This window comes from Pseudoalteromonas sp. MMG012 (assembly GCF_018100875.1).
In the GTDB taxonomy this organism is placed as follows: domain Bacteria; phylum Pseudomonadota; class Gammaproteobacteria; order Enterobacterales; family Alteromonadaceae; genus Pseudoalteromonas; species Pseudoalteromonas aurantia.
In genome coordinates, this window is the sequence record NZ_JAGJEF010000018.1 from 1 (window position 1) to 57,671 (window position 57,671).

The 57,671-nt window shown below is 40.3% G+C and carries 50 protein-coding genes (1 of these 50 running past the window's edge); 32 read left to right on the plus strand and 18 right to left on the minus strand.

Going from position 1 to position 57,671, the window contains the following annotated elements; genetic code table 11:
* Window positions 1-564 (minus strand): hypothetical protein (locus J8L97_RS08515; RefSeq protein WP_211048781.1); only part of this gene is annotated, 564 nt, incomplete at its 3' end.
* Between the two features lie 206 nt (window positions 565-770).
* Window positions 771-2,108, minus strand: coding sequence for a hypothetical protein (locus J8L97_RS08520; protein WP_211048783.1), 1,338 nt, complete (start codon window positions 2,106-2,108; stop codon window positions 771-773).
* A 286-nt stretch (window positions 2,109-2,394) separates the two neighbouring features.
* Between J8L97_RS08520 and J8L97_RS08525 the strand changes: the two genes are divergently transcribed.
* From J8L97_RS08525 to J8L97_RS08535, 3 genes are all read left to right on the plus strand, one after another.
* Window positions 2,395-3,051, plus strand: a complete 657-nt coding sequence (locus J8L97_RS08525; RefSeq protein WP_211048784.1) for a GNAT family N-acetyltransferase — start codon at window positions 2,395-2,397, stop codon at window positions 3,049-3,051.
* A 108-nt stretch (window positions 3,052-3,159) separates the two neighbouring features.
* Entirely contained in the window at window positions 3,160-4,026 is an 867-nt protein-coding gene (locus J8L97_RS08530; protein WP_192510165.1) for a DUF417 family protein, read from the plus strand.
* Window positions 4,027-4,028: 2 nt separating this feature from the next.
* Window positions 4,029-4,508 (plus strand): VOC family protein, encoded by a 480-nt coding sequence (locus J8L97_RS08535; RefSeq protein WP_210995206.1) that lies wholly within the window; start codon window positions 4,029-4,031, stop codon window positions 4,506-4,508.
* A 62-nt stretch (window positions 4,509-4,570) separates the two neighbouring features.
* Here the strand turns inward: J8L97_RS08535 and J8L97_RS08540 are convergent, their stop codons facing one another.
* Window positions 4,571-5,002 carry an Lrp/AsnC family transcriptional regulator gene (locus tag J8L97_RS08540; protein WP_192509761.1) on the minus strand — a complete coding sequence of 144 codons (432 nt, stop codon included), beginning with the start codon at window positions 5,000-5,002 and terminating at the stop codon, window positions 4,571-4,573.
* Window positions 5,003-5,271: 269 nt separating this feature from the next.
* On the opposite strand from J8L97_RS08540, the gene ctlX reads away from it, so the two are divergent.
* The 4 genes from ctlX (at window position 5,272) to J8L97_RS08560 (ending at window position 10,098) form a co-directional block, all read left to right on the plus strand.
* Entirely contained in the window at window positions 5,272-6,189 is a 918-nt protein-coding gene (gene ctlX, locus J8L97_RS08545; protein WP_211048785.1) for a citrulline utilization hydrolase CtlX, read from the plus strand.
* 187 nt (window positions 6,190-6,376) lie between these two features.
* On the plus strand, window positions 6,377-7,789 hold the full coding sequence (locus tag J8L97_RS08550; protein ID WP_211048786.1) for a sodium:alanine symporter family protein: 1,413 nt from the start codon (window positions 6,377-6,379) through the stop codon (window positions 7,787-7,789).
* A 189-nt stretch (window positions 7,790-7,978) separates the two neighbouring features.
* Window positions 7,979-9,301, plus strand: coding sequence for an amidohydrolase family protein (locus J8L97_RS08555; RefSeq protein ID WP_211048787.1), 1,323 nt, complete (start codon window positions 7,979-7,981; stop codon window positions 9,299-9,301).
* A 125-nt stretch (window positions 9,302-9,426) separates the two neighbouring features.
* Window positions 9,427-10,098: a type 1 glutamine amidotransferase domain-containing protein gene (locus J8L97_RS08560; protein ID WP_210995210.1), complete on the plus strand. Its 672-nt coding sequence runs from the start codon at window positions 9,427-9,429 to the stop codon at window positions 10,096-10,098.
* 71 nt (window positions 10,099-10,169) lie between these two features.
* Here the strand turns inward: J8L97_RS08560 and J8L97_RS08565 are convergent, their stop codons facing one another.
* The gene (locus tag J8L97_RS08565; protein ID WP_211048788.1) at window positions 10,170-10,583 is read right to left on the minus strand and encodes a VOC family protein; all 414 of its coding nucleotides are present in this window, start codon (window positions 10,581-10,583) and stop codon (window positions 10,170-10,172) included.
* Between the two features lie 212 nt (window positions 10,584-10,795).
* Between J8L97_RS08565 and J8L97_RS08570 the strand changes: the two genes are divergently transcribed.
* The 3 genes from J8L97_RS08570 to ltaE all read left to right on the plus strand — a co-directional run bounded on the left by J8L97_RS08570 (window position 10,796) and on the right by ltaE (window position 13,210).
* Window positions 10,796-11,668 (plus strand): hypothetical protein, encoded by an 873-nt coding sequence (locus J8L97_RS08570; protein WP_211048789.1) that lies wholly within the window; start codon window positions 10,796-10,798, stop codon window positions 11,666-11,668.
* A 201-nt stretch (window positions 11,669-11,869) separates the two neighbouring features.
* Window positions 11,870-12,127 carry a hypothetical protein gene (locus tag J8L97_RS08575; RefSeq protein WP_211048790.1) on the plus strand — a complete coding sequence of 86 codons (258 nt, stop codon included), beginning with the start codon at window positions 11,870-11,872 and terminating at the stop codon, window positions 12,125-12,127.
* A gap of 114 nt (window positions 12,128-12,241) precedes the next feature.
* Window positions 12,242-13,210: a low-specificity L-threonine aldolase gene (gene ltaE / locus J8L97_RS08580; protein WP_247688592.1), complete on the plus strand. Its 969-nt coding sequence runs from the start codon at window positions 12,242-12,244 to the stop codon at window positions 13,208-13,210.
* A gap of 163 nt (window positions 13,211-13,373) precedes the next feature.
* On the opposite strand, the gene J8L97_RS08585 is transcribed toward ltaE, so the two are convergent.
* Window positions 13,374-13,964 (minus strand): carboxymuconolactone decarboxylase family protein, encoded by a 591-nt coding sequence (locus tag J8L97_RS08585; protein ID WP_192509770.1) that lies wholly within the window; start codon window positions 13,962-13,964, stop codon window positions 13,374-13,376.
* A 114-nt stretch (window positions 13,965-14,078) separates the two neighbouring features.
* On the opposite strand from J8L97_RS08585, the gene J8L97_RS08590 reads away from it, so the two are divergent.
* Complete coding sequence (locus J8L97_RS08590; protein ID WP_192509771.1) at window positions 14,079-14,657, plus strand: MarR family transcriptional regulator; 579 nt, start codon at window positions 14,079-14,081, stop codon at window positions 14,655-14,657.
* 10 nt (window positions 14,658-14,667) lie between these two features.
* Here J8L97_RS08590 and J8L97_RS08595 read toward each other — a convergent pair whose 3' ends face one another.
* Window positions 14,668-15,138 (minus strand): nuclear transport factor 2 family protein, encoded by a 471-nt coding sequence (locus J8L97_RS08595; RefSeq protein WP_211048793.1) that lies wholly within the window; start codon window positions 15,136-15,138, stop codon window positions 14,668-14,670.
* Window positions 15,139-15,375: 237 nt separating this feature from the next.
* On the opposite strand from J8L97_RS08595, the gene J8L97_RS08600 reads away from it, so the two are divergent.
* From J8L97_RS08600 to J8L97_RS08610, 3 genes are all read left to right on the plus strand, one after another.
* Window positions 15,376-17,547, plus strand: coding sequence for a S9 family peptidase (locus J8L97_RS08600; RefSeq protein WP_211048795.1), 2,172 nt, complete (start codon window positions 15,376-15,378; stop codon window positions 17,545-17,547).
* A gap of 340 nt (window positions 17,548-17,887) precedes the next feature.
* Entirely contained in the window at window positions 17,888-18,403 is a 516-nt protein-coding gene (locus J8L97_RS08605) for a hypothetical protein (protein WP_210995217.1), read from the plus strand.
* Window positions 18,404-18,511: 108 nt separating this feature from the next.
* Window positions 18,512-19,702 carry an alkaline phosphatase family protein gene (locus J8L97_RS08610; RefSeq protein ID WP_211048797.1) on the plus strand — a complete coding sequence of 397 codons (1,191 nt, stop codon included), beginning with the start codon at window positions 18,512-18,514 and terminating at the stop codon, window positions 19,700-19,702.
* Between the two features lies 1 nt (window position 19,703).
* Here the strand turns inward: J8L97_RS08610 and J8L97_RS08615 are convergent, their stop codons facing one another.
* A complete protein-coding gene (locus J8L97_RS08615) occupies window positions 19,704-19,886 on the minus strand; it encodes a hypothetical protein (RefSeq protein WP_192509776.1) in 183 nt (60 codons plus the stop codon).
* 228 nt (window positions 19,887-20,114) lie between these two features.
* Here J8L97_RS08615 and J8L97_RS08620 point away from each other — a divergent pair, with 228 nt between their 5' ends.
* The gene (locus tag J8L97_RS08620; RefSeq protein WP_211048799.1) at window positions 20,115-21,716 is read left to right on the plus strand and encodes a sensor domain-containing diguanylate cyclase; all 1,602 of its coding nucleotides are present in this window, start codon (window positions 20,115-20,117) and stop codon (window positions 21,714-21,716) included.
* 23 nt (window positions 21,717-21,739) lie between these two features.
* On the opposite strand, the gene J8L97_RS08625 is transcribed toward J8L97_RS08620, so the two are convergent.
* The gene (locus J8L97_RS08625) at window positions 21,740-22,153 is read right to left on the minus strand and encodes a hypothetical protein (RefSeq protein ID WP_211048801.1); all 414 of its coding nucleotides are present in this window, start codon (window positions 22,151-22,153) and stop codon (window positions 21,740-21,742) included.
* A gap of 230 nt (window positions 22,154-22,383) precedes the next feature.
* On the opposite strand from J8L97_RS08625, the gene J8L97_RS08630 reads away from it, so the two are divergent.
* Both J8L97_RS08630 and J8L97_RS08635 read left to right on the plus strand, forming a co-directional pair.
* Window positions 22,384-23,793: a YfcC family protein gene (locus tag J8L97_RS08630; RefSeq protein WP_211048803.1), complete on the plus strand. Its 1,410-nt coding sequence runs from the start codon at window positions 22,384-22,386 to the stop codon at window positions 23,791-23,793.
* 174 nt (window positions 23,794-23,967) lie between these two features.
* Entirely contained in the window at window positions 23,968-26,517 is a 2,550-nt protein-coding gene (locus J8L97_RS08635) for a bifunctional diguanylate cyclase/phosphodiesterase (RefSeq protein ID WP_247688589.1), read from the plus strand.
* A 48-nt stretch (window positions 26,518-26,565) separates the two neighbouring features.
* Here the strand turns inward: J8L97_RS08635 and hemH are convergent, their stop codons facing one another.
* A complete protein-coding gene (gene hemH, locus J8L97_RS08640; protein WP_211048805.1) occupies window positions 26,566-27,585 on the minus strand; it encodes a ferrochelatase in 1,020 nt (339 codons plus the stop codon).
* Between the two features lie 333 nt (window positions 27,586-27,918).
* Between hemH and J8L97_RS08645 the strand changes: the two genes are divergently transcribed.
* Complete coding sequence (locus J8L97_RS08645) at window positions 27,919-29,469, plus strand: PAS domain-containing methyl-accepting chemotaxis protein (RefSeq protein ID WP_211048807.1); 1,551 nt, start codon at window positions 27,919-27,921, stop codon at window positions 29,467-29,469.
* Here the strand turns inward: J8L97_RS08645 and J8L97_RS08650 are convergent.
* Window positions 29,466-30,788 carry an HD domain-containing phosphohydrolase gene (locus tag J8L97_RS08650; RefSeq protein WP_211048809.1) on the minus strand — a complete coding sequence of 441 codons (1,323 nt, stop codon included), beginning with the start codon at window positions 30,786-30,788 and terminating at the stop codon, window positions 29,466-29,468. The two genes, J8L97_RS08645 and J8L97_RS08650, sit on opposite strands and share 4 nt — an antisense overlap.
* Window positions 30,789-30,880: 92 nt before the next feature.
* Here J8L97_RS08650 and J8L97_RS08655 point away from each other — a divergent pair, with 92 nt between their 5' ends.
* The 7 genes from J8L97_RS08655 (at window position 30,881) to J8L97_RS08685 (ending at window position 42,404) form a co-directional block, all read left to right on the plus strand.
* Complete coding sequence (locus J8L97_RS08655; protein ID WP_211048812.1) at window positions 30,881-32,017, plus strand: HDOD domain-containing protein; 1,137 nt, start codon at window positions 30,881-30,883, stop codon at window positions 32,015-32,017.
* Window positions 32,014-32,565 carry a heme NO-binding domain-containing protein gene (locus tag J8L97_RS08660; RefSeq protein WP_211048814.1) on the plus strand — a complete coding sequence of 184 codons (552 nt, stop codon included), beginning with the start codon at window positions 32,014-32,016 and terminating at the stop codon, window positions 32,563-32,565. The genes J8L97_RS08655 and J8L97_RS08660 overlap by 4 nt, the downstream gene beginning before the upstream one ends.
* Window positions 32,562-33,533 (plus strand): sensor histidine kinase, encoded by a 972-nt coding sequence (locus tag J8L97_RS08665; RefSeq protein ID WP_211048816.1) that lies wholly within the window; start codon window positions 32,562-32,564, stop codon window positions 33,531-33,533. Before J8L97_RS08660 ends, J8L97_RS08665 begins: the two co-directional genes overlap by 4 nt.
* Window positions 33,534-34,226: 693 nt before the next feature.
* Window positions 34,227-37,370, plus strand: coding sequence for a glycosyl hydrolase family 18 protein (locus J8L97_RS08670; RefSeq protein WP_211048818.1), 3,144 nt, complete (start codon window positions 34,227-34,229; stop codon window positions 37,368-37,370).
* A 46-nt stretch (window positions 37,371-37,416) separates the two neighbouring features.
* Window positions 37,417-38,853 carry a lytic polysaccharide monooxygenase gene (locus J8L97_RS08675; protein ID WP_211048820.1) on the plus strand — a complete coding sequence of 479 codons (1,437 nt, stop codon included), beginning with the start codon at window positions 37,417-37,419 and terminating at the stop codon, window positions 38,851-38,853.
* A gap of 153 nt (window positions 38,854-39,006) precedes the next feature.
* Entirely contained in the window at window positions 39,007-41,469 is a 2,463-nt protein-coding gene (locus J8L97_RS08680; protein ID WP_211048821.1) for a glycosyl hydrolase family 18 protein, read from the plus strand.
* A gap of 251 nt (window positions 41,470-41,720) precedes the next feature.
* Entirely contained in the window at window positions 41,721-42,404 is a 684-nt protein-coding gene (locus tag J8L97_RS08685; protein WP_312037139.1) for a transporter substrate-binding domain-containing protein, read from the plus strand.
* Window positions 42,405-42,448: 44 nt separating this feature from the next.
* On the opposite strand, the gene J8L97_RS08690 is transcribed toward J8L97_RS08685, so the two are convergent.
* Window positions 42,449-43,966 (minus strand): DUF2235 domain-containing protein, encoded by a 1,518-nt coding sequence (locus J8L97_RS08690; protein WP_211048823.1) that lies wholly within the window; start codon window positions 43,964-43,966, stop codon window positions 42,449-42,451.
* A 158-nt stretch (window positions 43,967-44,124) separates the two neighbouring features.
* On the opposite strand from J8L97_RS08690, the gene J8L97_RS08695 reads away from it, so the two are divergent.
* The 3 genes from J8L97_RS08695 to J8L97_RS08705 are packed head-to-tail and all read left to right on the plus strand — an operon-like array spanning window position 44,125 to window position 47,774.
* The gene (locus tag J8L97_RS08695) at window positions 44,125-46,074 is read left to right on the plus strand and encodes an ATP-dependent DNA helicase RecQ (protein WP_247688594.1); all 1,950 of its coding nucleotides are present in this window, start codon (window positions 44,125-44,127) and stop codon (window positions 46,072-46,074) included.
* Between the two features lie 22 nt (window positions 46,075-46,096).
* On the plus strand, window positions 46,097-46,567 hold the full coding sequence (locus J8L97_RS08700) for a hypothetical protein (protein WP_211048825.1): 471 nt from the start codon (window positions 46,097-46,099) through the stop codon (window positions 46,565-46,567).
* A 7-nt stretch (window positions 46,568-46,574) separates the two neighbouring features.
* Window positions 46,575-47,774: an anhydro-N-acetylmuramic acid kinase gene (locus J8L97_RS08705; protein ID WP_211048827.1), complete on the plus strand. Its 1,200-nt coding sequence runs from the start codon at window positions 46,575-46,577 to the stop codon at window positions 47,772-47,774.
* On the opposite strand, the gene J8L97_RS08710 is transcribed toward J8L97_RS08705, so the two are convergent.
* The 7 genes from J8L97_RS08710 to J8L97_RS08740 all read right to left on the minus strand — a co-directional run bounded on the left by J8L97_RS08710 (window position 47,771) and on the right by J8L97_RS08740 (window position 56,616).
* Window positions 47,771-48,256: a hypothetical protein gene (locus tag J8L97_RS08710; RefSeq protein ID WP_211048829.1), complete on the minus strand. Its 486-nt coding sequence runs from the start codon at window positions 48,254-48,256 to the stop codon at window positions 47,771-47,773. The genes J8L97_RS08705 and J8L97_RS08710 overlap by 4 nt on opposite strands.
* Window positions 48,257-48,455: 199 nt before the next feature.
* Window positions 48,456-50,210, minus strand: coding sequence for a DUF4153 domain-containing protein (locus J8L97_RS08715; RefSeq protein ID WP_211048832.1), 1,755 nt, complete (start codon window positions 50,208-50,210; stop codon window positions 48,456-48,458).
* 96 nt (window positions 50,211-50,306) lie between these two features.
* A complete protein-coding gene (locus J8L97_RS08720; RefSeq protein WP_211048833.1) occupies window positions 50,307-50,774 on the minus strand; it encodes a hypothetical protein in 468 nt (155 codons plus the stop codon).
* A gap of 730 nt (window positions 50,775-51,504) precedes the next feature.
* On the minus strand, window positions 51,505-53,202 hold the full coding sequence (locus tag J8L97_RS08725) for a methyl-accepting chemotaxis protein (protein WP_247688591.1): 1,698 nt from the start codon (window positions 53,200-53,202) through the stop codon (window positions 51,505-51,507).
* Between the two features lie 156 nt (window positions 53,203-53,358).
* Window positions 53,359-54,669 (minus strand): sigma-54 dependent transcriptional regulator, encoded by a 1,311-nt coding sequence (locus J8L97_RS08730; protein WP_211048834.1) that lies wholly within the window; start codon window positions 54,667-54,669, stop codon window positions 53,359-53,361.
* Between the two features lie 4 nt (window positions 54,670-54,673).
* Window positions 54,674-55,060 (minus strand): hypothetical protein, encoded by a 387-nt coding sequence (locus tag J8L97_RS08735; RefSeq protein ID WP_211048835.1) that lies wholly within the window; start codon window positions 55,058-55,060, stop codon window positions 54,674-54,676.
* Between the two features lie 122 nt (window positions 55,061-55,182).
* A complete protein-coding gene (locus J8L97_RS08740; RefSeq protein WP_211048836.1) occupies window positions 55,183-56,616 on the minus strand; it encodes a HAMP domain-containing sensor histidine kinase in 1,434 nt (477 codons plus the stop codon).
* A 267-nt stretch (window positions 56,617-56,883) separates the two neighbouring features.
* Here J8L97_RS08740 and J8L97_RS08745 point away from each other — a divergent pair, with 267 nt between their 5' ends.
* The 4 genes in view from J8L97_RS08745 to J8L97_RS08760 are tightly spaced (at most 53 nt apart) and all read left to right on the plus strand, a layout consistent with a single transcriptional unit that may run on beyond the window.
* Window positions 56,884-57,099 carry an EF-hand domain-containing protein gene (locus tag J8L97_RS08745; protein WP_247682407.1) on the plus strand — a complete coding sequence of 72 codons (216 nt, stop codon included), beginning with the start codon at window positions 56,884-56,886 and terminating at the stop codon, window positions 57,097-57,099.
* Between the two features lie 53 nt (window positions 57,100-57,152).
* Complete coding sequence (locus J8L97_RS08750) at window positions 57,153-57,374, plus strand: EF-hand domain-containing protein (RefSeq protein WP_211048837.1); 222 nt, start codon at window positions 57,153-57,155, stop codon at window positions 57,372-57,374.
* An 8-nt stretch (window positions 57,375-57,382) separates the two neighbouring features.
* Window positions 57,383-57,589, plus strand: coding sequence for an EF-hand domain-containing protein (locus J8L97_RS08755; protein ID WP_211048838.1), 207 nt, complete (start codon window positions 57,383-57,385; stop codon window positions 57,587-57,589).
* A gap of 44 nt (window positions 57,590-57,633) precedes the next feature.
* A protein-coding gene (locus J8L97_RS08760; RefSeq protein WP_192509806.1) for an EF-hand domain-containing protein crosses the window boundary here: on the plus strand, window positions 57,634-57,671 show its beginning. The gene runs 169 nt beyond the window's last position; the window shows 38 of its 207 coding nt (coding positions 1-38); the start codon lies at window positions 57,634-57,636; the stop codon falls past the right edge of the window.

Sequence of the window (57,671 nt, forward strand, 5' to 3'; positions counted from 1 at the left end):
GTTATCTTCGAGCTTTATACTATTGTGATATATATCAGAGACAACAGTGAGACCTTGGGAATCATTTATATGTAATTGTTTACTACTTAAATGGAATTCGCCGTTGGTGTTTGGATTATGACTTAAAATAGGTGCATCAAAGCCATTTGTGCTCCCTTCCCTCCACGTAATTGTAATGGTTTGTTTTGGAGATTGGGTGGATAAGTTATTAGTAAGAGTATACGTCTCACCTTTGGTAACGTATTGAGGGACTTCCTCAACGATGTAACCTGGGTTACTAACATAGACTAATTGAGCTGTGTTAGAAGAGGAGTCTGCTTGATGGTATATCACACTAAAAAGGGTATCGTTAACCATTAAGTAGTTTGCGCATCGGAGTTGAAACCCCTCTACATATACATTATGGCATTCTATCGCTTTTGCTGATTGAGTAAAAAAAAGCACGCACAGAGCAGCCAGTAAAGTCGGTATAGTGGTATTAACTTTATTTTTTGTCTTCGCATGGGTAAATGCGTAAGGTCGAGCAAATAGAGCAGCTAACCACTCCCATCGTTTTATAGTCATAATAGTCCTTTCTATCACTTCAATGCGTACTGGGTGATTAAATCAGTACTCCATGGTGTTAAATCAAAACTTGTTAGTGCAGGGTACGTAATCTAGTACACTGTTTTTATTATTATTTGTATGAAAGAAGACATAATGGCTCATGTTGAATAAGTCAGTGTGCCTAAAATACTTTTTCACAGTAGGGGGGTAACCACGCAAATGAGTCATTGGCTTGCTGTAATGTTTAAAAAGGCCGACTCTGCGAGTAAGTCTTTTACTTCATTACTTGATAGGGGATTCGTTCTGAGCTTTTGCAGTTCGGCATAGCTGCCGTTAAACTGATAGGCTGCTAACGTAAAACTCAATGATGGGTTGATGGGTTGAGCTTTGTCTTCATTGAGGTAATTGCCGAATAACAACTCGGCAATGGTGCCTTTTGTATCACCTCTTATTGCCCAGCTAACATGACCGTTAAATTGATCCTGCCATTTCATAGTAAAAGTAACTTCGTTTATCCTTTGATCAACACTACCAAAGTCATAATTATCGACCATTGAATCCCCTGAGTCAGCAAACGCTGCGGCAAGCTGAGCTGAGATTTGGATATGCTCTGCAGCATTGGAGGTACCCGTGTCGTCAATCGTATTGGTGGCAAACAATTCAATAGTGATTGAAACTTCATCTTCGTTCATGGTTTGAGTGAGGTAAGAGGTGATGTAACTTTGTTCAACAATGTTAGGGAAAATATAGAGTGGGGTATCAGAAAATCGTGCATATCTAGATTGCTCTCGCGTAACAAGATTGGCAGGGTTGGTTGATATTAAAACGTATTCGTTGGCTTGTGTGTGTTGTGTCGTATTGACTACAACGCCTGTTGAGGTGAAGTCAGCATCGCTTAGTACAATGTGATTACCGTCAGTGAGTGAAAACACCCCGCCACGTACATCACCTGTATTAGCATTTTTAATAAATAGGAGTTTCTCTTGTAGTGAGTTTGCACAAAGTGTTAATTCCGCTGGACTATTTGCTAAAATGATATTGTCAGAAAATCCAGTTAATGTGTAGTCTGAATTGGTTACGGCTAATTCACTAACATCAAAATTCACAGCGTCACAGTCACAGCTTTGATACCCTTTAAAGGTCACTGTGCCCAATGCTAAGTCACTCGCGATATCGTCCACATTATTGATGGTGATGATTTCAGTTTGCTTTTCATTATTGCTATCAGTTTGCGTTGCAATGATAGAAATATAATGGGTATCAGCAGGTCTACTATATTGAAACAGACCGTCTGGTTTTATCACTGGTGTTTCAATGGCTTGACCTTGCTCGTTATGAAAAACTAAGCTACTTGCAATAGGCGCAACGCCACAGTCATTTTCAATTACTGTATTAAAACTGATGCCGTATTTAGAAACAGGGGTTGGTGGTGGGGTCGCGTTTACAGGTATTGTTGTATTAGTAGACGAGTTAGTAACATTGATATTACTCTTTGACGAGCCGCCACAAGCAGTTAATAAACAGGCAGTACTTACCGCACACACGAGTGTGAGTCGTTTCATCTCATATCCTTTGAAAAATTAAATTCCATAATAACGGTACGGATTGTACCGCAAATGTTTTGCTTAATTCAATAGTATAAATTTTTGTTTTATATGAATTAATAGAAACTGATTAAGGCAGTATATGAGGAATAAAAATGAAAAAGTTCATAAATGTGTTTATTTATTTCACTAAACACTCGTGACTTATCAAGAGGTCACGCGCAAACTTCATTCGCCTGTTTTAGTCCATAGTTATTCCACATTTACATTTTATGATAGGGAAAAATCATCAGAGTAACAGGCTATGACACAGCATACATTCGACATATTAACAGGCGATGAGATTACGAATGCAATTGATGAAATTGCGCGGCTCAGGATCGACATTTTTGCTGAATATCCATACTTATATGGCGGATGTGTAAGTTATGAAGTTGAGTACCTTCGTAAATTTGCGAATACCAAGCAAAGTTTTATGGTGGTAATGAAAGACCAAGGAAAAATTGTTGGAGGATTAACAGGATTACCTTTGGCCCATGAACAACCGGCTGTGCGACGTCCGTTTGTTAATAGCATGTACCCATTGGCCTCGACATTCTATTTTAGCGAGGTTTTAATGTATCCACGTTATCGTGGCAATGGTTATGCAACGACAATGTTTAAATTGGCAGAGCAGTTTGTTAGCCAATTGTGTTCTTACAATTATATTGCGCTAGCGACTGTTATACGTGAAGCAAATCATTTGAAAAGACCTCATTCATATCAGCCATTAGACGGCATGTGGCAGCACTTTGGTTATAAACCACTGGCAAATCATATTTGTATTATGGATTGGCGAGAGCATGGTGATGAACAAGAAACTGCCAAGCCATTGATGTTTTGGATTAAATCTATGACTAGTATGGGGAGTAGTAAAGGTTTATTTCCTGCTGCTACACTGCTAATGAGTGTGGTAGGTTAATCGTCAAATGACATTTTAAGTATTAATTTGAGACTAAATTAATAACTATTGAATAGTAATTATCACAATCTCGGTCTTTTGGTTATTAATTAGATGCCGAGGTCGATGATGACGAACAATCAAACCAGTAATATAGTGCGTATTACATTATTAATTAGCTTTACCCTATTGGGGTTTTCATTCTTTTTGGGTAGCAATGCGAATGCCATTACACATACATTTAACTTTTATTTGTTGACTGAGTGGGTTGATACGCCATTATTAAGCATTTTGACCGGAATTGTGTTTCTAGTCAGTGCACTGTTAGTTATTTTTGCTGCGAGAGAGCCCGCTTTACGCAGTGTATTGCTTACCATTGTTGCCATTCTTGCGTTAGTCCCTTTATTTACACTATTTAGCGAAACACGCTGGATAGCGAGCCTTGGTGGCTTTCCCATTATTGGTTCTGGCCAGGGAATAATAAAATATGCGGCGTTGCTCCCGCTTGCTGTGTACCTATGCAAATATGATGCAATGAGCCTTCGTCAACATGCATTGTTGAATTTTTTACCTGTCGCGTTAGTTTTGTACTGGATAGGAGCGATGAAGTTTTTTGAATTTGAAGCAAATGGCATTGTTTCATTGGTTGAAACATCACCCTTTATGTCTTGGTTATATGCCATATTTACTGTGCAAGGTGCGTCAAATGCAATAGGGGCTTATGATGTGTTGTTTGCCACTGTTTTGGGTTTTGCGATCTGGATGAAAGCCCCTCGAGTTGCATTTATAGCGGTGGTTGGCGCTGGTGCGGTGTTTGTTATGACGCAAACCTTCTTATTAACGGCAGAAGGTGCGTTCAGTTCTGCAACACTTTTAAGCGGTTTAGGGCAATTTGTGATTAAGGATTTATGGTTTATTGGTAACCTTGCTGTTATCACACAATACAGTATCAGCTTGGATAAATCGATATTTGTGCCACAGCAAGTTGAGGCGTAACAATGAAGACAAACTTAATATTGATAGTATTGATCGGTTTAAATTTTTTTACCGGAGCAGTATTTGCAAAGAGTGATCCGATAGCGATTGGCGGCGTTAATCATGTAGGGTTAACGGTATCTGACCTTGAGCTGTCTAAAGCGTTTTTTGTCGACCAGTTAGGTTTTAAGGTCAATGGACATGACACAACTTACCCCGCTTATTTTTTATCTAATGAGCATGTTATGGTTACACTTTGGCAGGTAGTAGCACCTTTATCAATGCAACCGTTTAACCGCAAAAATAATGTAGGGCTACATCATCTAGCATTTAATGTAGGCTCAGTTGCCCAATTAAATGCGTTACATGAACGTTTTAAAACATTAAAAAATATGAAAATAGAATTTGCGCCAGAGCTTTTAGGTAAAGGGCCAACCCAACATATGATGATCCGTGAACCCAGTGGAAATAGGCTTGAGTTTATTGTTCGTAGTGGCAAATAACGCTTTATTAGCGCTGCGACATATGCACGGTTATCTTTATTATTGAATATGCATAATGGTTACTACATACTGGTAAGCATTATGCTTGTTTCACTATTTAATACTCCTTCCAACTCCCGTACTTGCCGCAGTATTCTATCGAATTCTGTTAGGTTGGGTGTATTCATTTCAGCAATCAGATCCCAAGCCCCGTTCGTTGTATGTATTTTAACAAGTGCGGGGATCCCTTTAAGTTGCTGAACAACCTGGCTCGTAGACTTGCCTACGACTTCTATCATCATAATGGCTTTAATTGAATCTGTTTCAAGTTGTTCATGCATGCGAATCGTAAAGCCTAAAATCGCACCACTGCCAATTAGTCTATCTAAGCGGTTTTGTATAGTGCCCCTCGACACTTTTAGCTGGCTTGCCAGCTCAGATATGCTTGCTCTGCCATTATTTCTTAAGGCAATGATCAATTGTTTATCAAGAGAGTCGTAAATATATGGCGTCATGATTCGTCGCTATATTTTATGTGAGTAGGTGATCAAATTAGCACTTTTTGTATTTATATCTAGCAATTTGTATAAAAATATTATTATTTGTGCATTTTATTGCCATTTCTTATAGCAATTGATCACGCTAAGATAATCACTCTAGCGTGACGAAGAGTCACTGCATTGTCTGAAAGTGTGATAATGCAGCTTAAGTTTCAAAGAGTTAATAATGGTGTTCTGCATCAGTATACGAAATTTAACGATTTGGTCGGAACAGGAGTTTTAATATGAATAAAGTACATGCACCGAATGCAGTAGTGATGATGAGACCTCATCATTTTACGTCAAATCCTCAAACCATGATGGATAATACTTTCCAAATATGTACAAAGGGTCGTGATGTGGCTAAACAAGCCTATCTTGAGGTTACACGTGTTGCTGAACAGTTAATGGCTGCGGGCGTGATGGTACATTTGTTTGAAGACGAATCGGATAAAACACCAGACTCAGTGTTCCCTAATAATTGGTTTTCGACCCATAGTAATGGTTCAGTGGTTGTGTATCCTATGTATGCAGAAAACCGCCGCTTAGAGATCCGTCAAGATGTTTTAGATTACCTCTCAGAACACTATGAAGTAAAGCAAACGATTGACTATAGTAACAGAGTCAACCGAGAGGTGTTTTTAGAAGGCACGGGTTCGATGGTACTAGATCATAATAATAGTGCTGCTTATGTGGTTGAATCAAAAAGAAGTAACCGAGAACTCGTTGAACAGGTATGTACGGAGTTAGCGGTTGAGCCTGTCATTTTTAATGCATATGACGTAAATAAAGTACCCGTTTATCATACTAATGTGGTGATGTGTGTTGCGGATCAGTTCGTGATGGTTGGACTAGACATGGTACCAAAGCACCAGCAACCAAGGCTACTCGCGCATTTTCGTAATAATAACTTAACAGTGATTAAATTAAGTAATACGCAAGTCAATCAGTTCTGTGGAAACGCCATAGAGCTACAAGGGCGAAACAATAAGGTATTAGCATTATCACAAACGGCATTTTCAGCATTGAGCTTAGAACAAATCGAAGTACTTGAAGAGTTTGTGGAATTATTACCAATTGATATCTCAACGGTAGAATCTGCAGGTGGCTCTGTTAGGTGTATGGTTGCTGGTGTGCATTTACCAAGTAAGAAATTTAATTAGGGTGGATGTAAAATTTTGTTAGCCGCTCTCTCATTGTTAAGTGTTGCATGTATATTTCAATTTGACCTGAGTATGAGCGCATGTGATATAACAATAATAAGGTGAAGATAGAACTTTAATTCAGAAATGCAGAACCTTGGGATAACTATTATAACACGTATGAAATAGCGTTAACAAAGAGGGCATTATGTTTGAACAATTTGTAGGTACAGTGAATGGTGTTTTGTGGGGACACGGTCAAGTATTGATTTATGTCTTACTCTTTGCCGGTGTCTGGTTTTCATACAAGCTAAACGTGATACAAATTCGCCAGTTTCGTCATATGTTTTCTTTGCTACGAGGCAGTAATAAGGCTGAAAAAGAAGGTATAAGTTCATTTCAAGCGCTTTGTACAGGGCTTTCAGCTCGGGTTGGCACTGGTAATTTAGCTGGGGTTGCCGTTGCAATATCATTGGGTGGCAGTGGTGCCATTTTTTGGATGTGGGTGATTGCGATATTGGGTATGGCCACCGGGTTTGCGGAAAGCGTACTCGGGCAAGTGTATAAGGTCAGAGATAGTCAAGGTGAGTTTAGAGGGGGACCTGCTTATTATATTCAACTGGGATTGAACAAGCGCTGGTTAGCCGTGAGCTTTGCTGTGTGTTTATTTTTAGGTTATGGCTTTAGTTTTAGTGCGATGCAGACGAATACAATTACGGATGCGCTGCGTTTCGCATTTGATATACCCGAACTATATTCAGGTATAGTGATCACCATACTGGCTGGATCTATTATTCTAGGCGGGCTGAAAGCAATCGCAAGGTTTGCCGAGCGAGTAGTACCAATTATGGGCATTCTATTCGTTTCTATGGCTGTGATTATTACCGCGGTGAATATCAGCGACGTGCCTGCGATGCTCAAAGAGATAATACTCTCGGCGTTCGGCTTACAAGAGGCTGGTGCAGGCGCAATGGGCGCTGCGATAAAAAATGGCATACAGAGAGGGTTATATTCAAACGAAGCCGGAGCAGGCAGTGTTCCCCATGCATCTGGTAGCGCTAGTCCAGTGCCGAATCACCCTGTAACCCAAGGCTATATTCAAATGTTAGGGGTTTTTTTAGATACTATTGTGTTGTGTAGTTGTACAGCGGTGATCATTTTATTGGCCGATATTAACATCAGTGGAGAAATGGAAGGGATCCGTTTGACACAAAGCGCCATGACCGCACACCTTGCTACAGGTGGTGTGTATTTTGTTGCCGCAGCCATTACATTATTTGCATTTACGTCTGTTGTGGCTAATTTTGCTTATGCAGAAAGTAACTTACACCTGTTTAAGTTAGATAATAGACTGGGTCGTGGGCTGTATACATCGTTGTATTTATTAATGATGCTCTGGGGCGCAACCGCAACGTTAAAAGAAGTGTGGAGCTTAGCTGATATGGCTTTGGGCTTAATGACGTTAGTGAATATTTTTGCCATTGTTCAATTGACCCCAACCGTGATTGCGGTCAATAAGGATTATCATAAACAGCGAGCGCAAGGAAAAGAGCCCAAATTCAGTGACGCTGAGGTTAACGTGCAAGGAAAGTGTGAACTAGGAGTTTGGTCAAAAGAGTAAGAGGGAGTGTGGATATCGAATCTGAAACAAGACGGGTTATAGATTTTAGTTTGGAAGTTTAATGAGCATATATACAGCATGCTTTTACTTTTACCGAGCACGCTTGTGAAATAGTCGCATATTTTATGTCATTGCTCTTCAAGTTATGTTATCAAATAGTTACTCTTCGAGCGTTTCAGTTGATTATTGATGAAAAAAACAAAAAGAACTAAACAGACTATTAAGCACTTACTCACCGTCAGTGTATTAATTGTGTCAAGTTGTGTTAATGCGAACGTTGACACCATTATTTATGCTGGGCAAGCGCTTATTGACCCATTAGAGCCTTCACGTTCGAAGCAAACTCTGGTGATCGACAGTGGTAAAGTTGCTGCTGTATACGATGGTTACCGTACGCCCCAGTCACTCAATGCGCCAAATGCAAAAGTATATGACTTAAAAGACAAATATGTCATGCCTGGACTAATAGATATGCATGTACATCTGGCTTTTGAACGCAACCCCGCAGCAAACCCACACCAGTGGGTCACTGAATATGCGACCGATCAAGCACTTCGTGCTATTCCTAACTTGTCGAATACACTGGAAGCGGGTTTTACATCGGTACGGGATTTAGGTGGGCCGCATAAAGTGATATTCGCATTAAAACGTGCGGTAGATAATCACCGAATAATTGGTCCAAGAATTTTTGCTGCTGGGGATTTTATATCAGCTACGGGTGGTCATGGTGATTTACATGGCTACCGCCATGACATCAACCAACTGGTGACTGGCGGATTAGGTATATGTAATGGTGCGGACGATTGTCGTCGGGCGGTGCGTTCGGTTGTAAAAAGTGGTGCTGATGTTATTAAAGTTACAGCGACGGGGGGAGTCTTAAGTAATACAGCAGCAGGTGTTAAACAGCAATTAACAGATGATGAACTTGCTGCGATTGTGACAACGGCACATAGTTTAGGCCGCAAAGTAACAGCACATGCGCATGGCACCGAGGGGATCAATGCCGCAATTAAGGCAGGCGTTAACTCCATTGAACATGGCTCTTATCTCAACAAAGCGTCAATTGAGTTGTTTAAACAACATGGTACCTATTTAGTGCCTACTTTATTGGCTGGAGCGACCGTGACCGAAGAAGCCAAAAGTAATCCGAAAATGCCAGCAGCCATTGTTGATAAAGTAAAACAAGTAGCACCTGTGATGAAAGAAGCTTTTCAGAAAGCTTTAAAACACAAAATTAATATTGCCTTTGGTACAGATTCGGGTGTATCACGTCACGGAACTAATGCGAAAGAAGCGGAGCTCATGGTTGCATATGGTATGTCTGAAAAGCAAGTGTTGGTGAGTGCAACCGTGTCGGCTGCAAAGTTATTGGGTCAAGAGCATAATTTAGGTCGCTTAAATACGGGAATGAATGCAGATATTATTGCATTGAATAAAACCCCCGAGCACGATATTCGGGCATTACAGCAAGTGCCATTTGTTATGAAGGCGGGTATTGTATATAAAGAATAGTGCCTGATTAAAGCGATTGTTGCTGTATAGCAAAAGTGCTTTGCGCTTAACCTATATTATCGATACTGTTTTTTCGTCTACACTTGCTAGCAAGCCGCTATTTAAATGATTAACGAGAACAAACAATGAAAAAAGTAATGATATTTGTCACGAACCACGCAACACTTGGCAGTACAGCACAAGCTAATGGGACATACGCACCAGAGTTAACTCATGTTGTGAGCGCGCTATTGGCTGCAGGTATTGAATATGACATAGCCTCAATTAAGGGCGGGAGTGCGCCTCTGTATGGTGTCGAACCAGATGGTGACGAAGTAAACCAGCAGATTTTAAATAATAACCAGTTTAATAGCAAAGTCGACAATACATTGACGGCAAGTGAAATTGATATCAACGCATACGATGCTATTTTCTACCCAGGTGGGTTTGGGTTATTAAGTGATTTATTTGAAGATAAAACGGTTGCTGCAATAAGTGCCCAACATTATGAAAGTGGCGGAATAATAGCCTCGGTTTGTCATGGGCCAGCTGGCTTATTACCTATTACTTTGAGCAATGGAGAGTCATTGCTTTCGTCAGTGTCTGTGACAGGGTTTACGCGCGAAGAAGAAGTGGATTTTGGCACAATTGATGATATTCCATTTTTACTCGAGGATGCGCTAGCACGTAATGCGGTGCAGTATAGTAAAAAGCAGCCGTGGCAGTCATTTGTTGTTGAAGATAAGCGGGTTATAACGGGGCAAAACCCAGCGAGTGCGCATGCAGTGGGTGAAGTGCTCGTGAAGTATTTATCGTAAGCTGCTTGTTATTATGAGCCAGAATAGCCGTACTCTGGCTCTTGTTTCTGCTTTTGCATTCGACTGAACAGTTAGTCGCTATTTCGTTCATTGGGTAAATCACTGCTATATTCGACGAACTCTATTTCAAAACCATCAGGGTCGATAAAGTAGGCATTTTTTCTGTAAGGGTGAGTATTGCTGCCTGAGTCGACATTAAACCCAGCAGCATTCATCCGTGTTACCAAGTGATCTAAGTTATTTACGACATAGGCAAAATGAGCTAACCCCACTTGATATCCGCTTAAGTCTCGTCCTTTAGTGGCGCCATGGTCGCTGAGTGCAATGTAATTGTTATCGTCACCCAAATGTAGCCAGTTTCTGGGTTGACCGTTCCAGTCACCAGACCCAGAACATCTGACTCTCCAATGTGGAAAGGCGGCTTGGTAAAACGCCAAAGCAGGAGCTAAATCACTGACAACTAAATTAATATGTTCTAAATGCATGGGTTGTCCTTACTTATTTTTCATTGTTGAAACAATGAGGTGTTGTAGCTTTTGCATAAAGCTCGATGTATTGTCGTTTAGTCGCTCGATGTTATTCATTGATTTTTCCTTGGGTTGATTTAATGCTTAGGGTTACTTTAATACCTCAAGTTAACTTAAGGTAAAGTACTAATTTTGTGTGTAGACGGTGAAAAGTGAAATAAGGTAGGGATATGCTGATTTTTGTGGGTCTAGTACTAATAGTTGCTTGGTGTATTGCAATGATAGATACAGTCGGTGCTTTGTTTGGTCAGTGGAGTGTGGTTGGTGATGGTCGACACTTAGTATTTGGCTTTGAAATAACGACGTTAATGTTATTACTGTTTGTAAGTGTGATGATAAGGCGTTGGGTTTATTTGCAGTCGGATAGTAAAAAACTGCGTAAAATTGCAAACTTTAGCTTAGCCTCGTTGAGTTTATGTATGGTAGGAGATGTGATTAACTTTAACCTTCGAGAGCAATTTTATCGTCATGGTGAAATCATTAAGCACGATTACCTTGCTGATTCTGTTTGGTTTTTTGCACCTGGGTACGTATTGTTAATAATGGCAGTTTTTTCCGCGATAAATCATTTCGAAGCATTAAGTAGAAAAAAAGCTCAAGAAAGTGCAATCGATAGTCATTCTAATTTATATCACATAGGCCATCAGTTTAAATTGTATATATTGGCTATTGTTGCAATCGTGGTAGGTGGAAGCGCTTTTATGTCTATGTATTTACCCGAAACAGGTTTATATATTTCGGTGCTAACTGCTTTACATTCGATTGTTATTACAGCTGTGGCGGTCAGTGCAATGATGATGATTTATTCAGTCGGTGTAAAAAACATGTCGACTGGTTTATGGTGTGTGGTGTGTGGCTTATTGCTCGCGGCATTAGCAGATGCAATTATCGGTCAATATTGGATTTATGGTGCACAGGGAGAGGGCTTTTTTCCACAAGTTAGATATATCAATTGGGCAATTTACATTACCTCGCAGTGTTTAGTCATATTACTTCCCTATTATGTAGTTCAGCATACAAAAAAAGCGATAAATACGGTGTGAAATTTCAGCTGAAAGCGGGAAAAGAATGGCTGGTATGAAGCTAGTAACTTGTAATTCGTTGATGTTAAACATACATTGAACAATGAAAACACGGACTCGGGTGCGGGCAGTACATCATTGAGGAAGGCCGCAATCGTTGAGGGTATTGTGGCTTTTAGAAAGGCTGAGTGTGTAACTGCGGAGTGAATTTTTGATATTTAAGTGCGGCTTAATAAACCGGTTACGCAGAGTGAACAAACGCTAGCAAAGCCAAAAAAGTTAGCCGAAGCATTAGTTAGCACAGTGGATATTGTTTTGGGTTACTGGTTGGAAACAGCTGTTGTCAGAGCTGAATTCGGTGACCGATATTCACGTATAAAACGCGATATGGATGATATATCAAAGGGAGTGATATCAGCGGGCATTCGAAAAAGGCTCTTTTGCACCAATAGCCTGTTAAAACCCATAAGAAAAGTATAACGAATTATTAGATATTAATAGATTGAGTTTTTTGAGAACTCGTTTGGAAAAATACGGGGAATGATTGTGAATATAGATTTTCGCTCAGATACAGTGACAAGACCATGTAAAGCAATGAAAAAAGCCATGTTTGACGCAGAGCTGGGGGATGATGTTTATGGAGATGACCCTACTGTTAATGCGTTAGAGGCATACGCCGCTAAACGTCACGGCTTTGAGGCTGCATTGTTTTCTAGCTCTGGTACACAAGCTAACCTTTTGGCACTGATGGCTCATTGTGAGCGAGGTGATGAGTATTTATGTGGGCAAAATGCGCACAATTACAAATATGAGGCCGGTGGTGCCGCTGTATTAGGCTCTATTCAGCCGCAACCGATTGAAAATGAAGCGGATGGCAGCCTATGTTTTAATAAGCTATCCAGCGCGATTAAGGCTGACGATTTTCATTTTGCACGAACAAAGGTGTTGAGTTTGGAAAATACCATTGGCGGTAAAGTTTTAAGCCTTGATTATTTGAAACAAGCACAAGAGTTTTGTCAACAAAACCAGCTCATCCTACATTTAGATGGGGCGCGAGTGTACAATGCAGCGACTGCTTTAAAAGTTGATATTAAAGAAATTAGTCAGCATTTTGATTCAATGACCGTGTGTTTATCAAAAGGACTAGGTGCACCAATAGGGTCCGTGTTATTGGGTAATAAAACATTTATTGCTAAAGCTCGACGAATTAGAAAGATGCTTGGGGGCGGTATGCGCCAGGCTGGTATCTTGGCGGCTGCGGGTCAGTTTGCATTGATGAATAACGTTGAGCGGTTGATTGAAGATCACGACAATGCAGGGTATTTGGCACGTGAAATTAATGGTATTTCGGGTTTAAGCACTGAAGCTTATAAAGTAGAAACAAATATTGTTTATGTTGATGTTGCAGCGCATGTTGACATGAATTTTGTAACGCAGTCGCTCGCTGACCAAGGGATTTTGATAACTTCAGCATACATAGGCATGCGACTTGTTACGCATAAGGACATTACACGAGAAGATATTGATACATTGATAACATATCTTAAAAAATATCTAACTTGATTTAGACATAATACGCAGGGTTGTGTTAATTCGATATGAGTTGTGATAGCCGCACGAGTTGGGAGCAAATCCCCAAAGCGTGCGACTCAGTTGTATTTTCCGTCGTTAGACGGCACACCGACTGCCGCATACATAGAGGTCGAAGACTTACATCATTGAAATATTATTGGTGTTTGTTCACCTGCCAATCATTGTGTGTTAAATATGTTTTCCCTGCTGAAATAGCGCCTGTCTCTAAGGTAGTCGCCATGGTATCATTCCAGCGGTTTAAATAACCAAAGAGTGAAATAACACCTAAAATTTCAACAATTTCGCCTTCATCCCAGTACTTTTTCAATTCAGCTTCAATAATATTATCAACAGCATTAGGCACACTGGATGCGGCGAGTGCGAATTCAAAAGCGGCTTTCTCTGCACTTGTATACAGCTCACTTTCTCGGAATTGCCAAATATTATTTAGTCGCTCTTCTGAACCACCGTAGCGCTTTGCGGCTAATATTGTGTGTGCCTCACAGTATCTACAACCTGTATTGGCACTGGTGATATAACCAATAAGTCGTTTTTGTTCAGCAGTGACTCTGCCGCCGTTTTCCATTACGGCCATATTCAAGGTGATAAATGCTTTTGCAATAGCGGGGCGAATTTGCATGGTTAAAACACTGTTTGGGCAAAACCCTAGCGTTTCATTAAAAAACTTAGCTAACTCACGCACTTCTTGGTTTTCATCTTGTGAAAGGGGGGTAACTAACGCCATAATAAGATCCTGTTTTGTTTTTATGTTGCATATGCAACATAAATAGTAAGGTGTCTTGGTGATTTTGTCTAGCAAAGTTACAGTGTGAGTAATTTTGGTGTAAAAGGGTTTTAAATGAGCAATAAAATGCGAAAAGCGGCATTTACATTAAATGCAGGTATTACAAAGCCATATGATTTATATAATCACTTACCGTATCGAGTTGCAGTGGCAAGTAATTTGTTGGCCATTGATAGAGATGCTGCTATTAAACAGTTTACTGAATTAGAAACGCGAGAGATAAGAGTACTTTTGAATATTGGCTCTTATGGACCGATTAATGCTGCAGATATTGCCTATCAATCTAGGTTAGATCCTTACTCGGTTAATCGAGCAATTAATTGCTTATTAAAATTACACTATTTAGATGAAGAGAAAAAAACGGAAAATCAACGATCTAAATTGGTTAAATTAAGTGACTTAGGCACTGATGTTTATAAAAAAATCACTTGTTACCTTGAACAAAGAACAACCCGTTTAACTGCCAATTTAACCAGCGAAGAGCAAATGACGCTATTACTGCTATTAGAAAAACTGGAGCTGCAAGCAGAACAAGTTTTGGCTGACACTGCAAAAGACATCGAAGCACAAGGAAAAACCATTACCAGAGATCAAAAAGAGGTGATCCGTTGGCACAAAAGAACCACCTCATGATGTGTAGTGATTAAAGGGTATCAACCCGATCTATTAGTACGTTTCTTCGTTGTATATAGCATTGACCTGACTTTATAACTAATTGGTCTTCATAACGGCCGTTAAAGACCTTCATAGGCTGAGTGCGGTCTTCAAGGCTAGTGAGATATAAAATAAAATGAGACTGAGCAGTGAGACTATTTTTTGAACTAGGTGTGATATTCATACTGGTGATCATATGAATACTTTTCTTTGTGATAAGGGCGCTTCTGACACGGTTAGCAATGGCGTCACTTCCTTGTAATGAGATATTTAATTTTGGTACCGCAAAGGTCGCATCCTCTGTGAACAGTGCTTGATAATCACGCACTGGGCCTTTATCTCTGTGCTGGGGGTACTTCATGAGTACGTCTTCACAGAGTGTGACACTTATGTCTTTTTGACTAATTTGGCATCCACCCAGCACTATGGCTAAGGAACATATGAATAAAGTTCTAAGCATGACTTTCCTTACAGTTAAATATGGAATATCAACGAATTATATCGCCAATACAGATCAGAATATCGTAAAAGAATAGATGAAATGTGAAATATCATCATATTTTAAAATGGAATAAGGCTATCGTTTCTAAGTCGATGAGAAAGGGAGTATCATATTTTAGATTGCTGGCAGGACATATGGTTAAGTCTACGGTATATTACTAATCTATCTAATTTATAATAAAAAGAGTAAAGGAATATGAAAAAGCTTATTCTTACCAGCTTTATATCGTCAAGTATCGTATTAGCGCTTACGGGCTGTGAGAGTTCTACCGTTTCTCACACTGTATCAAAAGCAAATGATAGCGTGACTGCGGTTGCACCTCCTATTGCGAAAAAAATAGCACATGAGACTAAAATTCATGGCTATGTGATGCAAGATAATTACCATTGGTTACGAGATGATTCTCGCAGTGATCCAAAAGTACTTGCTCATTTAGAGCGTGAGAATACTTATAGTGATTCAATCTTAAATTCGACACAAGCGCTACAAAATACACTATTCAATGAAATAAAAAGCCGCATGGTTAAGGATAAGCGTTCAGTACCGGTGAAAGACGGTAAATTCTTCTATTTTACAGAAACACTCGGTGAGCAAGAGTACCCGTCACTCTATAGAAGTGACAACGTGTCGGGAAAGGATGCGAAGTTACTGTTTGATATGAACATACATGCGCAAGGTCACAATTATTATAATATAGCGGACTTTTCAATCAGCACAAATGGTGACCTATTGGCCTATTCAGAAGATACGTTAAGCCGGCGTATCTATACGATTCGGGTAAAAAACTTGGTGACTGGTAATACACTTAGCGACGAACTTACCGGTGTCCAGGGTGGGGTTGTGTGGGGCAATGATGATAAAACGCTCTACTATGTGAAAAAAGATCCCGTTTCGTTACTTGGTACTCAGGTATTCAGGCATACACTCGGTACACCGCAAAGCGCAGATGAGTTGGTATATAATGAAAAAGACAATACTTATTATACGTATATAAGTAAAAGTAAAGGTGGGGAGTATGTATACATTCACCATTCAAGCACTGAATCTAAAGGTGTATCAATTATTGATACGAATAATGCCAAAGCACAGCCTCAGCGCTTCATTGAGAGAGAGAAAGGGCTTGAGTATAGTATTGCAAAATTAAAAGACTGGTTTTATATTTCGACGAACTTAAATGCAGTCAATTTTAAGTTGATGAAGGTACATGAGAGTCAGTATTCAAATAAAGCGAATTGGCAAACTGTTATTCAACATGATAGCAAAGAAAAATTTGAAGACTTTGCGCTTTTCGATTCCCACTTAGTATATAAAACCCGAAAAATGGGCCAAGCCTATATTACTATTCGGGATTTGGCGTCAGGCAAAGAACATCCGTTAGAATTTAATGATCCTGCCTATTTAGTTAATTTAACGGGTAACAAAGAACTGGGTAACGGTGCTGTGCGGATCAGTTACTCTAGTATGACTACCCCCAAAACGACGTTTGAAATAGACCTGAATACTTATACGAAAGCGATACTCAAAGAAGCAAAAATTTTAGGTGACTTTAATGCCGATAATTATGCATCGGAGCGAATATTTGTTACCGCTCGCGATGGTAAAAAAGTACCTGTTTCTCTGGTGTATAGGAAAGAGTTGTTTAAAAAAGATGGTACCAATCCGATATTACAGTACGCTTATGGATCATATGGCTATACGCGTGACGCAAGTTTTTCTAACTCTAAACTGAGTTTGCTCGACCGTGGTTTTGTCTATGCCATTGCCCATATCAGAGGGTCGCAAATGCTCGGTAGACAGTGGTATGAGGATGGCAAAAAGTTAAATAAAAAGAATACCTTTAACGATTTTATTGATGTAACTCGTGCGTTAGTTAAGCAAGGTTATGCAGATAAAGATAGAGTATATGCCCAAGGTGGAAGCGCTGGAGGGTTACTCATGGGGGTGGTGGTCAACCAAGCACCAGAACTTTATCATGGGGTACATGCTGCGGTACCGTTTGTAGATGTCATTAATACAATGTTAGACGAAACCTTACCGCTAACGACGAATGAGTATGATGAATGGGGGAATCCAAATGAGAAAGTATACTTTGATTATATGCGGAGTTATTCTCCATATGATCAAGTGAAAACTCAAGACTATCCAAATATGCTCGTTACTACGGGTCTACACGACTCACAGGTACAATACTTCGAGCCGGCTAAATGGGTTGCGAAATTACGAGAGAAGAAAACAGATAGCAATAAATTACTGTTTAAAGTTGATATGCAAGCAGGCCATGGTGGGGCGTCAGGTCGTTATAAAAGCATTAAGGACCGAGCATTGCATTATGCCTTCTTTGTAGAGTTGGCAAACGGTCGATTATAACGTGGATATGAAGAGCTTAGCGCTGTGTGCCTAAGCTCTTCATTAAATAATTCATACCAGCCGATAGCTTAAAAATATGTGCGATATCTATTACATGTACCTTAGTGGTATGAACAAATTCATGTTTGGAGACACTATAACCAATAATAAATGATGAATATTTAAGTTTTATATTTAATGCATTCGTACTATATCTAGCAAAGAAAGCACTCAGGTTGAGCGATTAACAGACCTACACTTTTTTCGGTCAAGTCTTACATACCTCCCGACTCAACTACAGTATGTTAGTATGAGTACGTTACCTTAAGTTTTTTAATAGATATGGATGTCTGGATTTAATATGAGATGGATAGTGTTTTTTGTACTGAGTGTGATAACTGCGCACCAGGCCTTTGCTTCTAATGCGCGCTTCACACCATCAACGTGTGAAAAGCTCGCCTATAAAAGAGCGATTTTAATCACACAAATCGACAAAAGTAGCCCGCAAAGTAAGCAATTCTCAGTGCAAGAGCAACGTATCTTTGTGCTTCTACAGCGTCATTGTAGTCATAGTAATGCCAACAGTGAATTGCGTCTGGCTTTGCCAGATGATGAATTACTCGCTTCACCAATTGATGGAATGACCTATGCGGGAAAAATGTTTTCAAACGATAAAAAACAGCGCCAGTGGCAAAAGTTTTATTCAATACCCAGTCGGTGCAAAGTGAAGAACTCGAGTTTGGATGACTTTGTTTGGTGTAGTAACAATAAAGGCAAACAAAAAAGGTTATTTGAATTGTATTTGCTTAACGATGAAGATCTGGCGGTAAGTACAAATGGTTATTCTTTAGTTGCAGCAAAGATAAGTAACCAATGATATCATTGAGTTCCATCCATATGTGCTTTGTCGCAATTTATTTGTATTGTCATAGATTTAGCGTAAAACCTCATATCATAATTAATGTTTAAAGTGTGAGAGTCTTACATGTGGTACTTGACTAGATTCATACTATGTATGAGTTTGTTTTTGTCATTTATATTATCAGCACAGCAGCAATCTGTTGTTCTTATATCTTTAGACGGGTTTCGTTGGGATTATATTGAACAGCACGATGCCAAAGGACTGCAAAAAATAGCGCAACAAGGTGTCCAGGTAAACAAAATGTGGCCTGTGTATCCAAGTAAAACATTTCCTAATCATATTTCGATTATTACAGGGTTGCGGCCGGTCAATCATGGCATTATCGATAACAAGTTTTGCGATAAAAATCGTAACGAGTGTTATAAAATGGGATCTGGAAAGGACGACAGTACCTGGTTTAATGGCATCCCACTTTGGAATTTAGCGCGCATGCAGGGGTTAAAATCAGCCGCTTACTTTTGGCCTGAATCGGACGCTAGATTTAATGGCATGGTGCCAAACTACTACTATCACTATTCACAACAAAGCGACTATCAGGCACGCATTGATCAAATCATTCAATGGCTTTCTCTAGAGGAAGGTATACGACCACACTTTGTGGCAGGTTATTTTTCGTTAGTAGATTCTATCGGTCATGACTTTGGCCCAAATAGTACGCAAGTCTATGATGCCGTTCAACAAGTTGATAAGTTAATCACAGATTTACAGCTACGTATTTCTCAGCTCGCTCACCCCGTAAATCTAGTTATAGTATCTGATCATGGTATGACGGAGGTTGATGTCAGCCAACAAATAGATTTAGCACATCTTAGTATCCCTAAAGAGTGGGTGGTTAAAAATACGGGACCTAGAGCGTTAATCTATGCAAAACAAGCGTCCGCAAAAGATGTGCAAAATATTAAAAAGTTGCTCACTATAGAATCTAAAGGGCGCTTTTCTATATTGGATAAACACACACTCATGAAACGCCATTATGTGGGCTCACCAAGGATACCCGATATTATTTTAGAAACATCACCACCAAAGGTGTTTAGTGAACATAACAATGTAACTTATAAAGGTACACATGGATATGTTGATACTGATGACATGGCAGCTATTTTTATTGCACAAGGGCCTGCTTTTAAATCCGGAATGAAAATTAGTGAAATGGAAAATTTGGAAGTCTACCCAATCATAGCTGAAATATTGGGTTTAAAATTGATGAATAAAATAGACAGTAATGGAGGTGTACTTCGTAAAGCAGTGAAGTGAGTTATTTTTTCTTAGGCTTTCGGGGCATTACTCGCGAGCCGAGTGCATAAACGACGTAAACAAGGATCAGTGAGTTTCCTAAAACTAGCAAGTCTTTTTCGTCTACAAAAATCCACAATGCGGCGAGTAAAATAAAGGCGATGGTAAAGTGTGAAACTAGGGGGTTAACCTTTTTATCTTTCATTTAAATAAGCACTCCTTTACATAAACTCTTTTACCGAGATTATACATTGGACGACTATATTAAGCGACTATTCCCATGTGTTTCCATGAGCATAGTGAGATTAATCCTTGCCTTTAGTATGAGGGTGTTGCACTGTTGTTTTGATACGGAATAAAATGATAGACGAAAAAGTTAGATAAAGTGCTGGTGACAAGTGGTATTAATTGCTGTTATTAACAAGGAAAGGATATGTTGAGCAGTTTCAATTTAACAAAACAAATTGATTTACAAAGGTTAATTTTTTTATTGGCTTTCTTTAGTATGGTGGTTTCGTTAGGTAATTCTCTATACGCCACATTTAAAGTACAAAAGTCATTACTTATTAATGATACTTTGGAATCAAACCGTGTCTATGCGGCGAAGCTAGCCGAAATCACAGAGTTATTTTTACAATCGGTCATTACGCAACTACAGTTCAGTGCTCAACAAATAGGGACTAATTTTTCTAGCGCATCGCTGCGGCAAAATGAGTTGTATCGATTGCACCGGCAAACATCAAGTTTTAATTCTGTTGTGGTGGTCGATAGCACAGGAAAAGTATTATCTTCAGAGCCTAGTACTCTTAATGTAAAAGGCTTTGTGGTGAAGGAGGGGCAAGGTGCTATGCCATTAACGACACAAGAAGTTTATATTTCTAAGCCGTTTATTTCTCCTGCGGGTAATTTAATCATTAGTGTGTCTTATCCTATAACAGCGAGCGACGGGGGTTATTTAGGATTCATTGCAGCAAGCATTTATTTGCAGGGTGACAATATTCTTAATCGATTGCTCGGCGAACACCACTATAACGATGGGTCATATTTATATGTTGTCGCTCAAAATAGGCAGTTAATTTATCATGTAGATTCAAGTCAAGTGGGTAATACGATAGCGAGTAATGCGGTCATAGAACATGTGATGTCTGGATATTCAGGCGTTATGGCATTGCGTAATAGTGAGAATAGAGAGGTGTTGAGTGGTTATGCATCTGTGCCTGTATCGGGGTGGGGTATTGTGGCGCAAAGATCAACGGACGCGACGCTTTCTCAACTAAATAGTACATTGCTTAATGTGGTAAAAAGCACCTTGCCAATCACGGTTATTATGTTAATGCTAATCTTGTTACTGGGTTCAAAAATAGCAAAGCCGTTGTGGCAATTGGCGGTGGGAGTGAAGGCTATGGATAGATATGCGAAATCTGATGTTCAAGCAATTAACGCGTGGTACTTTGAGGCAGAGCACTTAAAGCAAGCGATTGTTTCAGGTACGGAGTTAGTTGGAAAAACAATTCAAGAATATGATTTGGATAGACAAAAAGATCCGTTAACGCAACTTTTAAATCGCCGTGGTATGCTAGCAAAAATTGAGCATTGTAAAGACTCAGGAGTGCCTTTTTCAATGATTGCGTTAGATATCGATCATTTTAAGCGCATTAATGACCATTTTGGTCATGATGTAGGCGATCATGTAATACGTAGTATTGCAGAACTTATGCTGATTGGTGCGAGAGAAGAAGACATTATTTGTAGAACCGGAGGCGAAGAATTTTCGATTTTTTTGCCTGATGTCAACCTTAATCAAGCTTACTCTATTGCTGAAAGGTTAAGGTTACAAGTTCATCATCATACATTTATGCCTGTAGAGCAGGTTAACATTTCACTTGGCGTAGCACATTGGCCAAGTTCTGCAAGTGAGCTATCTCAAGTCATAAAGCAAGCGGATAAAGCGTTGTATAAAGCAAAACACACTGGCAGAAATAAAACTGAAGTTGATGATATTGACGGTTTTAGCAGAACGCCCAAAGCGAGTTAATATTGGGCGTCTAGAGAAAGGAGTTAGTTCCCACAACGAAAACTGAGGTTGATGAGGTAGGGCTTTCCTAATGAATGCTCTGCACTGGCACCGGCAATAGACGCAATGGCACCAGCATCATCAACATAACCATCCCCTAATACCCATAACCAAGTTCCAGCATTGGTGATTATTTCAGCCGTAGATTTATCACTCAAAAACTCATGCTCTGTTTTCTCACCTTGATATGTTACTGATTCATTGACGACAAACATCGATTGTTTATCTTGTTTACAAAAATGCGTTGCTTGGTCAAGCGCTTCTTTTACACCTTGACCTCGCTCAGATGATTTAATAATGACGTAGTGCTGATTATCAGAACTAGGACGAACGTCATCATGATGTGCACACGCTGATAATAAAGATGTTAGGCCAACAGCTACTAATAGGTTTTTCATTGTTTATTCCCCTTGAATTTATGATGTCATTATTGTGCTTATCCTGCATCTACACCAGTAAGAAACTGTTAAAAACTGCGAAGAACATTGAGTAGAGTTTAACAATATAGACTCTGTGTGGCGCAAATATACGTATGTTTAACGAGAGTAAGTGAAAACAGTTTTTAAAGTGGGTATTATGTTGCTATTAAGGGGTCGCATAGTGCGGTGTCAAAAATTTAGGAGTACATATGGGTCGAACGCTCAAAGTCCCTCATACCTTGATCCTGTTGTTAGGTATGATGGTGATTGCTTTAATGGCTACGTGGATAGTGCCGCAAGGTTTCTTTGAAACGAGTTTGTCAGAATCTGGACGACAAATGGTTGTCGCTGGGACTTATCAGGTAATTGAGAATAAAACCTACTTAACGCCATGGGATTTGTTGACTGCAATTCCTCGAGCATTTGCTGCTGCGCAAGATGTTATTTTTTTCGTTTTGATAGTGGGTGGCGTTTTAGCTATTGCTAGAGCGACTGGTACGGTAGATGCACTGATCGGTCGACTCTTAGAAAAGTATGGTTCACGCCCCCAAAAGCTGATTTTTATGGTGGTGTTTTGTTTTGCGATGGCCTCAAGTAGCATCGGAACCGCGGGAGAATATATTCCTTTTGTGCTGATACTGGTTGCCCTGTGTAAAGCAATGAGATTAGATGCCATGACGGCTGTAGGTATGATTGTTGCTGGGTATGGTATTGGCTATGGCGTTTCCGCATTTAATCCGTTTACTGTACTTATTGCGCAACAGATTGCAGAGATCCCAGTCTACTCGGGGATTTGGCTTAGGCTCGCTATTTTTATTCCTTTTGTATTAATTGGTTTTCATCATGTGTGGCAATATGCGCAAAAAGTGAAGCAGGACCCAAGTAATTCAATGATGATAGGGGTTGCATGTCCATTAGCTGGGCAAGTACAACCAAGTTACCCTAAATTAGAGACTCGGCACCAAGTCATTTTAGGGAGCTTTTTAATTACTCTGACAGTTGCAGTGTGGGGTATTGCTACCAAAGGTTGGTATTTGTATGAGCTCGGTGGTGTCTTTATTGCTTGGGGGGCGGTGATAGCAATATTAGGCAAGCTATCAGCAGATGAAACTGCAGAACGCTTTATTGAAGGGGTATCAGATTTAGTTACTACCGCCATTTTAATCGGCGTGGCTCGAGGTATTGCGCTTATTTTAGAAGATGGGCAAATCCTTCATACATTAGTGCATAGTATGTCACTACCGCTGTCCTATGTAAGCGCAGAAATTTCCGCAGTGGGTATGCTGGTTATTCAAACAATATTGAATACTTTCATACCATCAGGCTCAGGTCAGGCGTATGTGACTATGCCACTGATGGTTCCATTGGGTGATTTAGTGGGAGTTCCACGCCAAGTTGCTGTTTTGGCCTATCAGTTTGGTGATGGTTTCTCAAATATGATTATTCCGACTAATGCAGTATTAATGGGGATCATCGGTATGGCTGGTGTGCCATATGCACATTGGTTCAGATTCTGTTTGCCATTATTGCTTAAGCTGATGGTTGCCGCTTCTGTGGTATTGGTACTTGCGGTTTATTTTGGCTATGGGTTAGATGTACAGCCAATGATCGAACCTTAAAAGTAAACAGTAAAAAGCCACATATGGACCATGTGTCCTTATGTGGCTTTTTTGTGTCTGTTAGGTCAATCCATTGCATATTTTATTGATCTACATTGATGTTAGAGGTAGTTTATTGAATTACTATGCCAATAATTTTTTGTATTTGCTTAAAAACAATAAAGTTGTGATGAAATGGTGAATGTGTCTTTTAGTCAGTTTTATAATTTAGCGAGCAGCGAAGCAAGATATGAACTTGCTTTGAGTATGCTTTATCAACGGTTTGGGGCCGCACATTGTTTCATTGGCAAGTTTGTGAGCAGTGATACACAGGTTAAAACGGTGTTTTATACCATTGATGGATGCCAAGCAGAAAATATTGTTTACGACTTAGAAGGCACGCCGTGTAAAGACGCTAAAGGTAGTGACTCTATTTGTGCGATTAACTGTAATTTACAAAGCCTTTATCGTCATGATGACATACTAAAGGTACTGAATATTGATAGTTATTTGGGCATTACGTTGCGTGCTTTAGATCATACTCCTATAGGCATAATGGTGTGTATGTTTAATTCGCCGACGCAAGTTAGTCATGCTGAGCAAGCATGGTTTAAAGAGCTTAGCCATATCGTCGGGGCGGAACTTAATCACAACTTGGCATTATCTTCACGAGACTTACTCTTGAAGCAATTAGCGAAAGGCGAGCGAATTGCTAAGTTGAGTTCTTGGACATGGCGTATTCATCAAAACAAACATTGGTTTAGCGCAGAGATGACGCGTTTGCTTAAGCACCATAACCCAGACATCACCTTGAATGTCTTTTTATCTCACTTGGAAATACTCGATGAGCAAAAGTTACGTCATTTGTTGGTTAAAATTGGTGATAATAAATTAGATACGTTTGATATCAATGTGTCCCACAAAAAGCGTTCAGAATTGAAAGGGTTATTGAGAATTATTGGCCGTGTTGAATGGGATGAAGACAGCCAAGAACGCGTATTTAGCGCAACGGTACAAGATGTGTCGTATATTTCAGCATTAAACCGTCAGCTTGAGTTAACAAATGTGGTATTTGAGCATGCGACGGAAGCCATTATGATCACTGATAAAAACAACAAAATCATTATGGTGAATCGAGCATTTGAACGCTTAACGGGTTATACCGGACATGAGTTGTTAGGGAGAGATCCGGTTGTTTTATCATCAGGACAACAAGATAAGCGGTTTTATCAATTGATGTGGAACCAACTGAGTAAGGAAGGTATGTGGAAAGGGGAGATCTATAACCGTAGGAAAAACGGTCAAATTTTTCCCGAAGAGCTCACGTTAAGTGTTGTGAAAGATGAAGAAGGGTTTGTATGCAACTATGTTGCAATTTTTAGAGACATCACACAATGGAAACGTAACGAAGCTCAGCTTACTTTTTATGCCAATCATGAACCTTTGACGGGTTTGCAAAATAGACGCAGTTTTATGGGGACGCTCGAAGCTAAGATTTCGGACTCTCGGGCACAACAAACAAGCTGTGCTTTATTGTTTATAGGATTAGATCGTTTCAAAGAGGTTAATGACGTGTTTGGTCCTGAAACAGGCGATAAAGTGTTGCTTTCTGTCGCTAAAAGGTTGAAGAATGCGCTGCGTAGTCAAGACACAATCAGTCGATATGGTGGAGATGAATTTGCGATTTTATTAGACAGCGGTGACGATGACAGCACCATGCTGATAGCCGAAAAGCTGAGTAAAAAATTGAGTTTGCCCTATGTATTTAATGATTTAACTATAGAAATTACAGCAAGTACCGGCGTAGCAATATTACCTAACGATAAGCAAATTACGGCGGCAAATTTACTTCGAAACGCAGCTCATGCATTAGGTAGTGCCAAAAAACACCGAGTAGGAAGTATTGCGCTGCATAATGCGGCTATTCAAAATGCCTACCTAAATAAAATTAAGTTAAGAGATAAACTTAAAGATGCGTTGAAGCATAAATTGTTGACTGTGCATTATCAGCCTATTGTTGATGCGAGAACGGGAAACATCCGAAAATTTGAAGCACTTATTCGTTGGTTTGATGATGAGTATGGGATTGTCTCTCCTGGGCGTTTTATTCCGATTGCGGAAGAGTTTGGTATGATCCATAACATTGGCCAATTTGTTTTGGAACAAAGTTGTCATGATTTATCTTTAATGCATCATGCGGGTTTTACAGATGTATCAATTTCAATTAACCGCTCAGTGAATGAATTTAAAAGCACGAATAATCAAGTGGCGTTAATTAGTGAGGCGATAGAAAAAGCTAAGTTACCCTATCATGCCATTACAATTGAAGTAACAGAATCTATGGCAACGAATAAATATACTTGGCATGTACTGAGTGAACTCAGAGCAAAGGGGGTAAAAGTTGCGTTAGATGATTTTTGTACGGGCTATTCTTCGTTAAGTAACTTAATCGAAAACCAAGTTGATTATGTCAAAATTGATAAGTCTTTCGTTGATAGCTTAGTTGCAGATACTTCAAAACAAGCAATGATTAAATGCCTAATCGAATTGAGCACGCAGTTAGATATCCGCGTGATTGCAGAAGGTGTGGAGCAAGCGGTACAGCTTAAAATGTTACAGCAGTTTGGGTGCCATAATATTCAAGGCTTTTACTATAGTCCTGCAAAACCATTGAATGAGTGTTTAGAGATGTTAGAAGCACCCGCAGACACGGCTATTTACGCAGAAAAAGTCAGTATATTTTAATCGGTCTTAGGGCGTTTTTGCGCGTCAACGATTGACGCGCAAAAACATTTAAAGCATCGGCTTTATCACATCAAAGAGTGCATCGATATGATCATCTCGGTCGTTTAAAGCGGCAATGTATCGATAGCTTTTCCCACCAGCATGCTCAAAAATCTCTCGGTTTTCTTCTTCTAATTCTTCCAATGTTTCCAAACAATCAGCACTAAATGCAGGGCTGACAATGGCAATATCGTGTATGCCTTGCGCAGGGAAGTTGGTGAGGGTCTCATCAGTATAAGGCTTTAACCACTCAGCTTTACCAAAACGACTTTGAAAGGTGGTCATAACGAGATCTTTATCTAGCCCTAACGCTTTTACAACCAGACTGGTCGTTTGGTGACATAGGCAATGATATGGGTCGCCATTGTTAAGAAATTGCTTAGGCATTCCATGATAAGAAAATACGAGCTTTTGCGGCGTACCGTGTTTTTCGAGATCTTCCGCTATCGATGCGGCCAATGCGGAAATATATTTTGGTGTTTTATGATACCCATTAATAAAATGTAATTCTGGTACCCAGCGCCACTTTTTTAATACCGTGGCCACGGCGTCAAACGTTGATCCAGTCGTGGGACTCGAGTATTGCGGGTATAGCGGTAAAACAATGATCCGTGTTAACCCCTTATCTCGCAATAGTTCAAGGCCTGACTCTATGGAAGGGTTGCCATAACGCATCGCCATCACTACTTCAGTGTTTTCGTAGCCCTGTTGTTTTATCAAAAGTGACAATTTTTCAGTTTGTTGGTCTGTAATATGAATAAGGGGGGAACCATTTTCCGTCCAAATAGACTCATAAGCTTTTGCTGATTTTTTCGGGCGAACACGCAAAATAATACCATGCAGAATCATCAGCCAGATTAGGCGAGGTATTTCTACAATACGGGGGTCTGATAAAAACTCAGCTAAATAGACCCGTAAAGCTTTCGCTGTAGGGGCATCAGGGCTACCCAAATTCGTAACTAAGATCCCAGTTTTTTGATTAAATCTTTGATCGTGTGGATTGTCAGTAACGGCTGAAAAACGGGACACATAGAGCTCCTTGAGCATATTATTAATGCAGATTTGAGAGTGTAATAGATAGGTACTTAAGTTAGAAACTTATCTGGTTATAATTTTACAAGATATTTGATACGTACGTAACTGAAAACTCGATCTATTCTAATACAAAATAAAAAGCGATAATATATTATTCATTCTTTTGTCTTATTTTCAAAACAATTCAGCTTTTCTCGCTTGCAAGCCTGCCTTGATACACGTAATTTCTCGACACTTTTTGTATTTGATAATGATCACTTTCCCAATGTGAGGAGGGATCAGCTAAGCATCAAGTGCACTGTTGCAATTTTAGCCTAAAGGGGATTTATGCGTCTGAATCAACCTGTCACAAATAATGAGAAAACATTTGCAAACAATACTAAGCTTATTTCCGTTACAGACTTACAAGGGAATATCGTTGACTGTAACGATGAGTTTGTTTCTGTCAGTGGTTTTACTCGGCAGGAATTAGTTGGGCAGCCCCATAATTTAGTGAGACACCCAGATATGCCTGAACTTGCATTTCAAACGATGTGGCAGCAGTTGAAATCAGGCAAGCCCTGGATGGGAGTGGTTAAAAACAGGTGCAAAAACGGGGATTTTTATTGGGTTGATGCTTATGTAACTCCGGTAACCGAAAATGGTCAAGTTGTTGGCTATGAGTCGGTCAGGACCTTGCCAGATAGAGCGATGATCCAGCGTGCTGAGCAGTTATATCGCACAATTAATAATGGAAGTAATACGTCATTAAAGCTGCCTAAACTAAGGGCTATTTGGCCCCTATTTATGGTCATATCAGCAGTACTGATCTGGTTCTTTTTATCTGAAACAGTGGCTTTTACATGGCTTATTGTTAATGCGCTAGGGTTGAGTTCTTATAATTTATGGCGTGATAATGAGCAGCTATCTAGATTGGAGCAAACGCTTGCACATAGTTTCTGTGATGACGTCGCTACACGAATATATTCTACCTGGGAAGGTCAAATGGCAAAGATCCAGGTCCGTTTGTTGAGCGAAAAAGCACACTTGAATACAGTCATTACGCGGATAGAGTATTCGGCAAAGGATGTATCAAATGGAGCAAATAGTGCATTGTACGGTGCCACTGAGTCATATGAGAAATTGCAGCAGCAGCAGTTGGAAACTGAACAAGTTGCTACAGCAATGAATGAGATGAGTACGACTATTAATGACGTTTCTAGCCATGTTCAATCTACGGCCCATGAAGCGCAACGCTCTTTATTATTGGCCAATGATAGTGCAAAGCTGAGTGTGGCTACCAAGCAAGCAATTATTGAGTTGGGAAATACCGTCTGTTTGATTCGTGATTCTGTGCTGGGTGTGTCAAAGCAAACTGCACGTATTGCAGATGTTGCGCAAATCATTGACCAAATCGCAGAGCAGACTAATCTTCTGGCATTAAATGCTGCGATAGAAGCAGCGCGTGCTGGTGAGCAAGGTCGCGGATTTGCAGTAGTGGCAGATGAAGTGAGACATTTAGCTCAACGCACACAGCAGTCTACTCAGGAAATTCATACAATAATTCAGCAGTTAACTGATAGTACTCAAAATTCCGTAGATATTGCGGAGCGAGGTCAGAAGGAGTCCCAATTTGGTATCGAGCAATTAGAAGAAAGTACGCTAATGCTGGAAAGGATCAATGGTGCCATTGAGAAAATAAATGATATGTCTATGCAAATAGCAACGTCAGTTGAAGAGCAAGCCGCGGTATCAGATGACATAAACCAACAGGTTGTCAACATTGCGTCACTCGCGAATGTAAGCTTAGACAGCGCAGAACATGTGAAAGCCGTGAGTAAAAATTTAACGGTAGTCGCAAACGATATGTATGAGCTTGTTGTACGCTTTAAACGTTAATCATCTTTTATCATGATTCTAAAAGGTGTGGGCTTTTGCGTTTCCAGTTGCTGTAGTTTATTTATTGATTTTTCAGTAAATTGATGGCCTTTAGGTAACAACATGATGCCCTTGTGGCTATGAATGGCAAGTCCGAGGATCATACCTGGTTTTAATTGTTTTGAGGTAAGAATATCCATAGATTTGACGGTGTCAGATTGGGTATTCTTTTTATCTTTTAGTGTGGCTTCTAGTGCCGAAACCACTTTTGGATGATAAAAATTACCACTATACATTTTGATTAACTCTAGTGCGTCGGTATATCGTTGTTCCTGTGGCTTTTGACTGAGACTGATATTTTGCCAATAATCACGAGCAACGGATAAAATATGAGCACATATTGGAATGTCGCTGCCTTTAAGACCTTTGGGGATACCGTTACCATTGTATTTTTCAAACTGGTGGTATATTGCTTCCGCAACCTCACTTAAATGTTGGGCTGGCATTAGCATGAGCTGTGCTGTGGCCGGGTGAGTATAAAACAACTTTCTCTGTTTTTCATTGAGCTCGGTCGGGGGCACCTTATATAAAGCAGGATCCATTGCGAGTAGCCCAACCTGTGCTAGGTAACCCGCCATATTGGCCATTTCTATTAATTTATCACTTAATTTGAGAAATTGAGCGATATGTAAGCATGTTGTGGCAATGTTTTTGGCAAGTTGTGCATCTAAATTTGGATTTGCGTTGATGAAATTGTACAAGAGCTCAACGGTGGCTTTATGGTCGGTTCGTTCATGTTCATTGGCTACTTCGAGTTGTTTTAACACCTGCCGAATTTGTTTTGTTCTTTTATCTACCAACAGCTCAAGAGAGTCATTTAACTCTTTAAGCTTACTGTTTTGTTCAACAATTTGTTTTTGTAACGTTAGGTTGTGTTTTTTGAGTCTGTATTTCTCAATCGCTTGTTCGATAAGATAGATCAACCTTTGGTTTTGCCAGGGCTTTTTCACGTAAGCATGTATTTCTCCCTGATTAACGGCGTTGACTGTTGATATGAGATCTGAGTACCCAGTTAATAGAATACGCTGGGTATCGGGGGCGATGACTTTTGCTTTTTCTAAAAACTCAGCCCCATTCATATTTGGCATACGCATATCGCTAATGATCAGTGCGAAATCTTGTTTTTCGAGGGCAGCCAGTGCCTCAGCGCCTTCGGTAAAAGGCACGGCTTGTAATTTGTGATGGCGAAGTAGGCGAACGAGTGCACGCAAAACACTAGGCTCATCGTCAAGGCACATTATTTGTACAGGGAACTTAGTTCTTTTTTCAAAATCTTCCATTTAAAAACAGCGCATTAGATGAGTATGTATGTTGATAAATTTAGACTAAGCTGTAGGTATAAACAAATACTTTATCGCTGTGGATGAAATGAATGGCTGATAATTCGCTGAATATACTGCTCATTGATGATGATGAACTTCTGTTAAGGGCGTTGTCTCGGACGCTACGACGCCTATATAAGGAGGCAACTGTCAGTTGCTTGCAGTTTCCAGAAGAGTTTATTAATTGTATCGAAAGTAATGGCACACCAGATGTCATATTCTGTGATTCAATGATGCCTATTCTGTGTGGAGCGCAGGTATTAGAGCGTGCAAAAGAAGTTTGTCCAGCCGCCATTAGGTGTTTACTGAGTGGTGATTTGAATGACAATTACAAATGGCAAATAAACAATACGATACATTTTCATTTGGTTAAACCGTTCACACAAGCTCACTTAACGGAGGTGTTAGACAGTGCCGTAATATTACAGGGACTCCCTATTACATCCTCGACACGGGCAATACTAGGGCAATTGTCTGATTTACCATATTTGAGTACGGTGGCTCATAGTATGTTGAAAGAGCTGCAAAATAACGAGCCTAATTTTGATGTGTTAGCTAAACACATCAGTCATGACCCTATTATGTCTGGTAAAGTGCTACAAGTCGCTAACTCGGCTTTTATAGGCTTTAATAATCATACCACCGACTTTAGGCAAGCCATTATTCGCATTGGTTTAAATGGGTTGAAAGCAATAGTTGTATGTTGTGAGTTATCACAGCAATTATTGAATAGTACTGGGCAAGAAGCATTAAATCAGTTGGTTAACAAGGCTTTTCAAAAAGCGAATATGGCACAATTACTTGCAAAAATGTTGCACCAAGATACACAAACACAGCTATTGTCATTTGCTGTGGCGCTTTTAAGTGGTGTCGGTGAATTGACCTATTTTTGCGTAGTTCAGTATTCAAAAGATAAAAGCAGAGTGTCTAAATACACATTAGCCGCTTATCTGTTAGCATTATGGGGATTTGAAGAAGCCATAGTGAGGGCGCAACTAATTGATGAACTCCCTGCAGAGCAAGAGGTATCATTAACTTTAATACATAGAGTGGTTGAGCAAGTATATAGTAAGCAGGCATTTGATTTAAATAAAACTGAATATGATTTACTGGATGGACTTGGGTTATTACAAACGACTCAGAACTGGTTTTTTGAGTGGCAAAAAACTCATAAGGAGGCTTTGTGAAAGGCGTTATTTTTAGAGGGTTAGAGTCGTTAGTGATAGAAAAGTGTGGCATGGCTGCGTGGGAAAGTTTACTCGAAAAAAATGCGCCTGATGACAGGGTGTATATTTCTGCAAAAAGTTACCCGGATGAAGAGCTTGTCGGGCTAGCGCAAGATGTGGCTGTGGCTTTGTCATTGCCATTACAGGATGTATTAAAAGCGTTTGGCGAGTATTTATTTGGTTATTTGTTACAAAAGCATCCTACAATTGTAGATACATTTGATGGCTTCAGTTCTTTGATCATGGGGATTGACTCAGTGATTCATGTTGAAGTGGCAAAACTATATCAAGAGCCAAATTTACCAAAAATAGAATGCGAATTGGTGCGTGAAGGTTTTATCTTGATGCAATATTATTCAAAACGAAAATTATGCTTATGTGCCGAGGGCCTTATTTATGGTGCGGCTGCGCACTACAGTATTGATGTTACATTAGATCACGTAGAGTGTATGCATCAAGGAGCTGATGCATGCGTGATTGAAGTTAGGTATGAGAGTACAAATATATGAGTGATGATACGCATAATTATAAAAAAGCATATTTAAGGGAAAAGGCGGCCCGTGATGAATTAGAAAGCTTATTGGAAGATAAAACACGTGCGTTGTTTAACACTAATCAAGCGCTTGAAGAAAAAATAGATCAATTACAGAATCAACAAGCCATCCTTATGCAAACTGAGAAAATGGCAACACTAGGGACTTTGTCTGCCGGTGTAGCTCATGAGATAAATAACCCTTTGGCGTATGCAACCAGTAACTTAGAGAGTATTCGATACTTAACACCCACTTTGGTGTCGTTAATTAAACTGGCGCAACAAGTTATGGCTCAAACAGTTTCTGAGCAGCAGGTAAAGGAAGTATTGATTCAATTGGATCAAGAGCAAAGCTTTAACTTTGTATTAGAAGACTTAGATGAACTGTTAGATGACACACATGAAGGATTACAGCGGATAAGCGCCATAGTGAACAATTTATTAAGTTTCGCTAGGCCAAAGAATAACCTCATGGCGATGGCTGATCTCACCGAATCTTTAGATGGTGCACTGAAGTTATTAACGAATCAACTGAAGAACTGTAAAGTGACATGCAATACAGATCCTTTACCCCTTAGCTATTTTAACTTGGCGGCAACGAATCAAATATTTGTCAATTTGCTGTTGAACGCTAAGTACGCATGTGATCTTGTTGAGGGGCAATATGCACAAATTAACGTGGAGGTTTCATCTGACACCGAAAATATTTATGTGGAGGTTTCTGACAACGGCTGTGGTATGGATGAAAATACGGTAAACCGTATTTTTGAACCCTTTTTTACCACCAAACCAGTCGGTGAAGGTACAGGGATGGGAATGGCGATAGTATATGGCATCGTAAAAGAACATCGAGGTGAGATCCAAGTACAGAGTAAACTTAATGAAGGCACTCGTGTTTTGTGCCACTTTCCTATCGCAGAAGATCCACAAGACGTATTGGCGTAATGCCATTCACATTGTGGTGTTCACAGGTTTCATTTTTAAATCACGCTTTTCAGTATAACTATTTCTCAGAAGTTGTGTATCAAACTCTTTAATGTATCGCTTTATTTCTATCCAGCTAAGTTTGTTGAAATATAAATGGCCTATTTCCTACCTCGGAAGTCTACTTTTTTGTACCTGAATGTATATAGAAGACTCGATTGGAACTTGTTTTTGTTAAAAATGAGAATAAATTATTTACAAAACATTGAGTTACAACTCTAAAGTTTACAGTGGTATTACTCTTTAGTGGGTCAATTGATGAAAGTTAGGTAAATTCACTTTGTTTTTTTATAATCAAAAGATATATATTATATCTTTGGGTTATTATTGTGAGTATTTTATATTCATTAGTTTTATTTATCCGAAAGCCAATTGATTAGTAATGAATTCAATATACGTCCCTGCAATGTACTGTTTTTAATAACTTAATGGCTTCATATTAGGAAACGTTAAGATGAGTCAAATTCATATCAAAATTGAATTGTTGAGGCTGAATATTACTCATTTAGTTTTAGTGAAAATACGACATTATTACTATTTTAATGGCCAGTACTGGTTGAAAAGTGTTCAGGGGGCGATTGACGAGCCGAAACTATGTGTTACTTTTAATGTTAATTTGTTAAACAAAAGTTACATGTAAAGGTTGGAGAAATCATGAGAACACAAAAAATGTTCAAGTCGGCATTAAAATATAGTGCTATATCCCTCGGTTTATTTTCAAGCGTAGGCTATGCATCAGATTTACCATATGACTGTACAGGCGTACCTGTTTGGCAAGAAAATACAGCGTATGTAAAAGGCGATGTTGTTCAAAAAGCGGATGCGGCTTATGAGTCACAGTGGTGGAATAAAGTTGATCCTGTTACGCATTCTAACCCGTGGCAAGAGTGGATTAAGTTGGGTGTTTGTGACAGCGTTGTCAATAACGCACCTCCAACAGTATCGGGGTTAACGCCCGCGTCAGGTACTGAATTTAACGTAAATGACAGCGTTGCCATTAGCGTAAACGCAACAGATTCTGATGGCACTGTAGCCAAAGTTGAGTTTTATGTTGATGATGTACTTGTGGCAACTGATACACAGGGTGCAGGTCAGGTATTTGACAGCGCTTGGGCGGCAACAGAAGGTACGCATACAATTTCGGTGAAAGCGACCGATGATAAAGGTGCTGTGTCAACGAAATTGAGTAACCAAGTAATTGTTAAAGCTGTAGTAGATCCGGTGAATAAAGCGCCAGTAGCGGCATTAGAACTGGTGAGCCTACCGGCTGAATTGGTGATAGGTTCAAGCGTTGAATTTAACCTTTCTGGCAGTGATAGTGATGGTCAAGTAACGGCGCTAAGCTTTGCAGTCGACGGTGTTGAAGTTGCAGCTTCTAATGGTTCAGCAACGATGCACACTTGGCAGGCTTCTCAGTTAGGTTCGGTTACATTTACGTTAACGGTAACTGATAATGAAGGTGCCACAGGTCAAGTAAGTAAGACCCTAACGGTTGTAGAACCAGGGCAAGTCGATAACCGAGATGCTTGTCAGCCAGCAGGTTTATATCAAACTCCAGGTGTTAACACCCCATATTGTACTATTTACGACCAAAATGGTCGTGAAGTAATGGGGGCAGATCACCCTCGACGTGTAATTGGCTATTTTACAAGCTGGCGTAACGGCGCAAACGGTCAACCTAGTTATTTAGTCAATGACATTCCTTGGGACAAAATCACGCATATTAACTATGCCTTTGCACATGTTGATGCAGCGAATAAAGTGTCAATCGGTGATCCTAATGCAGTTGGCAATCCAGCCACCAATATGGAATGGCCTGGTGTCGCCGGTGCAGAGTTAGATCCAAGCTTGCCTTACAAAGGACATTTTAACTTGTTGAACAAGTATAAAAAGCAACACCCTGATGTTAAAACACTTATCTCAGTTGGTGGTTGGGCTGAAACTGGTGGGTTCTTTGGTGGGGATGGAAAACGTGTTAAAAGCGGTGGTTTCTACACAATGACAACCAATGCAGATGGTTCAGTCAATCACGCTGGCATAGAGGCTTTCGCACAAAGCTCTGTTGATTTTATTAAAAAGTATGGTTTTGATGGGGTTGATATAGACTACGAATATCCGTCATCAATGAAGGATTCAGGTCACCCTGATGACTTCCCTATCTCTAATGCGCGTCGTGCAGGATTAAATGCGTCATACCAAGTTCTGATGAAACGATTACGCGAGGTACTTGATAAAGCGGGTGAAGTGGATGGTAAGCACTACATGCTGACAATAGCGTCACCTTCATCCGGTTATTTGCTACGTGGTATGGAAACTTTCCAAGTGACTAAGTATTTAGACTACGTCAACATCATGTCGTATGACCTACATGGCGCATGGAATTCGCATGTTGGACACAATGCGGCACTGTTCGATACCGGGTTAGATTCTGAATTAAAGCAGTGGGATGTGTATGGAACAAAAGAATTTGAAGGGATTGGATATTTAAATACAGATTGGGCCGTGCGTTATTTTAGAGGCGCTATTTCTGCTGGACGTATTAACATCGGTATACCTTATTACACGCGTGGATTTCAAAATGTACAGGGTGGAACAAATGGCCTTTGGGGGCAAGCAGCACTTGCAAACCAAAGTGCATGTGCGCCGGGTACTGGGGTTGGTGAGAAGAATAAATGTGGTGATGGTGCTGTAGGTATTGATAACCTTTGGCATGATAAGAATGATAACGGATATGAAGTACCAGCGGGGTCAAATCCACTTTGGCATGCTAAAAACCTTGAAAAAGGTGTTACACCAAGTTACCTAGGGGTATATGGTCTCACGCCAGACACAGATCCAACTGATGTATTAACAGGGACTTATACTCGCCACTATGATTCTGTTGCTGTAGCACCTTGGTTATGGAATGCAGACAAAAAAGTATTCATTTCAATTGAAGATGAACAGTCTATGGGCACTAAAGTTGATTATGTAATTAATAATGGCTTGGGCGGGATCATGTTCTGGGAACTGGCCGGCGATTATGATTACGATGCTGCTAAAGGTGAGTACTTTATGGGTTCAAGCATGACATCGCTTGCTTATAACAAGTTCAACCAAAGTGGTGTTGCATACGATGTTCATAATGGTGACCCGACATTCGTTGTGCCAACTGAGTCCGTTGATGTTTCTTTTGTAGCGAAGGATTTCCCAACGGGGGATGACAACTACCCTATTGCACCGACATTTGCTTTTACCAATAACTCTGCCATTGACTTAAGCGGGGCAAAAATTTCATTTGATGTGCCGGTATCGACATCAGCGATATTTAAATCAAATTGGGCTGCACAAGAGAAGTTGACTATGGCAGTTGACGTAAATGGTTCAAATGCCGCGGGTAATAACATTGGTGGTTTCGAGAATGAATATCATCGCTTCTCAATCACCCTTGTCAATGAGTGGGGAAGTGTACCTAAATCACTTGCGCCAGGTGAAACGGTTAATGCACAAGTGATGTATTACAACCCCATTACAGGCCCTGCTAACTTTGTCGCAGAGAAAGACGGTAAACGTTACGCATTTAAATTTGAGTATCCGAAACTACCAGCTGCGAAACCAGGTAATGGGGATGGCGGTCCAATCACCAGTTGTGAAGGAGTGCCGATTGCAGATATTTCGGTTTATCCAGCATTCCCACGTTCAACGCATGCAGCGGCAGGTGATTTGATTATTCAAGGGAACAAGGTATACAAAGCGAAATGGTGGTCGAATAAAGCACCACAGACAAGCAGTGATTATGACAAAGTCTGTAATTTATAAGCGTCAACTTCAGGGCAGCTAAGCTGCCCTAATAAAGGGAATGATTATGAAAACATTAGATAAGAATATATCACGTCTGGGCTCTAGTATTGGCGCCATTGCCTTAACAATAGTAAGTCAAACGGTAATGGCACATGGCTTTATGGAGATCCCTAAAGCACGTCAAGCGATCTGTCAGGCGCAAGGTGGTTATTGGTGGCCAGATGATGGTTCCAGTATTCCAAACTTAGCGTGTCGCGCTGCTTTTTTAGAGTCTGGGTATGTTCAGTTCATTCAAGAACATGAATTTGCAGTCAATACACCCGATTATAATAATCAAGCTGCAGTAGAGCAAAATATTCCTAATGGCACATTGTGTGCAGCTGGGTCGAATGAAAAACGCGGGATGAATTTACCTTCGTCGCATTGGCAAAAGACCGAGGTTACCCCGAATGCGCAAAATGAGTTAGCAGTTCGGTTTCGTGCGACAACGCCACATAACCCAAGCTTTTGGAAGTTTTACATCAGCAAGCCAACTTTTGATCCGTCAGTTGATACCTTGGGTTGGCAGGATCTCGAGTTGGTGACTGAAGTTGGAAATGTGGATTTTGTTAAAGACCCAGATGGCAAGCGCTTTTATGAAATGAAAGTTGCCATTCCTCAAGATCGAGTTGGTGATGCAATTTTATATACCCGTTGGCAACGTATTGATGTTGTTGGTGAGGGTTTTTATAACTGTAGTGATATAACGATTGTTCGAGACACCGGCCCAGTTAACTGGACTAGCGCTGGTTATTATTTAAAACAAGGTCAGTCTGCAAAAGTAACAGATACGGTATGGACACGTATTTTTGACGGCACAGGTAAAGAAATTGTTAGTAAGTCTCTAAAAGTGACCGCGGATAATGAATTGAATTGGCAGCAAAAATTGGCAGATATGCTTAATTTGGACCACGCCAATATAGTGCAAGTTGGTGTGCGCCAAGCGAGTGGTGACATTACCTTTGATGCTCAGAATTTATTGTCGAATGAAGTATTTGTAAGTCATAGTGAACATACCTATAACTTAACAGTACAAGTACAAGCCCCGAATACAGCACCTAAAATTCATAAGCCGGAACCTTTTATCCTAGATGAAAGTGCCACAGCGCAACTTCATGTTCATGCGTTTGATGATGAGCAGCAGGCACTGACGTATCAATGGCAGGTGCCGAGTCCTTTAACGTTCACAGGTAGTGGCGCAACGATTGATGTTACAGCTTCACAGGTAGATGTAGACACCGATTTTTCAATACTCGTTACGGTATCAGATGGTGAACTGAGCACTTCAGCAACCGTTCCTGTCACTGTCAAAAACACAACTGCACCACAATTTCCTAAATGGCGGGTTGATGGCACGTATGTTGGCGGAGACAAGGTCAGTCATAATGGAAATAATTATGAAGCTAAGTGGTGGACGTTAGGCGAAGAACCCGGTTCAGCACAAGTATGGAAGAAGCTATAGCGCCAATTTCTATAATGGACGCATAGTTCACAGTACAAATTTAGCAGTACAACAATAAGCAGTACAACAATAAGCAGTACAACAATAAGCAGTACAACAATAATCATCCACCATATTGGTTGGATACAACATGTAAAGAAGGTTGAGAAAGTAATGAAACTAAAGCAACTAACGGCTCTTGTAGGCTTAGCGTTGGCTTCAGGTGCAGTAATGGCAGCGCCATCTACACCAAGCCTAGATTGGAAACCACAGCAGTATTCATTCGTTGAAGTTAATCTTGATGGGAATGGATCATATAAGGATATCGTTACCGCCAAAGACGTTGTGACGATTAGTCTCAAATGGAATGCGTGGAGTGGTAGCGGTGGTGATGGCTACAAAGTTTATTTTGATGATATGTTAGTCAATGAAGGTGCACTCACTGCGGGAACAAAAGCGGGTACGGTCTCTTTTCCATACACAAAATCTGGGCGTCACACAGTTTATCTTGAACTATGTGAGGGTACTACGTGTGCACGAAGCGCAGGTAAACCCATTGTAATCGCGGATACTGATGGCGGTCACTTAGCGCCACTGCCAATGAATGTTGATCCTAACAATAAAGATTATGGTACTAAGCCAGGTATGGTAACGGGTACTTACTTTGTTGAGTGGGGCATTTATGGTCGTAATTTCGACGTTACACAAATTCCAGCACAAAATTTATCGCATTTATTGTATGGCTTTATTCCAATTTGTGGTGCAAATGAGTCGCTTAAAGAAATTGAAAATGGTAACAGCTGGCGTGCACTTGAAAAAGCATGTGGTGGTACAGCCGACTATGAAGTTGTTATACACGATCCTTGGGCAGCAGTACAAAAAGCACTACCAGGAGTAGACTCAAAAGATCCAATTCGTGGTACTTATTCGCAATTAATGGCGCTAAAACAACGTTATCCAGATTTGAAAATTTTACCATCGGTAGGTGGTTGGACGTTATCAGACCCATTCCACGGTTTTACTGAAAAAGCCAACCGAGATACCTTTGTTGCATCAATGAAGAAATTCCTGAAAACATGGAAGTTCTATGATGGTGTTGATATCGATTGGGAATTTCCAGGTGGTGGTGGTCCAAATGCTAACTTAGGCGACCCAGTCAAAGATGGACCTGCATATGTTGCGTTAATGCAAGAGCTACGAGTAATGCTTGACGGTTTAGAAGCTGAAACGGGACGTACATACGAATTAACATCAGCAATTGGTTCTGGTTACGATAAGATTGAAGACGTAGATTATCAAGCTGCATCACAGTACATGGATTATATTTTTGCCATGACGTATGACTTTTTTGGTGGTTGGAACAATGTAACAGGTCATCAAACGGCACTGTATTGTGGTTCACATTTAAGTACTGACGAGTGTAATGGTACAGGTCTAGACGATAACGGTGAGCCACATAAAGGCCCAGCATATACAATGGATCACGCGGTACAGTTATTGTTACAACAAGGTGTGGACTCGAAAAAAATCGTTGTTGGCGCAGCAATGTATGGTCGTGGTTGGGAAGGTGTGCAAGAACAAAATGCAACAATCCCTGGTAACCCAATGACTGCACCAGGTAATGGTAAGTACAAAGGTTCAACCTCTGAAGGTGTGTGGGAGGCGGGTATTATGGATTATAAGAGTGTTGCCGCTAACTTAATTGGACCAAACGGCACCGGTATTAATGGTTTTGAGGTAGGTTATGACGATCAAGCCGAAGGTGCATATGCATGGAATCGCAGTAATGGTAAATTATTGACCTTTGATACACCACGTTCAGTGAAAGCGAAAGGGGCTTATGTGAATACACATAACCTTGGAGGCTTATTCTCTTGGGAAATAGACGCCGATAATGGTGATATCCTTAATGCAATGCACGATGGCTTAGCAGGAGGAGTACCAGCAAATAGATTGCCTGTCGTGACGGTTGATTCTCAAGTGACAATCGCATCAGGTACGAGTGCTGTTGTGACCGCTAGTGCAACGGATGCAGACCGTGATGCTCTGACATATAGTTGGTCAGGTGATGCAGCACTGATGTTAACTAATGGTAATTCAGCATCTGTAACGGTTGCAGTACCAGCGGTAACAGTGGATACACAATACGCATTGTCAGTGACTGTATCTGATGGCAAAGGTCAAGTGACTCGTAGTGTCGTGGTAACAGCGAAAGCGGCTGGCTCAAATACTGCGCCGGTACTTTCTCCTATAGCAGATGTGACCGCAGAAGAGTTGGCGAGTGTCTCTGTTACTGCGTCGGCTTCTGATGCGGACAATGATGCATTAACGTACAACTGGACAGTACCTGCAGGTTTAACTTTATCAGGAACCGGTGCGAACGTGTCTTTGACTGCTGGTGAAGTTGCTGTTGATACAAGTTATCAAGTAACGCTGACTGTGTCTGATGGTCAAGCTGACGCATCGCAAACGTTTAGTGTGACCGTCACAAATAAAGTGGGCGGTGGTGACACTTGGCAAGCGGATAAAGTGTATGTTGGTGGAGACAAGGTTGTTTATGGTGGTGTAAATTACCAAGCTAAGTGGTGGACACTTGGTGAAGAACCGGGTAAAGCACAAGTATGGAAAGCGTTATAAGTAAGTTGTTATGGGCTTGATATCGATGGTGTTTAGTTGGTTGACTCAAGGATGGGCCAAGCCCTAAAAAAATGTTATATATTGAATGATTAAAGGCGCCTTTGGCGCCTTTGTTTTTATGGTATCATGTTCCATAATGTAGTGACCTACTTTATTATCTTTGGCGTATTATTCTGAAATTCTCTTCTTTTTTTCTTTTTATTTTTAGTTGGTTGAGCTTTGTTACAAGCGCTTGCACTGATACTTTTAAAGTGGGAGTTGGTACCTCGTGGCCCCCTTATGTAATGTATGATGATGTTAGGTACACAGGTTTAGATGTTGAAATTACAGAACAAGTGTTTCTTCGCGCAGGGTTTTGTGTAGAGTTTGTTAAACTACCTTCCTCTGCACGAGGAATTGTCGAGTTACAAAAAGGTGAAATCGACGTGTTACCCTCTGCCAGTTATAACAAAAGTAGAGCCAAAATAGCCCACTTTAGTAAAGGGTATCGTAGAGAAAGGATGCGCCTATTTACCCGCCACATAAATCAACCCATTAATAGTCTGACCGAGCTTTTCTCTGCGGAATACACCTTTACCGCAAACCCTGGTGCGTATTATGGTGAGGAGTTAGCACAAATCTTGACCATAAAATGGTATAAACAAAGATTGTTTGAGGTTGCAAGCGTGACGCAACGGATGGAATTAGTTAAGCGAGGGAGAGTGGACTTCTTAATTGAAGATGAAATCAGTGGTTTGTATTTTAAACGGTTATTAGGCTATAAAGATATTCAATTACATAGCTATGTTGTTAATGATAACGCCATTCACTTTATGCTCAACCGAAAAAATTTTGATAGTGAAAAGGTCAAGAAGGTAAATAACGCGATTAGTGAGTTAAAAGTAAGCTTGCAGGCAATTGAAGATAAGTATACCAAATGGATCAAGTCGCCTTAGCGCCCACTATATTAAGGGCGCTGACAGTTTTTCGACGGGGGTATTTACCCTAGCCGTGTAATGCAAATACTGATATAACCAAAGTTTTGACCGTAGTCTTGTGCAATATCATTGGCAAATGGCGTAAATTCACCTGAACGGTTTATCCTCATTTCACACGCATCGGTAATTACAAACGCATAATCATCAAGACAGCTAATACAGCCAATAAGCGCAAACCAAGGCGTGTTCATTGCACGCTTAAACGGCGTAAACAATTCGACAGGTTGCTGTTTTACGCCAATTGTTTGGCCTGTGCGTTGCCAACCTTTAATGCCAACTTCTTGCCCTTTATCATACCAAATACTGTTTTTCTCTATATTGAATTTATATGTGGCGCCTTTTTCAAGCATGATACCGGTTAGGTTATAGTATTCAGAGGCGTACGCCCTTATAGTGATACTTTCTCCTGCTTTTAATATGGTGATATGTTGATTTTCAAGTGTGATATGGGGGCTTAACCCTGAACACATAAGATGCTCTGCGTGGCTGTTTTCAATATTGTGAGGAAGCGATTTAAGTGATTCAGGTCGATAGCTACTGATTTTATTGATCCGTGTTGCAACGCTGTGATGAATGGTTGGTAATCGTTCACTTACTTGGTTTTGTTCGAGCACAGTACATAAACGAGTAACAGATTTAAAACTACTGTGCATCCAAAAATAGTCATGTTGATGACTTATAGCCAGTGGATCAGGGCTTAGTGTAAGGTCATCTTTATCAATGAGTAGCGTACCATCGTGTGGTAAGAGTGCTTGAAAGTTAATGTGTTCTTGATTCAAAAGTGTCAGAGGGATGTTAAGTGTAATAAGCCAGTTTAGTGCATAACGTAGGGTAATGTCAGATAAGCCACTGCGGTAATACCCACCACCAACATCTGAATGGCAGCCCGCAAACCAAATTTCTGTGACGTGAGGCGCGTAATTAAATAATGTGGGCTCAAATGAGCGCCGCTTATCATCTAAGCTCACACAATGCAGTGCTTGTTCCACATTACTAGCGACACTGTGATCTTCAAAAATAACATGCTCAGCACCGCAGGTCGCCTTTGTTATTTTGGAAAAACCGATTGACGCGATAGTATCAAATACACATAAATAAACGCCACTACTTATATAGCGCTCTAAGCACTTTGCAAATCGTCTAGCCAGTGCCGCACCACGACTAAAGCCAATCAATAGCACTTTGTCGCCATCTTGGTAGTGATGGTTAAAGTCATTCATTGCGGTTGAAAGAATAGATCCGACTTCGTTGTCATTAGGTGCCAGTATTTGATTGAGCAGTTTTTTTACCTCACTGCCTTGATTCCCAATGCCTGAATAATAAAAGCACTGCTGTTGTGGCAAGGCTGCTTGAGCATGAGAGTGGAGTTTGCCTCCCAGCATGAGATGCAATTTAAGGACATTACTGATCCCGGTATCTTCTTTAAAATGCTCACTACTGTATTGATGCGTGTCTCTTGGTTCACTGGATGTTCCATCAAAGTTGAAAATGAGAGTTTTGTAAGCGGTAGGGTTAGGCATCAAGAACCTCTATGTTGGTTTTCAAGTGAAGTGAAACCCAGCTGACTATGAGCCGAGAACGTAATAAAAACTTCTACAACATGATCAGATACTGCACATTAGAGTATAAAAATATGATATTTTTAGGTCACTTTATTGAATATACTGAGACAATCTCTATGGTGCATGAGCAGCAACTGCTTCAAAGCTTATCGCAACATTTTGGATTTGCCACCTTTCGCACGGGGCAAGCACAAACAATCACACAATTATTAGCTGGGCAGTCGTCTTTAGCGATATTTCCCACAGGATCAGGTAAATCCTTGTGTTATCAATTGACAGCTTTGCATTTGCCTAACTTGACTTTGGTTGTTTCTCCTTTGTTAGCGTTAATGCAGGATCAAATAGATTTCTTGCAAAAAAAAGGCATTGCAGCTGCGAGTTTAGATTCAACGCAATCAAAAGCACAGAGTCAGGCCGTTATGCAGGGAATTCGCAGTGGCGACATCAAGATATTAATGGTGTCTGTTGAACGCTTTAAAAACGAGCGGTTCCGTGAGTTTATTAAGCAAATTCCTGTTTCGATGATGGTTGTTGATGAAGCGCATTGTATTTCTGAGTGGGGCCACAACTTTCGGCCTGACTATTTAAAATTACCTGAATATAGAAAAGCATTAAACATTCCATTGGTGCTGTTACTCACTGCAACGGCGACAAAGAAAGTAAAAAAGGATATGGCTGAAAAGTTTCATATTGAAGCGCAGCATATTGTTCAAACCGGCTTTTACCGCGCGAACTTAGATATTAATGTACTTGCGTTATCAAATGATGAAAAGCTCACTCATCTGGTACATTCGGTAAATGCTCAAACTGGAGCGGGGATCGTATATGTTACGTTGCAACAGCAAGCTGAGCAGGTCGCTAAACAATTGCAGGCTTCAGGTATAAAAGCTGCAGCGTACCATGCAGGTTTAGGTGACGATGTACGGCAGCAGGTACAGCAATCGTTTATGCAAAATCAACTTCAAGTCGTTGTTGCAACCATTGCATTTGGTATGGGAGTGGATAAATCGGATATTCGATTCGTGATCCATTTTGATTTACCGAAATCCATTGAAAATTACAGTCAAGAAATAGGCCGAGCGGGCCGAGATGGGCAACCATCGCAGTGTGCTGTTTTGGCAAACTTGGATGGCATTGCAACGGTCGAAAACTTTGTGTATGGCGACACTCCCGAACTTTCAGGTGTTGAAACGGTTATAAAAACCATTCAATCTGAGCATCAAAGTGGTCGCTGGGATATGCAAGAGCTGGCATTATCAAAGGCAAGTAATATACGGGTGTTGGCTTTGAAGACGCTGTTAGTGCAATTAGAGATCCGTGGTGTCCTCACCTCACAGTACGCGTATTACGCTGATTTTAGAGTTAAATTGTTATATACAGAACAAAAAATTCTGGCTAAGTTTGATCAACTGCGACAGCAGTTTTTACAACAGGTGTTTTCGGCAACGCAATTTAAGAAAGTGTGGGGAACGGTTGATATAGCCTCGTTAGTATCTCAGGGAGTTGATAGAGAGCGGGTTGTTTCAGCACTTGATTATCTCAGTGAACAAGGCTTAGTCGAACTAGAAAGTAAACGTGTCATGCAGGTGTATGATGTCAATATTGAACGGTTAGAGCAAGCCAATTTGGCTGAGCAACTCTATACGTATTTTAAATCAAAAGAGCAAAGTGAGTTGAAGCGTATTGCTGCGATGATCCGCTTTTTTGAACTAGACCGTTGTTTAAGTGCTAATTTGGCACATTACTTTGATGATACAGACGCTCCAGAAATGTGCGGACACTGTAGCGTATGTAAGGGGAAAGTGGCGCAGCTAGTAGCAAGCCAACAACGTGTTTTGCCAAGTGATGAACAGTTGCGAACAAATGTATTTGGTTTACAAAAGCACCTACATAATGCATCTGAAAGTGCCAGTGCAGATACGGTCCTACGGTTTTTAACTGGCGTAACCACGCCATTATTTAGCAAATATAAACTCAAGCAGTTGCCGGGGTTTGCCTGTTGTGAAGGTCATAGATACGCAGTGGTAACAGATAAAATTAAACAACTAGGGCTAGTTAGAGACTAGCTTATCAGGTGTTATTCAGATTGTGTTGAGTAATATTATGCTGGTGATGATAAATAAAGGGCTAATGGTTGTGATGAAATTACAGATGTATACTTTTTTCGGTATTTTACTACTTAGCAGCACGCAAGTGTTTGCACAAAGCGACATATATAACTTTGATACTATTCAAACATTAATGCCTGCAAGCGCTTTTGAAAACAATGAACGCGTGTACCCTAAGCAAAGTGATTTTAGTATTGTGCGTGCGATCCCAATGAGTACAGATTCAGGAGAACGCGCAGCGTTAGTTGTGATAAAAAACCAAGCATCAGGTCAGCGTATTTTTGATATCAAACAGGTTGTGGCCATTATCGCTGACGGTACGCGTGTCTATGCTCAATCGGAGGGTTTAAAAGTGAAGCTCTCCGGCAATGAGCAAACAACAGTGAAGTTGGAATTTGGTAAATTTGATTACCCAATAGTGAGTTTATATACCTCAGAGAGTGAGTCGTAAAATACCAATGCATGTACATATAACAAAACTGGCAGACAGTGCAGCCCGTCAAAGCAAGTATATAATTGGCCTAATGAGTGGCACCTCACTGGATGGACTCGATATTGCTTTATGCAAAATATCAGGCCATGGTCGTGCAACAAAAATAAAGGTCTTACAATTTACGACCTGTGATTATCCAAAAGAAGTGAAAGATAAAATAAGAACGGTTTTTGCTAAACCTCATGTAGATCTGGCGTATTTAACGTTATTGAATGGTTGGTTAGGGCGTTATCATGGTCAGTTAGTCATTCAAGCGCTTACGCAGTGGCAAGTTGATTCGAAAGACATAGACGTTATCGCAAGCCATGGTCAAACGATTTATCATTGTCCAGCCCACCAACATCAATATAGTGAGTTTGGCGATGGTACCTTACAAATTGCAGATGCTGATCATATCGCAGTAACCACCGGGATCACAACATTGTCTGATTTCAGGCAAAAGCATATCGCGGCGGGTGGAGAAGGGGCGCCTTTGGCACATTATGGAGACTATTACTATTTCAGTAGTGATAGCGAGCACCGCATATTGTTAAATATGGGTGGTATAGCAAACCTAACCTGGTTACCGAAAGGCGCGAAATTTAATGAGGTTGTTTGTTCTGATATTGGTGCGGGCAATACGATTATGGATGCATATATGCATCGCTATTGTGCTCAGGAATATGATAAAAATGCACAATTTGCACTTCAAGGCCGTATTCATCCCGGGTTGTTAGCGCAGTTAATGAGTGAACCTTTTATTAACCGTCTGGGGCCAAAAACCACAGGGCCTGAAGTGTTTAATTTGGCAATGCTGGCAAAAGCTCAAACACGTAGTGGTACTTGCTCTTTATCACACATGGATGTAATGGCGACTTTAAATGCCTTTAGTGCCCGTGTAATAGCAAAATACATCAATAATTTGGTTGAAGATGAACCGGTAACGATTTATGCAAGTGGTGGTGGGTATCATAACCCTTTGCTCGTGAAACAAATAAAAGAAGCACTCAACGAGAATTTTGTATTGGTGAGTAGCACTGAATTGGGAATAGACCCAGATGCAAAAGAGGCGGTTTTATTTGCCATCTTAGCCAATGAAGCACTCTCAGGAGAAAGCGACCAAGTACAAGCTGCTGCGCAAGGAAAACCAATGGTTACGATGGGAAAAGTCAGTTTTCCAGATTAAAATATCGAGAGGAATGATGTGAGCACACTGGCGGCATATCTTTTTGCTGTTTTGCTCCATGGCGTGCTTAAAAATGGTTTTGAAGCACGTTGTTTTACTTTGAATTGATTTTGTATTTGTGCACTAAACTCGGCTGAGTTTTTTACGGTGTTATAGATCCCAAGCAAGTTTAATTGGATCACATATTCACCATCATTACCACGCCCTTTAAGGCATAACTCAACGTGACCATTATCTAGGTGTTGTTTGGTCAGGTGGCTATCAGCTGCAAAACTAGCGCCTCTGCCTGTTACTGATGTGGCAGACAGTGAAATACTATCTCCAATTTTTGCATCATAAGGTAAAATGCAATTAATCATTACCCCAGCTGGTTGATAATTAAGCAAAAGAGTGTCGTACTGCATCGCTTCTGCGCATACATTAGTGGTATGTTCGTCTAAGGTGCGTGCTGCAAAACTAAGCCGTACAGGCTGGTGGTTCATGATAGTTAACGTGCTCTGATTATTTGATGGCGGTATTATTGATCAATACCATGACAGTTTTATGACTTTAAATGCAATAAAGCGATTTGTGACTATTAACTCAGTATATGTAGGTGTGTTTAGGCACTAACCAGATTAAACCTGCATTGGTAATGTTATAAATTTAATTTCTAAGCATAATTTTTCTTATTATGCCAGTCTATTGCGTTACGCGAAGTATTTGCTCACCCACTGCAATCTCTTTAAAAGTGGGGGGCTGGGAGGTAAACTTTTGCTTGAGAAGCGCATCAATTAGCTGTGCTTCAGTAAATGGATTTTGGCCCATAGCAAAATGCATATTGACGGTTTCCCAGTTAAGTTGTGGTTTATAAAATAGTATGAGTTCAAAGTGATGATCAAAGTGTGCGATTAATAGGTATTCTTTTTGAGAGTCTCCATATAAATCAACAGCAATAAAATTAAGCTTGGTACTATCAAATAAACTTCGATGTGCATTTTGGACGTGGCTTTGTAAAGCCACTAAAAGCTGTTTTGGGAGTTTTACCATGGGTAAGCCAATACTGCTGTCTAGTTTATCAATAATATTTACATTTTTGTGGCTTTGTTGCCGTGCGTATTCAGTTTCACCCGAAAGTACTCGATCAATTCTTTTTTGCAGTACTGTATCGTTTTGAGCGTAGGTATTTTTTAGCGATATTAGTGCCTCTTTACCAGGCATACCTAACGAAAATGCAAAGTAATTAAGATCAATATCTTCAACGGCTATACGTCCAGAGTTAATATAAGCCATTTGGCTCGATGCTGAGATTTTTTTAAAGTCGAGTAGTGGAGATTGACTTGCAAGCAATGCTATCACCAATAACACCCCAATCCGTGTATTTATATTACCAAGATGTTGGTACCAAAGTGTTTTATATTTGACTATCACGGTACTATAACAGGCATAATAAGCCATCAAAAATAGGCATATAAATATTCCCCATAGTCGGTCAACAGATAACCCATACTGGGTGACTCGGTTGTACAGCCCATATCCACTTATCCCAACATAGATAGGTAAAATCAAAACACAGAGCGTGAGTGCAATATATAGTGAGTTGGGCGCACTGAGTTTGTCTTTATCGTTTTGTAACGCTGTATTGAGCGTTAGAAGAATGAGTGTGAGTAAAATAAAAATTAACGCACTACCACCATTATCCCAAAGCGGTTGTAAACCTTGAATCATTAGTGTCATTAAAAATAAGCTACTTAGCGCAATTAAAAGAGGCAACAATGATAATGACAGTGCTTGAATGAGCCTATTGACTGTTTTCACCACGGTGACGTTGTTTTTTACTTTAATGACAGCCAATGCGTGACTGATTGATATCATAAGATAGATAAACCATGGCTCGTAGAATATGGTTTCAAAAACCGTAATATTAATAACGGCAAATAATTCGGCCCAAAGAACAAAAATCAACCAAACCATAAGTGTAAACAACCCTGCAAAAATCAAGGTAATGGCCAGTTTTGATGCGTGGTCTATTACGGCTGTATAGTTAATACGCCAGCCTTGTGAATGCTTTACAATGGACTTTATAAACAACAGTACTTTGAAACTGATGAGAGTCATGATCACAGCATAATTAAAACTATGAGATCCGAGGGATGAACCCGATATATCAGAGACTTGACTACCTACATATGCACCTAAGCCACTACACATGAGAGAAAAGAAAGTCGCGTACCAAAAGTGTTTGGAGGGCGTGCTGTTATTAACACCATATATAAGAAGAGTCGGCATAGAAATCGAGAAGGTGTAGCAGGCAAACATGACAGCAGGGGAGCGTGCGATTGGCCAATTAAAGTCAATTGCTTGGTGTAATAAGAGTAATGTAAGCCCTTGCAACAAGGCAATTAAAAGTAACAATTTTGATTGAAATGGGGTTATTTCAGTATGCTTTGAGAGCATGAACAATCCTTGTTTTTTAGGGCTTAAAGCCTACTATACTATGTATTGTGAAGATTAGGTATTTCGTATTGCATTCGCTTTGCTGAGAAAGTTTTCTTAAATAGCCGGTTTTGCCACATCTAAAGCTTGATAGTATTTATCGGTGAGCTTTTTTATATTTTGTTTATTTTTTATAATGGCTAAATTAAATGCTTGTAATTTGGATTCACTAAACATGCCAGGCCTGAGCATGTAATGGACCGGATCATTGCGCACATTGAATCTTGTCGCTTTCACGTGACCTTCAATTTCTTTGCTATTTTTAATCAGGTAAGCACCCGTGAGCAAATCTTCAATGACAAAATTAATGCGCTTGTATTTTAATAATCGAAACCGTGCGATTGAAGCGTTCATTTCAACAACGCAGTCAGGACATTGCGCTCTAAATTTGCTAAAAGGTGCACCGTACACACTGCCTCTATTGATTGCCGTTATTGATTTTTCTAAAAATTCAGGAATAACTTTGGTTTTATCTGTCTCCATTGTGTCTGCGAGGATAAAGTCTTGGTGTGAGAACAGCTGCATGAACTCTGTTCGATAAGCGACGCTAAATTCGGAAAACCCCCTGCGCGGCGAGGTATAACTGGCTGCAAATATAAGGTCAATGTTGTTTTTTTAAATTCTTGAAACGCACGACTTGAAGAAGGGAAGGAGACATATTCCCAACACAAATTGATATCTGATAGGATCATTTCAATAATGTCGATATCTAAGCCTGAAAAGCCACCGTTATTTATATAAGAATAGGGGGGCCAATCTTTTGCTGCACTGATGCGTATTTTTTGCTCGCACGCGTAACTCAACGGCACTAAGCCTAATGCAAAAAGCGGTATAAGAAGTTTAAAGAGGAACATGGCCCGCTTTATTGGCAAACAGGTTTGTATTATATACCGAAACATTAAGCGCCTTAGCACTGAGAACAATTAATATCAGTAGTATAGCTGTCGGGTAGCTTGAATCAATGTAAATGCGTTTCTTACTAAGAAACGCATAACTCAGGTTAATCTATGTTGAATCTACCTACGAGTTTGTCTAGTCCATCAGCTAAACTCACCAGTTTTGTCGCACCGTCTGACAGGCTGTCGGTGGAGTGACTCACTTGCTGCACCGATTCGGTCACTTTTTGAATCTGGCTATGGGTTTCATTGGCCGATATACCCTGTTGACTTGCTTCATGGGCAATGGTGCTAATGAGCTCTTTTACCTTGGTTACACTGCTGGCGATGTCGTCGAATGCTTGATGTGCTTGTTCAGATTAGGTGATCGCATCATTCGATGCTGACACGCTTTGTGTCATTTTTTCTGATACAGAGCGAGTTTGATCAATGAGCTTGGTTAGCACCTGCTCTATCTCTTGGGTCGCATCGTGAGAACGCTGCGCGAGGGTTCTTACTTCATCGGCAACCACGGCGAATCCTCTGCCTTGTTCTCCTGCTCGAGCAGCTTCAATGGCTGCATTAAGGGCAAGTAAATTGGTTTGCTCAGCAATTGCCCGAATAACACCCAGAATATTCGTGATATTGTTACTTTCACTTTCGAGTTGACTCATGGCCGCCGCTGAACCACTTAATGAGTCATTCAGCTGCGCAACTTGTGTTACGGTGTTACCAATTAACGTATTACCATTATGTGCGCACTCATCAGTTTGCGCAATTTCAGTCAAAGAGTCTTGGCAATTTTGGCTGACGATATGTGCCATATTGTTGACGGATTCAGTATTTGTGGCTGCTTGGTTTGCAGTGTCGGATTGACTATGGCATTGCGTGCGAATATCTGTAATTTGGGTTTCGAAATGATGGGCTGCACTATTTAAGGTATGCGCATTTTGCTGAATATCTTTCACTAAGCTGTTGATTGAATTTAAAAATTGATTAAACCACGTGGCCAGTTCACTGATCTCATCGTTACCAATGACTTGCAGTCGTTTTGATAAATTACCTTCCCCTTGAGCAATGTCTCTTAAGCCTTCAGATACTCGCTCGATGGGGTAAACAATTTTGTTTGCCAGTATAACGGCGATAATACCAAAAATAACCAGCATAACCAGTGCAATCATGCTGATGAGCATTGACATGCTATAGGCCGAAGAAAGTATCTCCTCCTCATCAATGATTGCAACAAATCGCCAATTGAGTTTATCTGAATGATAACGTTTTGCGGTGACTGTTTTTTGCTCTGTTTCAATAGATAGAAACGGCTGGTTACGTGCTGCTCCAAGTGCTTGGTACAGCGGCGAATTCAACTCTTTCATATTTTTAAAGTTGTTATCTGGATTTTTAGGATCCGCAAGAATCACACCATTGCCATCCATTAAAATTAAATAGCCCGTTTCACCTAAGCGAATGTTGCTGACTATGTCAGTAAGTGTTGATAAGGTAACGTCTAAAGATTGTACGCCAGCGAAGCTGCCATTTTTGTATATGCCAGTGGCAACAGACACCATGGCTTGGCCTGTCACACCTTGATAAGGCTCAGTAATAATAACATCTCGAGGGGATTTTTTAGCATTTTGATACCAGGGGCGTTTTCTGGGGTCGTAGTTGCCCAGAGGCTCAGCGGGGTACTGAATAAAGCCGCCTTGTTCAGATCCTAAGTAAACAAATAACAGCTCTTCGTGGGTTACCCCAAATGCTGTGAATAGTTCAAATATTTCAGCTTCTTGCGCACCATTTTCAAGTGGAGCCATCATTCTTTCAGGCCCCGTATAGCTGCTTATATCATCAGGAATATTACTGACCAGCTTACTTTGAGCTAGAAAACGCGCGTTATTTTTCATTTGGTCGAAGAACAACACAAACGTATTTTCGACTTGACGAATTTCGTTACTGGAGAAGTCTAAAAATTGTTCCAAAGATTCCTGCTTTGTTTGAGAAATACTCACCAATGAAATGGCTAAAATGGGCACTATCACCGTTAATAGAAAACTCACTATGCGCTTTTGACGCATTCTCATCTGATACTCCCGAGATTGTTTGAATATTGGTTATATTTGTTATGTAATTATGTGTAACCCTTTAAATTATAGATACAATCGCAGATTTTGCTGGTTTTGTACAAAAATACACAATAAATAATTGCTGCCAAGGCGTAGGCTAATCTATACATTAATTTAATTTATCTCGTGCTTTTTCATTAGTTTATAAAAGTCTGAGCGGTTTCTTTGCGCTAGCTTTGCAGCTTCAGCAACATTCCCCGCACACAGGGACAACACTTTTTGTATATACTCCTGTTCAAATTGTTTTTTTGCGTTGTTTAGCCCTTGAAAGTGATGCTCTGATTGCAAAGGTAGCGCGTTTGTCATGATATCCTCGGTGATGAGTTTATTGCTACTGAGCACCACTGCGTGTTCACAGACATTGTGAAGTTGACGAATATTACCAGGCCAATGGTAGTTTATTAAATGTGTCATAGCTTGTGGGCTTAGATGCTTTTCGTGTGCACTGAGTGTCTCTACAAACTGTTCAGCAAGTAGGATAATGTCTTCGGGCCGCTGGCGTAATGCAGGTAACGTAATGGAGACCACATTCAGTCGGTAATAGAGATCTTCACGAAACTCTTTGTTAGCCACAGCTTGCTGTAAATCTTTGTGACTGGCAGATAAAAAACGGACGTTGATTTTATGTTCAATATGCGACCCCAGAGGCCTAACAGTACGTTCTTGTAATACACGTAAAACCTTTACTTGTAGGTCTAACGGCATATCACCAATTTCATCTAATAAGATGGTTCCGCCATCGGCGCTTTGTAGTAACCCCGTTTTATCGCTAATGGCACCTGTAAACGCGCCTTTTTTGTGGCCGAATAACTCGGATTCTAACAGGTGAGCGGGTACCGCAGCACAGTTAATGGCGACAAATGGTCCATTGGCGTGCTCACTTGCTTGATGAATGGCTTTAGCTGTAACTTCTTTACCTGTACCACTTTCACCTTGGATGAGAATATTTACATTACTTGGCGCGAGTGCCTGAATATGCTTGACCACTTGTTGCATTGCTGAACTTTGATAGGTAATGCCAAAATAACGGTGCTGATCAGTGATGACACTGCGCGTTTGGGTGTGCTCTAATGCATTTTCTATGGTTGACAACAAAGCTTGGCTATCAATTGGTTTGCTTAAAAAGCTCAAAAAACCTTGCTGTATGGCATCTACCGCGTCAGGAATTGAGCCATGTGCGGTCACCATAATCACCGGAAGGCCAATATGGTGCTTTTTAATGTTTTCAAATAACTCAAATCCATCCATATGGGCCATTTTTAAATCGGTGATCACAATATCAATGACTTCTTGGCGCAGAATTTTTAACGCCTGTGTACCTCGGTGAGCACATAGGGTGTGATAGCCATTAGCGAGCAAGCGCATAGCTAATAGCTCCGCAAGGGCGTGGTCGTCGTCAACAAGTAAGATGGTGGCTAAACTCAAGCTGTTATTCCTCTATTGAATTCGCGTTATTATCGGTTTGTGTTGCATTGAGGTGCCTAAGCTCAATGAGCGCAAGTTGACGTTTTAATTCAGCGAGCGCATTTTGCGTAACAGATAACTGCTGCTTTTCTTTCTCCAGTGCTTTGCGTAATTTAATATTTGCTAACCTTTGCTTTCGTAACCGTTGTGTATTGAACTTAAGTGAATCGAAATAAACTCGGTATTCATCTGGCCAGTTATATGAACGCGTAAACTGTTTCAACAGGCGCAGCTGTGTTGTCGTCGAGCGTGTGTTACACCAATCAGTGAAAAACGTATTAATTTGTTGGTATTGCTCAAAATGAGCGGGAAGTTCATTGTTGTGAGAACATGCATTTTTTTGTGTGCTCATCAGTGTTGCCAACGGCGCATAAGTAGGGGAAGACACCTCGAGGGGCTGTGTGGGTGCTAGCACAGGGCTTGATTGGCAGGCACTTAACAAAAAAGTGAGGATGAAGAGTATGATAATACGCATTATAGACTGCCTTCCACTGGAAATTGTACGCAGATATGGGTGCCACTTTCTACGTTATTAAATTGAATGTTGCCCTTGAGTTGCTTGACGGATTCTTCAACAATGGCAAGTCCAAGGCCACTGCCAGAGTGGCTATGACTGTGTTGGCCTCTGAAAAATGGCTGCATGAGTTGCGCAAGCTCTGAAGATTCAATGCCAATACCATCATCCACAATAGAGAATGTCGCGATGTGGTTTTGTACCGAGAGGCTAACTTGCACTTTATGCTTGGCATATTGAAGCGCATTGTTGATAAGCTGGATTAAAATGAGTTTACAAGGCATATACGGAAGCCCCTCTGTTGAATCACTTATTTGCCAGTCGATATGTTTAGTGTGAGACAGTGAGTGCGTGCCAAACTGGGTTTGTAAGTCTAACGCCAGCGAGTTCAAGGCCTTTCTCTTTTGTTGATGTAAAGGGTGACTCGCCGCACTGTAATTAAGTAAGTCATCAATCAGTATATTCAGCCGCGTTAACGACGTATCCATTATTGTTACGATTCTTTGTTGTTGCGGGTTGAGAATCCCTATGTCATCACTTTTTAACAGGCTATTCCCTTCGCTTAACGACGATAATGGGGTTTTCAACTCGTGACTGACATGACGTAGGAAAGAGTCTTTTTGGGCATGACTACGTTGTAGTTCATCATTGAGCCAGCTGAGCTTCTGGCCAAGTTTACTTAACTCATTGCTGCCATGTAACTCAATTTCACCCGAATACTTGCCATCACCCAAGCGAGAGAGTGTGTGCTCAACTTTGTACAGTTGTTGAGTAACGCGATGAATGAGCGCGAGGCTGATCATAATAAATACAGGGAGTAAAATGAGCAATAAAGCTACAAACCAATGATTCGCATATGAAATATTGGCGCGCTTGGCGGCTAGACGTATTGCCAGTGCTTGGTGAAAGAGCTTTTCGGTCGTGCTGAGTTGGTAATGTAAGTCTTTATAACTAACAAGGTGAGAATCATAAATGGGCACCAGCGAAAGTACTTGTTGCCAATTGGCAACAAGTACTGTTTCTACAATCGCATTTTTAAGTAAAATAATGCGTTTATGGGTCATTTTCCACTTATTTTCGATACTATTTTGTAGTGCAGGGCTATTGAGTAAATGATTATTCTTTTGCGCTTTTTCTAATGCAGAAATGTCTTCCTTTAACGAGGAAAACTCTAATATAAGTTGATGATTATTAACGTAAGCCTGATGCATTCTTTGTTGTTCAGAAGACACATGGTTTGCATACCAAATTGTCAGTGCAATAATGGGAATGAGTGCCACAGCCAGTGCCAATTTAGCCTGAAACCCCAAAGAGCGAGAAAAAAAATTTTCCTGCGATTTTTTGAGCTTTATAAATGGCGGAGCAACCTGCTTTTTTAACCTATCAATCGTCATATGAAATACTGTTCCGAGACACGCAGTCGCCAAATAGCAACTACATAACCTATTGATTTTTATAAACAACACGAATTTTTCGCATTTGTATGTTGCTATTTAGCAACAGTCACACTTAATCCTTCCTGAACTAAGCACAGTGCCAATTCATAACTCACTGACTTAAATAGATTTTTAACATATGGCACCAAAGTTGAAATAATGACTGTGAATTCAATGAACTGTGTTTGTAATGTGCAGTTAGATACTTAACTTTGGAGCAATACGATGATGAAAACAGCACTACTGATACTGACGGTATCTATATCAACAGGTGTCATTGCTAACTCTGAATTCACGCAATTAGATACGAATAATGACGGCGCTATTAGCTTGAGCGAGTCAAAGGCGAATCCAAGTGTCATGGCGCAATTTAAAGATTTGGATACCGACAATAATGGTCGATTATCAAAAAGTGAATACAGCCACTTTGTTAAAAAATAACGTGGTGGTTAAGTCGACAGAACAACATGCTCAAATATAAAAGAGGATACAACATGAAATTAGTCCACGCCTTTACGGCAACAACATTGATGTTCGTCAGTGCATTAAGCTTTGCATCTGGGCTGACATTTGCTGATTTAGATTCAAACGACGATGCTCAAATAAGCCAAGAAGAAGCCTCGGTAAACATGCAATTAAGTGCGCAGTTTTCGTCGCTCGATTTAGATAAAAATAAACTACTCAGTAGCAGTGAATTTTCAAATTTTAAATTATAGGTGATGATATGAAAATGCTTAATGTGATGGTTGTCGGCGTGTTAACAGTTATGAGTATGAACGCGCTAGCTGACAACTTCAGTGACTTTGATTTAAACCAAGATGGCTTTATTAGCCAAAGTGAGGCGGCCATATCGGATACGTTAACGTCTCAATTTATGAGTTTAGATACCAATAAAGATGGCAAGTTATCTAAAAGCGAGTTCGCACACTAGATACTTGATTACGCATTGATTTATGACAACAGACGGAGAGTTCAATGAAAATATTTACAGCATTATTTACCGCAATCTTATT

Coding starts and splice junctions, on each gene's coding strand:
- J8L97_RS08520 (WP_211048783.1), bottom strand. CDS start 2,108: ATGAAACGACTCACACTCGTGTGTGCGGTAAGTACTGCCTGTTTATTA.
- J8L97_RS08525 (WP_211048784.1), top strand. CDS start 2,395: ATGACACAGCATACATTCGACATATTAACAGGCGATGAGATTACGAAT.
- J8L97_RS08530 (WP_192510165.1), top strand. CDS start 3,160: ATGACGAACAATCAAACCAGTAATATAGTGCGTATTACATTATTAATT.
- J8L97_RS08535 (WP_210995206.1), top strand. CDS start 4,029: ATGAAGACAAACTTAATATTGATAGTATTGATCGGTTTAAATTTTTTT.
- J8L97_RS08540 (WP_192509761.1), bottom strand. CDS start 5,002: ATGACGCCATATATTTACGACTCTCTTGATAAACAATTGATCATTGCC.
- ctlX (WP_211048785.1), top strand. CDS start 5,272: ATGAATAAAGTACATGCACCGAATGCAGTAGTGATGATGAGACCTCAT.
- J8L97_RS08550 (WP_211048786.1), top strand. CDS start 6,377: ATGTTTGAACAATTTGTAGGTACAGTGAATGGTGTTTTGTGGGGACAC.
- J8L97_RS08555 (WP_211048787.1), top strand. CDS start 7,979: ATGAAAAAAACAAAAAGAACTAAACAGACTATTAAGCACTTACTCACC.
- J8L97_RS08560 (WP_210995210.1), top strand. CDS start 9,427: ATGAAAAAAGTAATGATATTTGTCACGAACCACGCAACACTTGGCAGT.
- J8L97_RS08565 (WP_211048788.1), bottom strand. CDS start 10,583: ATGCATTTAGAACATATTAATTTAGTTGTCAGTGATTTAGCTCCTGCT.
- J8L97_RS08570 (WP_211048789.1), top strand. CDS start 10,796: ATGCTGATTTTTGTGGGTCTAGTACTAATAGTTGCTTGGTGTATTGCA.
- ltaE (WP_247688592.1), top strand. CDS start 12,242: ATGAAAAAAGCCATGTTTGACGCAGAGCTGGGGGATGATGTTTATGGA.
- J8L97_RS08585 (WP_192509770.1), bottom strand. CDS start 13,964: ATGGCGTTAGTTACCCCCCTTTCACAAGATGAAAACCAAGAAGTGCGT.
- J8L97_RS08590 (WP_192509771.1), top strand. CDS start 14,079: ATGAGCAATAAAATGCGAAAAGCGGCATTTACATTAAATGCAGGTATT.
- J8L97_RS08595 (WP_211048793.1), bottom strand. CDS start 15,138: ATGCTTAGAACTTTATTCATATGTTCCTTAGCCATAGTGCTGGGTGGA.
- J8L97_RS08600 (WP_211048795.1), top strand. CDS start 15,376: ATGAAAAAGCTTATTCTTACCAGCTTTATATCGTCAAGTATCGTATTA.
- J8L97_RS08605 (WP_210995217.1), top strand. CDS start 17,888: ATGAGATGGATAGTGTTTTTTGTACTGAGTGTGATAACTGCGCACCAG.
- J8L97_RS08610 (WP_211048797.1), top strand. CDS start 18,512: ATGTGGTACTTGACTAGATTCATACTATGTATGAGTTTGTTTTTGTCA.
- J8L97_RS08615 (WP_192509776.1), bottom strand. CDS start 19,886: ATGAAAGATAAAAAGGTTAACCCCCTAGTTTCACACTTTACCATCGCC.
- J8L97_RS08620 (WP_211048799.1), top strand. CDS start 20,115: ATGTTGAGCAGTTTCAATTTAACAAAACAAATTGATTTACAAAGGTTA.
- J8L97_RS08625 (WP_211048801.1), bottom strand. CDS start 22,153: ATGAAAAACCTATTAGTAGCTGTTGGCCTAACATCTTTATTATCAGCG.
- J8L97_RS08630 (WP_211048803.1), top strand. CDS start 22,384: ATGGGTCGAACGCTCAAAGTCCCTCATACCTTGATCCTGTTGTTAGGT.
- J8L97_RS08635 (WP_247688589.1), top strand. CDS start 23,968: ATGGTGAATGTGTCTTTTAGTCAGTTTTATAATTTAGCGAGCAGCGAA.
- J8L97_RS08645 (WP_211048807.1), top strand. CDS start 27,919: ATGCGTCTGAATCAACCTGTCACAAATAATGAGAAAACATTTGCAAAC.
- J8L97_RS08650 (WP_211048809.1), bottom strand. CDS start 30,788: ATGGAAGATTTTGAAAAAAGAACTAAGTTCCCTGTACAAATAATGTGC.
- J8L97_RS08655 (WP_211048812.1), top strand. CDS start 30,881: ATGGCTGATAATTCGCTGAATATACTGCTCATTGATGATGATGAACTT.
- J8L97_RS08665 (WP_211048816.1), top strand. CDS start 32,562: ATGAGTGATGATACGCATAATTATAAAAAAGCATATTTAAGGGAAAAG.
- J8L97_RS08670 (WP_211048818.1), top strand. CDS start 34,227: ATGAGAACACAAAAAATGTTCAAGTCGGCATTAAAATATAGTGCTATA.
- J8L97_RS08675 (WP_211048820.1), top strand. CDS start 37,417: ATGAAAACATTAGATAAGAATATATCACGTCTGGGCTCTAGTATTGGC.
- J8L97_RS08680 (WP_211048821.1), top strand. CDS start 39,007: ATGAAACTAAAGCAACTAACGGCTCTTGTAGGCTTAGCGTTGGCTTCA.
- J8L97_RS08690 (WP_211048823.1), bottom strand. CDS start 43,966: ATGCCTAACCCTACCGCTTACAAAACTCTCATTTTCAACTTTGATGGA.
- J8L97_RS08695 (WP_247688594.1), top strand. CDS start 44,125: ATGGTGCATGAGCAGCAACTGCTTCAAAGCTTATCGCAACATTTTGGA.
- J8L97_RS08705 (WP_211048827.1), top strand. CDS start 46,575: ATGCATGTACATATAACAAAACTGGCAGACAGTGCAGCCCGTCAAAGC.
- J8L97_RS08710 (WP_211048829.1), bottom strand. CDS start 48,256: ATGAACCACCAGCCTGTACGGCTTAGTTTTGCAGCACGCACCTTAGAC.
- J8L97_RS08715 (WP_211048832.1), bottom strand. CDS start 50,210: ATGCTCTCAAAGCATACTGAAATAACCCCATTTCAATCAAAATTGTTA.
- J8L97_RS08720 (WP_211048833.1), bottom strand. CDS start 50,774: ATGCAGCTGTTCTCACACCAAGACTTTATCCTCGCAGACACAATGGAG.
- J8L97_RS08725 (WP_247688591.1), bottom strand. CDS start 53,202: ATGAGAATGCGTCAAAAGCGCATAGTGAGTTTTCTATTAACGGTGATA.
- J8L97_RS08735 (WP_211048835.1), bottom strand. CDS start 55,060: ATGAGCACACAAAAAAATGCATGTTCTCACAACAATGAACTTCCCGCT.
- J8L97_RS08740 (WP_211048836.1), bottom strand. CDS start 56,616: ATGACGATTGATAGGTTAAAAAAGCAGGTTGCTCCGCCATTTATAAAG.
- J8L97_RS08745 (WP_247682407.1), top strand. CDS start 56,884: ATGATGAAAACAGCACTACTGATACTGACGGTATCTATATCAACAGGT.
- J8L97_RS08750 (WP_211048837.1), top strand. CDS start 57,153: ATGAAATTAGTCCACGCCTTTACGGCAACAACATTGATGTTCGTCAGT.
- J8L97_RS08755 (WP_211048838.1), top strand. CDS start 57,383: ATGAAAATGCTTAATGTGATGGTTGTCGGCGTGTTAACAGTTATGAGT.